The organism is Amycolatopsis sp. NPDC049253, from assembly GCF_040678995.1.
GTDB lineage: Bacteria > Actinomycetota > Actinomycetes > Mycobacteriales > Pseudonocardiaceae > Amycolatopsis.
This window is the reverse complement of the sequence record NZ_JBFAQX010000012.1, coordinates 1-57406: the sequence shown is the minus strand read 5'-3', so window position 1 is coordinate 57406 and position 57406 is coordinate 1. Positions and strand designations below refer to the sequence as shown.

General features: G+C 70.3%; 52 protein-coding genes and 1 tRNA gene. 16 read left to right on the top strand and 37 right to left on the bottom strand.

The genetic code is table 11. The features are described from left to right. Window positions 1-38 precede the first annotated feature (38 nt). The 5 genes from AB0K15_RS26040 to AB0K15_RS26020 all read left to right on the top strand — a co-directional run bounded on the left by AB0K15_RS26040 (window position 39) and on the right by AB0K15_RS26020 (window position 5512). On the top strand, window positions 39-998 hold the full coding sequence (locus AB0K15_RS26040; protein WP_364055495.1) for a substrate-binding domain-containing protein: 960 nt from the start codon (window positions 39-41) through the stop codon (window positions 996-998). Between the two features lie 75 nt (window positions 999-1073). Continuing rightward, window positions 1074-2609: a sugar ABC transporter ATP-binding protein gene (locus AB0K15_RS26035; RefSeq protein ID WP_364055492.1), complete on the top strand. Its 1536-nt coding sequence runs from the start codon at window positions 1074-1076 to the stop codon at window positions 2607-2609. Further along, entirely contained in the window at window positions 2606-3649 is a 1044-nt protein-coding gene (locus AB0K15_RS26030) for an ABC transporter permease (protein WP_364055489.1), read from the top strand. The genes AB0K15_RS26035 and AB0K15_RS26030 overlap by 4 nt, the downstream gene beginning before the upstream one ends. Before the next feature lies 1 nt (window position 3650). Further along, a complete protein-coding gene (locus AB0K15_RS26025) occupies window positions 3651-4328 on the top strand; it encodes an FCD domain-containing protein (protein ID WP_364055486.1) in 678 nt (225 codons plus the stop codon). A 92-nt stretch (window positions 4329-4420) separates the two neighbouring features. Beyond that, window positions 4421-5512: a glycoside hydrolase family 88 protein gene (locus AB0K15_RS26020; RefSeq protein WP_364055483.1), complete on the top strand. Its 1092-nt coding sequence runs from the start codon at window positions 4421-4423 to the stop codon at window positions 5510-5512. 46 nt (window positions 5513-5558) lie between these two features. On the opposite strand, the gene AB0K15_RS26015 is transcribed toward AB0K15_RS26020, so the two are convergent. The 6 genes from AB0K15_RS26015 to AB0K15_RS25990 all read right to left on the bottom strand — a co-directional run bounded on the left by AB0K15_RS26015 (window position 5559) and on the right by AB0K15_RS25990 (window position 11423). Next, window positions 5559-6881 carry a DNA polymerase IV gene (locus AB0K15_RS26015; RefSeq protein ID WP_364055480.1) on the bottom strand — a complete coding sequence of 441 codons (1323 nt, stop codon included), beginning with the start codon at window positions 6879-6881 and terminating at the stop codon, window positions 5559-5561. Between the two features lies 1 nt (window position 6882). Further along, window positions 6883-7200 carry a transcriptional regulator gene (locus AB0K15_RS26010; RefSeq protein ID WP_364055477.1) on the bottom strand — a complete coding sequence of 106 codons (318 nt, stop codon included), beginning with the start codon at window positions 7198-7200 and terminating at the stop codon, window positions 6883-6885. Beyond that, entirely contained in the window at window positions 7197-7829 is a 633-nt protein-coding gene (locus AB0K15_RS26005) for a hypothetical protein (RefSeq protein ID WP_364055972.1), read from the bottom strand. Before AB0K15_RS26005 ends, AB0K15_RS26010 begins: the two co-directional genes overlap by 4 nt. A gap of 183 nt (window positions 7830-8012) precedes the next feature. Then, a complete protein-coding gene (locus AB0K15_RS26000; protein ID WP_364055474.1) occupies window positions 8013-8747 on the bottom strand; it encodes an ABC transporter permease in 735 nt (244 codons plus the stop codon). Next, on the bottom strand, window positions 8744-9658 hold the full coding sequence (locus AB0K15_RS25995; RefSeq protein WP_364055471.1) for an ABC transporter ATP-binding protein: 915 nt from the start codon (window positions 9656-9658) through the stop codon (window positions 8744-8746). The genes AB0K15_RS26000 and AB0K15_RS25995 overlap by 4 nt, the downstream gene beginning before the upstream one ends. 196 nt (window positions 9659-9854) lie before the next feature. After that, complete coding sequence (locus tag AB0K15_RS25990; protein ID WP_364055468.1) at window positions 9855-11423, bottom strand: alpha/beta hydrolase; 1569 nt, start codon at window positions 11421-11423, stop codon at window positions 9855-9857. A 292-nt stretch (window positions 11424-11715) separates the two neighbouring features. Between AB0K15_RS25990 and AB0K15_RS25985 the strand changes: the two genes are divergently transcribed. Next, entirely contained in the window at window positions 11716-12885 is a 1170-nt protein-coding gene (locus AB0K15_RS25985) for a macrolide family glycosyltransferase (protein ID WP_364055465.1), read from the top strand. Window positions 12886-12928: 43 nt separating this feature from the next. Here the strand turns inward: AB0K15_RS25985 and AB0K15_RS25980 are convergent, their stop codons facing one another. From AB0K15_RS25980 to AB0K15_RS25965, 4 genes are read right to left on the bottom strand one after another with little or no spacing between them, the layout of a single operon-like run. Next, window positions 12929-14653 carry an aminotransferase class V-fold PLP-dependent enzyme gene (locus tag AB0K15_RS25980; protein WP_364055462.1) on the bottom strand — a complete coding sequence of 575 codons (1725 nt, stop codon included), beginning with the start codon at window positions 14651-14653 and terminating at the stop codon, window positions 12929-12931. Next, the gene (locus AB0K15_RS25975) at window positions 14650-15432 is read right to left on the bottom strand and encodes an amino acid ABC transporter ATP-binding protein (RefSeq protein ID WP_364055459.1); all 783 of its coding nucleotides are present in this window, start codon (window positions 15430-15432) and stop codon (window positions 14650-14652) included. The genes AB0K15_RS25980 and AB0K15_RS25975 overlap by 4 nt, the downstream gene beginning before the upstream one ends. After that, the gene (locus AB0K15_RS25970; protein WP_364055456.1) at window positions 15425-16318 is read right to left on the bottom strand and encodes an amino acid ABC transporter permease; all 894 of its coding nucleotides are present in this window, start codon (window positions 16316-16318) and stop codon (window positions 15425-15427) included. Before AB0K15_RS25970 ends, AB0K15_RS25975 begins: the two co-directional genes overlap by 8 nt. Then, window positions 16305-17267 carry an ABC transporter substrate-binding protein gene (locus tag AB0K15_RS25965; protein WP_364055453.1) on the bottom strand — a complete coding sequence of 321 codons (963 nt, stop codon included), beginning with the start codon at window positions 17265-17267 and terminating at the stop codon, window positions 16305-16307. The genes AB0K15_RS25970 and AB0K15_RS25965 overlap by 14 nt, the downstream gene beginning before the upstream one ends. Before the next feature lie 98 nt (window positions 17268-17365). Between AB0K15_RS25965 and AB0K15_RS25960 the strand changes: the two genes are divergently transcribed. Next, window positions 17366-18346, top strand: a complete 981-nt coding sequence (locus tag AB0K15_RS25960) for a Gfo/Idh/MocA family oxidoreductase (RefSeq protein WP_364055450.1) — start codon at window positions 17366-17368, stop codon at window positions 18344-18346. Here the strand turns inward: AB0K15_RS25960 and AB0K15_RS25955 are convergent. After that, window positions 18304-18843, bottom strand: a complete 540-nt coding sequence (locus AB0K15_RS25955; protein WP_364055447.1) for an NADAR family protein — start codon at window positions 18841-18843, stop codon at window positions 18304-18306. The two genes, AB0K15_RS25960 and AB0K15_RS25955, sit on opposite strands and share 43 nt — an antisense overlap. 1051 nt (window positions 18844-19894) lie before the next feature. Here AB0K15_RS25955 and AB0K15_RS25950 point away from each other — a divergent pair. Beyond that, complete coding sequence (locus AB0K15_RS25950) at window positions 19895-20296, top strand: pyridoxamine 5'-phosphate oxidase family protein (RefSeq protein ID WP_364055444.1); 402 nt, start codon at window positions 19895-19897, stop codon at window positions 20294-20296. Here the strand turns inward: AB0K15_RS25950 and AB0K15_RS25945 are convergent. From AB0K15_RS25945 to AB0K15_RS25925, 5 genes are all read right to left on the bottom strand, one after another. After that, complete coding sequence (locus tag AB0K15_RS25945; protein ID WP_364055441.1) at window positions 20293-20832, bottom strand: TetR family transcriptional regulator; 540 nt, start codon at window positions 20830-20832, stop codon at window positions 20293-20295. The two genes, AB0K15_RS25950 and AB0K15_RS25945, sit on opposite strands and share 4 nt — an antisense overlap. Beyond that, a complete protein-coding gene (locus tag AB0K15_RS25940; protein WP_364055438.1) occupies window positions 20832-22391 on the bottom strand; it encodes a long-chain-fatty-acid--CoA ligase in 1560 nt (519 codons plus the stop codon). The genes AB0K15_RS25945 and AB0K15_RS25940 overlap by 1 nt, the downstream gene beginning before the upstream one ends. Before the next feature lie 95 nt (window positions 22392-22486). After that, the gene (locus tag AB0K15_RS25935) at window positions 22487-23680 is read right to left on the bottom strand and encodes a GTPase (RefSeq protein WP_364055435.1); all 1194 of its coding nucleotides are present in this window, start codon (window positions 23678-23680) and stop codon (window positions 22487-22489) included. Further along, window positions 23677-25449: an isoniazid inducible protein IniA gene (locus tag AB0K15_RS25930; protein ID WP_364055432.1), complete on the bottom strand. Its 1773-nt coding sequence runs from the start codon at window positions 25447-25449 to the stop codon at window positions 23677-23679. The genes AB0K15_RS25935 and AB0K15_RS25930 overlap by 4 nt, the downstream gene beginning before the upstream one ends. A 98-nt stretch (window positions 25450-25547) precedes the next feature. Next, complete coding sequence (locus AB0K15_RS25925; protein ID WP_364055429.1) at window positions 25548-26576, bottom strand: IniB N-terminal domain-containing protein; 1029 nt, start codon at window positions 26574-26576, stop codon at window positions 25548-25550. Window positions 26577-27099: 523 nt separating this feature from the next. On the opposite strand from AB0K15_RS25925, the gene AB0K15_RS25920 reads away from it, so the two are divergent. Further along, entirely contained in the window at window positions 27100-28242 is a 1143-nt protein-coding gene (locus AB0K15_RS25920; protein ID WP_364055426.1) for a molecular chaperone DnaK, read from the top strand. Continuing rightward, window positions 28239-30797: a helix-turn-helix transcriptional regulator gene (locus AB0K15_RS25915; protein WP_364055423.1), complete on the top strand. Its 2559-nt coding sequence runs from the start codon at window positions 28239-28241 to the stop codon at window positions 30795-30797. Before AB0K15_RS25920 ends, AB0K15_RS25915 begins: the two co-directional genes overlap by 4 nt. Window positions 30798-31037: 240 nt before the next feature. Here AB0K15_RS25915 and AB0K15_RS25910 read toward each other — a convergent pair whose 3' ends face one another. The 3 genes from AB0K15_RS25910 to AB0K15_RS25900 are packed head-to-tail and all read right to left on the bottom strand — an operon-like array spanning window position 31038 to window position 32999. Beyond that, window positions 31038-31781: a ferredoxin reductase gene (locus AB0K15_RS25910; RefSeq protein WP_364055421.1), complete on the bottom strand. Its 744-nt coding sequence runs from the start codon at window positions 31779-31781 to the stop codon at window positions 31038-31040. Further along, on the bottom strand, window positions 31751-32350 hold the full coding sequence (locus AB0K15_RS25905; protein ID WP_364055418.1) for a sulfite oxidase-like oxidoreductase: 600 nt from the start codon (window positions 32348-32350) through the stop codon (window positions 31751-31753). The genes AB0K15_RS25910 and AB0K15_RS25905 overlap by 31 nt, the downstream gene beginning before the upstream one ends. 40 nt (window positions 32351-32390) lie before the next feature. Then, window positions 32391-32999, bottom strand: coding sequence for a pentapeptide repeat-containing protein (locus AB0K15_RS25900; protein ID WP_364055415.1), 609 nt, complete (start codon window positions 32997-32999; stop codon window positions 32391-32393). A gap of 97 nt (window positions 33000-33096) precedes the next feature. Between AB0K15_RS25900 and AB0K15_RS25895 the strand changes: the two genes are divergently transcribed. Together AB0K15_RS25895 and AB0K15_RS25890 are read left to right on the top strand one after the other, a co-directional pair. Continuing rightward, window positions 33097-33390: a hypothetical protein gene (locus AB0K15_RS25895; protein WP_285969862.1), complete on the top strand. Its 294-nt coding sequence runs from the start codon at window positions 33097-33099 to the stop codon at window positions 33388-33390. 105 nt (window positions 33391-33495) lie between these two features. Continuing rightward, window positions 33496-34290 (top strand): hypothetical protein, encoded by a 795-nt coding sequence (locus AB0K15_RS25890; RefSeq protein ID WP_364055412.1) that lies wholly within the window; start codon window positions 33496-33498, stop codon window positions 34288-34290. A gap of 3 nt (window positions 34291-34293) precedes the next feature. Here AB0K15_RS25890 and AB0K15_RS25885 read toward each other — a convergent pair whose 3' ends face one another. The 10 genes from AB0K15_RS25885 to AB0K15_RS25840 all read right to left on the bottom strand — a co-directional run bounded on the left by AB0K15_RS25885 (window position 34294) and on the right by AB0K15_RS25840 (window position 45520). Beyond that, complete coding sequence (locus AB0K15_RS25885; protein ID WP_364055409.1) at window positions 34294-35535, bottom strand: cytochrome P450; 1242 nt, start codon at window positions 35533-35535, stop codon at window positions 34294-34296. Then, window positions 35535-36188, bottom strand: a complete 654-nt coding sequence (locus AB0K15_RS25880; RefSeq protein WP_364055406.1) for a TetR/AcrR family transcriptional regulator — start codon at window positions 36186-36188, stop codon at window positions 35535-35537. Before AB0K15_RS25880 ends, AB0K15_RS25885 begins: the two co-directional genes overlap by 1 nt. 72 nt (window positions 36189-36260) lie before the next feature. Beyond that, window positions 36261-36848: a hypothetical protein gene (locus tag AB0K15_RS25875; RefSeq protein WP_364055403.1), complete on the bottom strand. Its 588-nt coding sequence runs from the start codon at window positions 36846-36848 to the stop codon at window positions 36261-36263. Beyond that, the gene (locus AB0K15_RS25870) at window positions 36845-38467 is read right to left on the bottom strand and encodes a substrate-binding domain-containing protein (protein WP_364055400.1); all 1623 of its coding nucleotides are present in this window, start codon (window positions 38465-38467) and stop codon (window positions 36845-36847) included. The genes AB0K15_RS25875 and AB0K15_RS25870 overlap by 4 nt, the downstream gene beginning before the upstream one ends. After that, window positions 38464-39615, bottom strand: a complete 1152-nt coding sequence (locus tag AB0K15_RS25865; protein WP_364055397.1) for a toxic anion resistance protein — start codon at window positions 39613-39615, stop codon at window positions 38464-38466. Before AB0K15_RS25865 ends, AB0K15_RS25870 begins: the two co-directional genes overlap by 4 nt. After that, complete coding sequence (locus AB0K15_RS25860) at window positions 39615-40706, bottom strand: hypothetical protein (protein WP_364055394.1); 1092 nt, start codon at window positions 40704-40706, stop codon at window positions 39615-39617. The genes AB0K15_RS25865 and AB0K15_RS25860 overlap by 1 nt, the downstream gene beginning before the upstream one ends. A gap of 247 nt (window positions 40707-40953) precedes the next feature. After that, window positions 40954-42378, bottom strand: coding sequence for an ATP-binding protein (locus tag AB0K15_RS25855; RefSeq protein WP_364055391.1), 1425 nt, complete (start codon window positions 42376-42378; stop codon window positions 40954-40956). Beyond that, window positions 42375-44027 carry an FAD-dependent oxidoreductase gene (locus AB0K15_RS25850; RefSeq protein WP_364055388.1) on the bottom strand — a complete coding sequence of 551 codons (1653 nt, stop codon included), beginning with the start codon at window positions 44025-44027 and terminating at the stop codon, window positions 42375-42377. The genes AB0K15_RS25855 and AB0K15_RS25850 overlap by 4 nt, the downstream gene beginning before the upstream one ends. 130 nt (window positions 44028-44157) lie before the next feature. Next, entirely contained in the window at window positions 44158-44484 is a 327-nt protein-coding gene (locus AB0K15_RS25845; RefSeq protein ID WP_364055385.1) for a hypothetical protein, read from the bottom strand. A gap of 154 nt (window positions 44485-44638) precedes the next feature. Beyond that, on the bottom strand, window positions 44639-45520 hold the full coding sequence (locus AB0K15_RS25840) for a sigma factor (protein ID WP_364055382.1): 882 nt from the start codon (window positions 45518-45520) through the stop codon (window positions 44639-44641). Between the two features lie 78 nt (window positions 45521-45598). Here AB0K15_RS25840 and AB0K15_RS25835 point away from each other — a divergent pair, with 78 nt between their 5' ends. Further along, window positions 45599-45994: an ester cyclase gene (locus AB0K15_RS25835; RefSeq protein ID WP_364055379.1), complete on the top strand. Its 396-nt coding sequence runs from the start codon at window positions 45599-45601 to the stop codon at window positions 45992-45994. Window positions 45995-46044: 50 nt separating this feature from the next. Here AB0K15_RS25835 and AB0K15_RS25830 read toward each other — a convergent pair whose 3' ends face one another. From AB0K15_RS25830 to AB0K15_RS25810, 5 genes are all read right to left on the bottom strand, one after another. Beyond that, entirely contained in the window at window positions 46045-47121 is a 1077-nt protein-coding gene (locus AB0K15_RS25830) for an ABC transporter ATP-binding protein (protein WP_364055376.1), read from the bottom strand. Further along, window positions 47118-47888 carry an ABC transporter permease subunit gene (locus AB0K15_RS25825; protein WP_364055373.1) on the bottom strand — a complete coding sequence of 257 codons (771 nt, stop codon included), beginning with the start codon at window positions 47886-47888 and terminating at the stop codon, window positions 47118-47120. The genes AB0K15_RS25830 and AB0K15_RS25825 overlap by 4 nt, the downstream gene beginning before the upstream one ends. Further along, window positions 47885-48820, bottom strand: coding sequence for an ABC transporter permease subunit (locus AB0K15_RS25820; protein WP_364055370.1), 936 nt, complete (start codon window positions 48818-48820; stop codon window positions 47885-47887). Before AB0K15_RS25820 ends, AB0K15_RS25825 begins: the two co-directional genes overlap by 4 nt. A 1-nt stretch (window position 48821) precedes the next feature. Beyond that, window positions 48822-49952, bottom strand: a complete 1131-nt coding sequence (locus AB0K15_RS25815; RefSeq protein WP_364055367.1) for an ABC transporter substrate-binding protein — start codon at window positions 49950-49952, stop codon at window positions 48822-48824. A gap of 313 nt (window positions 49953-50265) precedes the next feature. Then, entirely contained in the window at window positions 50266-52347 is a 2082-nt protein-coding gene (locus AB0K15_RS25810) for an RICIN domain-containing protein (protein WP_364055364.1), read from the bottom strand. A 650-nt stretch (window positions 52348-52997) separates the two neighbouring features. Between AB0K15_RS25810 and AB0K15_RS25805 the strand changes: the two genes are divergently transcribed. Together AB0K15_RS25805 and AB0K15_RS25800 are read left to right on the top strand one after the other, a co-directional pair. Beyond that, window positions 52998-53073: transfer RNA gene (locus tag AB0K15_RS25805), tRNA-Ala, on the top strand. Window positions 53074-53636: 563 nt separating this feature from the next. Beyond that, window positions 53637-54545: a hypothetical protein gene (locus AB0K15_RS25800; RefSeq protein ID WP_364055361.1), complete on the top strand. Its 909-nt coding sequence runs from the start codon at window positions 53637-53639 to the stop codon at window positions 54543-54545. 487 nt (window positions 54546-55032) lie between these two features. Here the strand turns inward: AB0K15_RS25800 and AB0K15_RS25795 are convergent, their stop codons facing one another. Next, window positions 55033-55518: a hypothetical protein gene (locus tag AB0K15_RS25795; RefSeq protein ID WP_364055358.1), complete on the bottom strand. Its 486-nt coding sequence runs from the start codon at window positions 55516-55518 to the stop codon at window positions 55033-55035. 215 nt (window positions 55519-55733) lie between these two features. On the opposite strand from AB0K15_RS25795, the gene AB0K15_RS25790 reads away from it, so the two are divergent. Next, window positions 55734-55958 (top strand): hypothetical protein, encoded by a 225-nt coding sequence (locus AB0K15_RS25790; protein ID WP_364055355.1) that lies wholly within the window; start codon window positions 55734-55736, stop codon window positions 55956-55958. A 132-nt stretch (window positions 55959-56090) separates the two neighbouring features. On the opposite strand, the gene AB0K15_RS25785 is transcribed toward AB0K15_RS25790, so the two are convergent. Beyond that, window positions 56091-56516: a contact-dependent growth inhibition system immunity protein gene (locus tag AB0K15_RS25785; RefSeq protein WP_364055352.1), complete on the bottom strand. Its 426-nt coding sequence runs from the start codon at window positions 56514-56516 to the stop codon at window positions 56091-56093. A gap of 6 nt (window positions 56517-56522) precedes the next feature. Continuing rightward, window positions 56523-57224 carry a polymorphic toxin type 28 domain-containing protein gene (locus AB0K15_RS25780; RefSeq protein ID WP_364055349.1) on the bottom strand — a complete coding sequence of 234 codons (702 nt, stop codon included), beginning with the start codon at window positions 57222-57224 and terminating at the stop codon, window positions 56523-56525. Window positions 57225-57406 lie beyond the last annotated feature (182 nt).

Genomic DNA, 57406 nt, shown 5'->3' with positions numbered 1-57406 from the left:
CCTGGAGCGTTGTTGGTTGTTGTTTGATTGCCGGTGCGGTGTTGGCCGGATGCTCCTCCGGCAAGGACACCGCCGCGCCCGCGCAGCAGGCGCCGACCAACGGCAAGATCACGCTGTACTACCTGCAGAAGCAGGGGGACCAGCAGTACTTCGTGGAGCAGGCGCAGGGCGCCCAGGAGAAGGCGAAGGAGCTGGGCGTCGACCTCAAGGTCGTCAACCTCGGCCAGGACGCCAACAAGGCCATCACCGAGCTCGACGCCGCGGTCGCACAGGGGGCCAACGGCGTCGCCATCGTCGTACCGGACCAGGCCATCGGCCCGGAGGTCATCGACAAGGCGAAGTCCGCGGGGATCCCGCTGATCTCCTCCGACGACGTGATCAAGGACGGCACCGGCAAGGCCGCCCCGTTCGTCGGCTTCAACGGCACGCAGATGGGCACCTCGGTCGGCCAGGAGGCCGCCAAGCTGTTCAAGGCCGCCGGCTGGTCCGCCGCCGACACCAAGGTGATCAGCGCCTTCAAGCAGGACCTCACCGTCTGCACCGATCGCGTCAACGGCGCCAAGGCCGCGTTCGAGAAGGACGCCGGCGCACAGGTCGACGTGATCGACGTGGGCACCGACAACTCCCCCGTCGACGCCCAGAACCGCGCCGGCGCCGTGATCAGCTCCAACCCCGGCGTGAAGCACTGGGTCGTGTGGGGTTGCAACGACGAGAACGAGACCGGTGTCGTCACCGCGCTCGCCAACTCCGGCGTCGCCGCGAACAACATCATCGGCGTGGGCCTCGGCGCCTACCTCGACTGCAAGGACTGGGCCGCGGGCAAGGACACCGGCAACAAGTCCTCGCTCTACATCTCGGGTGCCGAGGTGGGCCGCACCGCGATCCAGGTCCTCGTCGACAAGGTCAAGAACGGCAAGGACCTCCCGCTGGAGACCATCGCCAAGACCCAGATGGTGAACAAGGACACCTTCAAGGCGGCCGGCGTCAACTGCACCTGACCCGACCGCGGCCCGGGGGTGTCCACACGCGACACCTCCGGGCTCCCCTGTGAGGAAGGCTGAGGAAGGCTCACCATGGCCAGTTCCACGGCGCTCATCGCCGAGGGCATCGGCAAGCGCTTCTCCGGCGTCACCGCGCTCGACGACGTGACACTGGAGTTCCACTCCGGCGAGGTGCTCGCGCTCATGGGCGAGAACGGCGCCGGCAAGTCGACCCTGCTGCGCGTGCTCTCGGGCGACCACGAGCCCAGCGACGGCACGCTGCGGGTCGACGGCGAGCCGGTGGTGTTCGACAACCCGCGCGCCGCGATGGCCGCGGGCGTGCGCGTGATCTACCAGGAACCCGAGATCATCCCGCACGTCTCGGTGGCGGAGAACGTGTTCGTGGGCGAGCTGCCCTCGCGCGCCCGGGTGTTCAGCCGGCGCACGCTGAATCAGCGCATGCACGAAGCACTCGTCGAGTACGGCTTCGAAGGCGTGCTCGACCCCACCACGCCCGGCAGCAAGCTCTCGGCCGCGCAGCGCCAGCTCGTCGAGATCCTTCGGGTGCTCACCGCGGCCACCCCGCCGCGCGTGATCGCCTTCGACGAACCCACCTCGTCGCTCTCGGAGCACGAGGTCGACGCGCTGTTCCGGCTCATCCGCCGGCTGCGCGACTCCGGTGTGGCCGTGGTCTACGTGTCGCACCGCATGAAGGAGATCTTCCAGCTCGCCGACCGCGTGGCCGTGCTGCGCGACGGCAAGCTCGTCGGCGTGCAGCAGGCCGCGGAGTCCGACGAGAACCAGCTGGTGCGCATGATGATCGGCCGCGACCTCTCGGCGCTGGAGCGGCGCGAGACGGCCGAGACCGGTGAGGTCGTGCTGCGGCTGGACCACGTGACGACCGACGACGTCACCGACGTCTCGTTCGAGGTCCGCGCCGGTGAGGTCGTGTGCCTGGCCGGGCTCGTCGGCGCCGGGCGCTCCGAGCTGGCGCGCGCGATCGTCGGCGACCTGCCCGTGCGCTCGGGAACCGTCGAGCTGGACGGGAAACCGTTCAAGGCCCGCACCCCCGGCGACGCCGTGAAGGCCGGCATCGGGTTCGCGCCGGAGGAACGCAAGACCGACGCGTTGCTGATGCAGCGTTCGGTGCGCGACAACGTCTCCATCGCCGTGCTCGACCGCCTGCGCCGCTTCCGCGTGATCAAGCGGGCGAAGGAGCGTGAGCTCGTGGCGGAGTACATCCGCGAGCTGCGCGTGCGCACACCGTCGATGGAGCAGGAGGTGCGCAAGCTCTCGGGCGGCAACCAGCAGAAGGCCGTGCTCGCGCGCTGGCTCGCCCGCCGTCCGCAGCTGCTGATCCTCGACGAGCCCACCCGCGGCGTCGACGTCGGCGCCAAGGCCGAGATCTACCGCATCATCGACGGTCTCGCCGCCGAAGGCATCGCCCTGCTCGTGATCTCGTCCGACCTGCCCGAGGTGCTCGCGCTGGCCGACCGCATCGTCGTGATGCGCGCCGGGCACGTCGCGGGCCAGGTGAGCCGCGACGAAGCGACCGAAGAAGCCGTACTGACCCTGGCCATCCCGGCGACGGAGCCGGCCGCCGAAGACATCCAGGAGGTGGGGGCGTGAGCACCCCGACCCGGCCCAGCCCCGCGCAGGAGCAGCCGACCGAACAGCCCGACCCGCACCGCGTCTCCCCGGCGCGCAAGGTGCTCAACGGCATCGGCGTGCAGAACAGCAGCCTGATCATCACGCTCGTGGTGCTCGTCGTGCTGCTCTCGACGCTGAACGACAACTTCTTCCGCACCAACAACCTGCTGCTCATCGGCAGCGCCATCACCATCATGGGCCTGCTGTCGCTGGTGCAGACGCTGGTGATCATCCTCGGCGCCCTCGACATCTCGGTCGGCTCGATGGCCGGGCTCGCGTCGGTGATCTCGGCGATGGCCTTCACGTCCACCGGCAGCTCGATCGTCGGCATCCTCGCCGCGGTCGGCACCGGCATCCTGTGCGGCCTGGTCAACGGCCTGATCATCATCTTCGGCCGCGTGAACCCGGTCGTCGCCACGCTGGCGACGCTGGCCGCGTACAAGGGCATCGCGCAGGTCGTGTCCGACGGCAAGGCCCAGGGCTACACGGGCGCCGACGACCTGTTCATCTTCCTCGCCAAGGGCAGTGTGCTCGGGCTGCCGACGCTGGTGTGGGTGTTCTTCATCGTCGCGGCGGTGCTGCACTTCCTGCTGAAGTACACCGACATCGGCCGCAACGTGTTCGCCATCGGCGGCAACGACACGGCCGCGCGGCTCGCGGGCATCAACATCAACCGCTACATCATCGGTGTCTACGCGCTCGTCGGTGTCGTCGCGGCCATCGCTGGCGTGCTGATCACCGCACGCACCGGCTCCGGCCAGCCCACGTCCGGGTCCGAGGGCCTCGAGCTGCAGGCCGTGACCGGCGCGGCGCTCGGCGGCACGATGCTCAAGGGCGGCAAGGGATCCATCGTCTCCACGGTGCTGGCGGTGTTCATCCTCGGCGTGCTCGACAACGGCATGTCCGGCCTGGGCATCAACCAGTTCTGGCAGAACGTGGCCCACGGCGCGCTGCTCGTGGTCGCCGTCGTGCTGCAGCAGCTGCGCAGCGGGGAGCGCCGCGTCGGTCTGCCGGCCTGACGTGGCGGCTGACGGGGCCGGCCTGCACGCCCGCATCGTCGACGCGCTCGGCCGGCTGATCGTCGAAGGGGCGCTGCCCACGGGCGAGCCGATCGTGCCCGAGGACATCGGGCGCCGTTTCAAGGCCTCCCGGACGGTGGTCCGGGAGGCCTTGCGGGTCCTGGAGTCGAAGGGGCTCGTGGCGGCGCGGCCGCGCGTCGGCACGTGGCCGCAGCCGCCGGAGGCGTGGGACGCGATCGACCCCGACGTGATCGGCTGGCGCGTCGGCGGGCCGGATTCGCTGCGGCAGCTGCACGATCTGATGGAGCTGCGCCACCTCGTGGAGCCGCAGGCCGCGCGGCTGGCAGCCCGGCACCGCGCGCCGGACGAGCTCTCCGCGCTGGCCGCGGCGTACGGGCTGATGACCGACGCCGTCGAACGCGAGGACGCCGAGGCGTTCGCCGAGGCCGACTCGCTGTTCCACGCCGCTCTCGTGCGGGCCGCGGGCAACGCGTTGCTCACCCAGCTGCAGGTGCCGGTCGTCGCCGCCCTGCGGGCCGCACCCGAGCCGACGGAGGGCACGCTCGTGGCGCACTCGCGCGTGCTGACCACGGTGCTCGCGAAGAACGCCGACGGAGCCGAGAACGCGACGCGCCGGCTGCTGGAAACCGTTGCCACGTACCGCTCACCGGCACCTTGACACGCCCAGTGGTCCACACCATAGTCCGTGATCGACCGGCCACCGACCACGATGGCCTCCGCCGCCATGAGCTGCTTGAGGAGGACGCACCCATGCGTTTCCCGGGAATCCGCGGTCTCACCGTGCTCGCGGCGGCGGTGACGGCCGGTGTGCTGGCGCCGGCCGTGGCGAGTGCGGCACCGGCGGCGCCGGCCGCGCAGTGCGCGGTGGCCGACGCGATGGTGAAGGCCGGTGACTACTGGGTCGCCCACGGGACGAACCTCGCACCGGCCGACTGGCAGAACGCGACGTTCCACGTGGGCAACCTCGCCGTGGTCCGCACCACCGGCGTGTCCAACCACCAGACGCTGCCCTGGGGCGAGGCCAACGACTACCTGCTGCCCACGACTCCGGGGCAGCCGTTCGCGGCGGAGGACGAGGCCGCGGGCGAGGCGTACCTCGACCTGTACACGTACTTCCACCCCGACCCGCCGATCCTCGCCGACCTGCGTGCGCGCCTGGCCGACGAGGTCGCGAGCGTGCAGGCCGGGCACACGGACTACTGGGACCACGTGAGCGCGCTGAACATGGCGATGCCCTCGTTCGCCCGCATCGGCGTGATGGACTCCTCGGAGCCGACACTCGCCGCGATGCAGAAGCTGTTCCAGCACACGGAGAAGAGCCTGTTCGACGAGTTCTCCGGCCTGTGGCGCACCGACGCGCACTCGCTGTCGTACTGGGCGCAGGGCAACGGCTGGGCGCTGGCCGCCCTGACGAAGGTGCTGCAGGTGCTGCCCGCGAACGACCCGCGCCGGCCGGAGTACCTGCGCGTGTTCAAGAAGATGGCGACGACACTGAGCGTGCTGCAGCGGCCGGACGGCTTCTGGAACGCCAACCTGCTCAACCCGTTCGGCGGCCCGGAGAGCAGCGGCACGTCGCTGATCACCTACGGCCTCGCGTGGGGCGTCAACGCCGGGGTCCTCGACGGCCGCTGGTTCGAGCCGGTGGTCGACCGGGCGTGGAAGTCCTTGTCCAGCAAGGCGGAGAACGCCGACGGCTTCGTCGGCTACGTCCAGCCGAAGACCGACGGGCCGGGCTCGGCGAAGGCCACGGACACCTCGGCCGCCGGCGTCGGCGCGTTCCTCCTGGCCGGTCAGCAGGTCGCCGACCTCACCCCGGGTTGCGCCCTGCCGCCTGCCAGCTGAGGTGCTTCGCGAAGGGCCGCTACGCTCGTAGTGGCGGCCCTTCCCTCTACTTGAGACAGTCCTGCGGATCCCCTCGAGTCAGGGCCGGGTCGTTCTGCTCGAACGTCTTCGCCACGCCCGGGCCGGAGGTCCGGGTCTCGAAGCGCACCGTCACGCGGCCGTGGCCGGCGCCCTGGACCCAGCCGGTGCCGAACTCCGGGTGCACGACGTCGTCGCCCGGGCGCCAGCCGCTCGACGACACCGGCGCCGACCCACCGGGCGACGGCACGACCGCCACCACCGGCTCCGGCGAAGCCGCCGCGGGTACGGCGAGTGTGAACAACGCGTCCTGGTGCGGCACCGAAAGCCCGCTGAACGCCACCCCCGCCAACCGCACGCCGCCGAACTCCTGGGGATCCAGCAGCAGCCGCTCGGCGGTGGCGGCGAGCTGGTTGAGGTCGTCGGTGGGCGAGGCCGTGGTCTCCGACCGCGTCACCGTGCTCATGTCCGTGTGCCGCAGCTTCACCACGACCGTGCGCGCGACCCGGCCCGCCTTCACCAACCGCGTGTGGGCGCCCGCGGCGATCTTGCGGACTTCCGCCCGCAGCCGGGTGAGGTCCACGATGTCGACCTCGAACGTCGTCTCGGCGCTGACCTGCTTGGCCTCCCCGCGTTCGGCCACCGGCCGGTCGTCCGTGCCGCCCGCGAGCTTGCGCAGTTCACGCCCGACCACCCCGCCCAGCGTCGCCACGGCGTCCGGCTCCGACAAAGCCGCCAGCTCCCCCAGCGTCAGTACGCCGATCGTGCGCAGCTTCGCCTCCGCCACCGGCCCGATGCCCCACAACGCGCGCACCGGCAACGGTGCCAGGAACTCCCGCTCCGTGCCCGGCGCGACCACCAGCAGCCCGTCCGGCTTCGCCCGGTCCGACCCGATCTTCGCGACCTGCTTGCCCGTCCCCGCCCCGATCGAGGCCGTCAGCCCGGTTTCCGCGCGGATCCGCGCCCGCAGCTCCTCCGCGAACCGCGTCACCTCCGCCACCGAAGCCCCGGCCAGCGAAGGCGGCTCCGCGAACGCCTCGTCCAGCGAGATCCGCTCCAGGACCGGTGCCACGTCGGCGACGATGTCGAAGACCTGCTTGCTCAACGTCTCGTACAACCGGAACCGCGGCGGCAGGATCACCGCCCCCGGCGGCAGCAACCGCCGGGCCTGCGACATCGGCATCGCCGAACGCGCGCCGTACTCACGGGATTCGTAGCTCGCCCCGGCCACCACCCCACGCGGCCCGGTCCCGCCGACGACGACCGCGCGGCCCCGCAGCGTCGGGCGCGTGAGCTGCTCGACCGAGGCGTAGAAGGCGTCCAGATCGAGGTGGACGACCCAGCGGGTCACGTCAGCTCCCGCCGGTGGCGTCCAGCAGCCGGTGCAACGCCCTCGTGTAGGACTCGAACGCCGCGCGGCCCTTGGCGGTCAGCTTCACGAGCGTGACGGGCGTGCGGTGCTCGTAGGCCTTGGTGATCTCCACGTACTCGGCGTCTTCGAGCTTGCGCAGGTGCGTGGAGAGGTTGCCGGCCGTCATGTCGAGCAGCTGCTGCAGCCTCGGGAAGGTGATCTGGTCGCCGTGGTGCAGCCCGGCGAGCGCGACGGTGACGCGCAGCCTGGCCTGGGCGTGGATCACCGGGTCGAGCTCCGGCAGGCTCGCCTCGGTCACCGGTCGGCCACTCGCGTCGGACCGGAGCGCCGTTCCCGGAAGAAGTACACGAGCGAGGCCACGAGGAACCCGCCGCCGCCGGCCAGGGACAGCACGAGGAAGTTGCCGGGCACGCCCACGAGCACGCTCGCGCCGCCGCAGACGACGATCCACGCGCCGAAGGCGTATTGGAGCCGGTCCTGCCACAGCATCCCGCCCGCGAGGTACAGCACGCCGGTCAGCAACAGCGAGGTGCCCGACCACAGCAGGGAGATCGTGTGCGGGTCGAGCTCCCCCGCCTCCATCACCCGGATGTTGATCAGCGACAGCGCGGCGAACGAGATCATCCAGCTCCAGCCGTACATCGCGCCGGTGCGGCGCGACGGGCCGCGAATACCCCGGCTGATGCGGCCGCCGTAGTAGGCCGAGTACGCGATCGCGGCCACGAACAGCACCGCGACGACGATGCCCGCGACCCACCCGGGCATCAGCGGCCTCGCGTGGCTGTCATCGGCCAGGTACACCAGTCCCCAGCCGACGAGCCACGTGAAGGCCCAGACGCCGAGCAGACGCGCCGGGCTGGCCCCCAGTTCCCGGCGCGTCCGCTCGTTCTGCCGGGCGATGAGGTTCAGCGACTCGGCGGCCGACATCGGCTGCTCTTCGTCATCCACCTTGCTTCGCCCTCCCACCGTGCTGACCCCACAGAACAGCACGGAAGTTACTGTGCCGCTGGTTACCAATCCGACCACAGTCACGGCGGGAAGGGTTGCCACACACGGTAACGTCCGGTTCCGTGCCCGCCTACTTCTGGTCGGATTGGTAACAGCCGTGAACTAACCGACCTTGGCCGTGTCCAACCGGAACCGCCGCACCACCACCAGCGCGGGGACGACCAGCCACGCGGCCAGCACGGCCACCGCGAGCCCGAGCCCGCTCGCCCCGCTCACCGGCATCGTGCCGACACGGCCGAGCCAGTACGTCGGGACAAAGTGCGCGATTGTGGTCATCCAGCCCGGCATGATCGACAGCGGCATCCACAACCCGCCGAACACCCCGAGCGGCAGCATCAGCGCGCCGGTCATCGCACCGACCGTGTCGCCCTTGCCGAACAGCCCGAGCATCAGGCCCAGCACCGCGAACGGCAGGGCGCCGAGCCACAGTGCCAGCGCGGTCAGCACCCACTGCGCGGCCGTCAGGTCGACGCCTCGCAGCGCGCCGGCGATGAAGATCACGACCAGCACGGGCAGCGCCATCGTCATCGCGGAGGCGAGCTTCACGAACAGGTAGTCCGGCGCGCGCATCGGCGTGAGACGCAGCTGCCGCTGCCAGCCGTCGGTGCGCTCGGTGGCCACCCGCGTGCCGGTGAACAGCGCGCCGCTCAACGCGCCGTACGCGCCCATGTTGATCATCGTGGTGGTGCTCGCCTTCAGCCCGTCCGGCCCGACGTTGTCGCCGAACAGGGCGCCGAAGAGCAGGAACATGCCCAGCGGCACGGCGATCGTGAACAGCGCGAACTGCGGGCTGCGCACGATGCGCACGATCTCCAGGCGCAGGTAGACGAGGTTCATCGCAGGGCTCCTTCCGGCTCGTCGGTGTGCTGGTCGCCGGTCAGCGCGAGGAACGCTTCTTCGAGACCCATCGCGGTGATCTCGATGTCGCTCGCGTCCGGGAACGTGGTGAGCAGCGCGCGGATCGCGAGGTCGGAGTCGGCGCACGCCAGCTCCGCGCGGCCGCCCTGGACACGCGCGGTGGTGACGCCGGCGAGCGCGGCCAGCCCGGCCTCGTTCGCGCCGGGCACCACGGCCCGCAGCACTCGTCCGGAGACGGCGGCGCGGACCTCGGCGACCGTGCCGTCGGCGACCACGCGCCCGTGGCGCACGAGCACCACGCGGTCGGCGAAATCCTCGGCCTCGGCCAGGTAGTGCGTGGCGAACAGCACCGTGCGGCCGCCCGCGCTGAACTCGTGCATCGAGGCCCAGAACGAGCGCCGGCCGTCCACGTCCATGGCGGCGGTCGGCTCGTCGAGTACCAGGAGCTCGGGGTCGCCGGCCAGGGCCAGCGCGTAGCGCACGCGCTGGAGCTGGCCGCCGGAAAGCTTGCCGCAGCGGCGGTTCGCGAAGTCCGTGATGCCGGCGCGGGCGAACACCTCCGCGGCCGGCAGGGGGTCGCGGTACATCGAGCGCATCAGCCCGACGAGCTCGGCCGGCGTGGTGTCGCGCAGCAGGAAGCCGTTCTGCACCATCGCGGCCATCCGACCGGCGTCGACGGCCGCCCGCGCGGCACCGCCGAACACCCGCACTTCGCCCTCGTCGGGCCGGGTGAGCCCGAGCAGCATGTCGATGGTGGTCGACTTGCCGGCGCCGTTGGGGCCGAGCAGCGCCACGACCTCGCCGCGGCTGACCTCGAGGGTCAGCTCCTCGACGGCGTGTACTGGCCCGAACCGTTTCGTCAGGCCTCTCAGACTGAACGCCTCGCTCATCACGTCCCCCATCGACTTTGCGTTGCAAACCTGCTGGGGCACTTTGTAACACAAACCTCGTTGCGGTGAAAAGTGCTACGCGCCGCGAACTTGAGCGGCCGAGGTCCCCGAGAGGTCCAGGGGCGGGCTCCGGAAACGACGAAGCGCCGGGTGGGGACGGTGCCCCACCCGGCGCTTCGGCCGGTGTTTCAGCTGGTCAGAGGTGACCCAGCAGCGGCAGCACGTCGGCCTTCGCCTGCGCCTGCGCGGACGCCGACGGGGCCGGTTGCGGCTGCGGCAGCGGCGCGCACTCGACGTCGGCGGTGCGGCCCGGCTTGCGGGCCGGCAGGGCGCCGGTCGCCAGGTAGTCCGCGATCTTGGTGTCCACGCACGCGTTGCCGCGCGGCGTGATGGCGTGGCTCGTGCCACCCGGCTCCGCGATCAGCGAGGCACCCGGGAACCGGCTGCGGACCTCAAGGCTGCCCTCGTACGGCGTGGCCGCGTCGAGTGTCTCGTCGATCATCAGCACGCTCTGCACGCCCTTGCCGTTGACCTGGACGGGCTTGCTCGCCTTGGCGGGCCAGTACACGCACGGCGCGTTGAACCAGGCGTTCTGCCAGGTGAAGTACGGCGCCTTGAGGAAGGTCTTCCAGTTGTCGACGCGCCACTGGTTCCAGTTGGTCGGCCACTGCACGTCGGTGCACTGCACGCCGAGGTACACGGCGTAACCGTTGTCGCTGTCGGACTCGAACAGCGCCTTGACCAGCGACGGGTCGTTCTTCGTGACGATCGCCGACAGCGCGTCGGCCACGTCGAGCCAGGTCAGCTGGTAGTAGCTGGCCTGCTGGATCACGTCGGTCAGCTCGTCGGGCCCGATCTGGCCGCCCGCGGGCTTGAGCGAGAGCTTCACCAGCTCACGGTCGACGGTCGCCTTCACCGAGGCCTGCGTCTTGCCCAGGTGGTAGGTGCTGTCGTACTTGGCGAGCCAGCCGAACCAGATGTTGAGGTTGCGGTCGAACGCGACATCCTGGTTCAGGTTCGCCTGGTACCAGACGTTGCGCGGGTCCACCGTCGAGTCGAGCACCATGCGGCGCACGCGCTGCGGGAACATCGTGCCGTAGACCTGGCCCAGGTAGGTGCCGTAGGAGTAGCCGTAGAAGTTGATCTGATCGGCACCCAGTGCGACGCGGATGGAGTCCATGTCGCGCACCGTGTCGGTGGTCTTCAGGTTGTCGAGCAGCGCCTTCGGGTTCTTCTTGGCGCAGTCCTCGGCGTAGCCCTTGGCGCGGTTGAGCCACGTCTTCTCGAGGCTCGGCGTGAGCGGCACGTACGAAGGCCGGTCGAAGCTCGTGTAGTTGTTGTCGCACGAGAGCGCCGGCTTGCTGGAGCCGACGCCGCGCGGGTCGAAGCCGATCCAGTCGTACGCGTCACCCGCGTGGTTGGGCACGCTGGCGCCGACGCGCGAAAGCGTCAGGCCCGAGCCGCCGGGGCCACCGGGGTTGGTGAGCATGACGCCCTGGTACTGCGCGTCCGGTGTCTTGTGCTTGATGCGGCTGACGGCGAGCTGCGCCTTCTGGCCGCCCGGGTTGCTGTAGTCCAGGGGCACGGTCACGAAACCGCACTGGGCGCCGGCCGCCTGGAGGCCGGCGTTGTCGCACTGACCCCACGCCACGGGCGGCGGGGTGTAGGCGGCGGGGGCGGTGGCCGGCGCCGCTGACGCGACGGGCGCGGTGACCAGCGAGGCAAGCGTCGCGACGGCGACTGCCGCGAAGACAGCACGTCTCACGGGAGTTTCCTTCTCTGTCGGGGTTCTCGTCTGTCGGGTCCGCCAGACGTTAGTCGTCTTTTCGGCGCCCGGCCGGTTGTTCGTCCCGCTCTGCCCGATAGTCCCTACGAAAGGTGGACGTCGCAAATTCGGTTGGTCCCCCCGCCCGGTCGCCGTTACGGTGGCCGCCATGACGATCTTCCAGCGCTTGCGGCAGCTCTAGCCCGGCGTGACTCTTCACGGCCGCGCGTTCGCGGCCGTCTTCCCTGCGCGCCGGGTCCTCCCTCTCTGACGGAAAGGACCTGCGTCTTTCATGCGCGAACACATCGTGATGGTCGGTACCACCGCGCCGAGCCACATCTACCCGTCCCTGGGCGTCATCGCCGAGCTCGTGCGGCGCGGGCACCGGGTGAGCTACGTGGTGGGCTCACCCCTCGAGTCGCTGGTCGCCCCGACGGGCGCCCGCGTCGTCACCCACCCGACCTCGCTGCCCCTCGGCGAGGCCGGCGTCTGGCCCGACGACCCGGCCGACGCCATGCGCGTCTTCCTGGACGAGGCGATCGCCGTGCATCCGCGGCTGCTGTCGACGTTCGACGACGACCGCCCCGACCTGGTCCTGTACGACATCGGCGGCCTCGGCGCACCTCTGCTCGGTCTGCGCTACGGGGTGCCGGCCGTGCAGCTGTCGCCGACGCTGGTGGCCTGGGAGGGCTACGACGAGGACATGGCCGAGGTCATGGACCCGATCAAGGCCTCACCGTCCGGTGTGGACTACGCCCGCACGATGACCGCGTGGCTGCGAGAAAACGGCGAGACCGAGGAGGCGTGGACCTGGCTGTCCCACCCGCCGCGGGTGCTGTCCCTCATTCCGCGGGCGATGCAGCCCCACGCCTCCCGGGTCGGCTCGCACGTCCAGTTCGTCGGACCGTGCCTGTCCCCGGACCGGCCGGCGGAGTCGTGGACGCCGCCGTCGTCGGGGAAGCCGGTGCTGCTGGTGTCGTTCGGGACGGCGTTCACCGACCAGCTGCCGGTGTACCGGGCCTGCCTGGCGGCCTTCGCCGACTCACCTTGGCACGTCGTGATGTCGATCGGCTCATTCGTGTCCGCTTCTGACCTGGGCCCGCTGCCGCCGTCGTTCGAGGTGCACTCCCGCGTGCCCCAGCCGGCAGTGCTGTCGGCGGCCTCGGCGTTCATCACCCACGCCGGGATGGGCAGCTGCACGGAAGCGCTGTGGTACGGCGTACCCACGGTGGCCATCCCGCAGGCCGCCGACCAGTTCGGCAACGCGGCGCGACTGGAGACCCTGGGGGTGGGCCGCCACCTGCCTGCCGCGTCGGTGACCGCCGCCGCACTGCGCTCGGCGGTGGACGAGGTCGCCGGATCCGCCGAGGTGGCCGCGCGGCTGTCGTCGTTGTCCACGGAAATCCGCGCCCACGGAGGCATTCCGGCGGCGGCTGATGCGGTGGAGGCGTTCTTGAAGTGAAGGTCGGTGGGGTTCCCGGTGTCCGCCGGGAACCCCACCTCGGTCAGGCCCTGATCTCGTTCAGGTAGTTGTAGATCGTGTACCGCGTCACGTCCAGGTGCGTGGCCAGGTGGTCCACCGCGTCCTTGATGAGGAAGAACCCCGCCTCGTCGAGCTCGCGCACGACGGCGGCCTTGTGGCGCTTCTTCATCAGGTCCACGGGAATGCCCGCCTTGCCGATGGCGCGCTCGACCAGGAACCGTTGCAGGCTGTCGACGTCAGGCGGGAAGGTCTCGGGCCGCGAGGCGGGCGCGTCCGGGGAAGGTGCCGTTTCGCTGTTCACGCACAGGCAGCCGACCGCCACGCCGTCGGCGTCGCGGAGGAACAGGGTGGACGAGCGGATCGCGCGGCCGTCCGGGCCGTGGGTGCGGTAGTTGGTGAGGTCCTGCGTGGTGCCGCGGCGGACGAGGCCGAGCAGGAGGTCCGTCATGGGCCCGCCGACGGTGCGGCCGGTGACGTCGCCCGCGATGGCGACGATGGAGTCGGGCAGGCGGGACAGGTCGTGGAGCAGGACCTCGTTGCCGGGGCCCAGCATGGCGGCCAGGCCGTCGACCGCGGGGATCAGGGCGGTGAGCAACGCGTGCGTCGCGCCGCCCGAAACCACCGACGGAAAAGCCACGGAAGTACGCGGGCGCAGGAGACTGTCCAAAGCGGACCGGACGGCCTCGGCCGCGGAAACCGGGGTCGACGCGTGCGGCGAGAGGCGGACGTGTTCCGGGCGGACCGTCGCCGCGATGCCGGCCGCCGAGAGAGCCGCACCCACCTGTTCGGCGGGGTGGCCGGGCAGCTCGAACGCCAGGATCCCGGCCCGGCGGTCCACAGCGGACACGATCGACGCGCCCAGCGACAGCAGCACTTCCTCCAAGGCGGCCACGCGTTCGCCGATCCGGCCGGCGATCGCCCCGACGCCCGCCTCCTCCACCAGCTCCAGAGCCGCCGCGAACGCGCCGGACGTGATGGGGCTGAGGTTGGAGATCGACCAGCCCGCGGCGGTCGTGTCGGCGGGGTGGATCTCGTCGTCGAACAGGCCGGGGTCGCGCGCGCCCGTCCAGCCGGACAGGATCGGGTCCATGCGCTCCAGCGCTCGGTCGGACAGCACCGCGAAGCCCGTGCCCCAGCCGGCCCGCAGCCACTTCTGGCCGCCGACCACGAGCACGTCCGCGACCTCCCACGGCGCCTCGATCACACCGAAGCCCTGGATCCCGTCGACGACCAGCAGCCGGTCGCCCACCACGTCGCGCAACGCGGCGAGGTCGGCGCGGTAGCCGGTGCGGAAGTCGACGGCGCTCACCGACACCACCGTCGTCTCGGGCGTCAACGCCTCGGCGACCCGGGAGGCCGTCACCGGTCCGGCCGGCAGCCGCCGCAGCCGCACCCGCCCGGCCTGAGAAGCACGAGCCCACGGATAGGTGTTCGCCGGGAACTCCCCCGCCGAGACCAGCACCTCACCGTGGGAGTTGAACGCCGCCTGGAACAACCCCAGGCTCGTGTGCGGCAGCAGCACGGTGTGGTCGGTGTCGCTCCCGCACAGCCGCGCCGCGGCCGCCTTCGCGCGCGTCTCCTGGCGCATCAGCTCGTCCACAGTGGACGGCCCGGCCTTCGTCGCCGCTTCCAGCAGGTTCGCCGTGGTGTCGAGCACCGCGTGCGACGGCGGGCCGAACCGCGCGAAGTCGAGGTAGCCGGCGGGCTCGTCGAACTGCAGCAGGTACCGGGGGGAGATCCGCGTCACGAGAGGACCCGCGCGAGGAACTGACGGGTGCGCTCGTGCTCCGGGTTCTTCAACACGGTCTCGGGCGGGCCCGTCTCGACCACCGCGCCGTCGGCGAGGAACACCACCTCGTCGGCCGCCTCGGCGGCGAAGGCCATCTCGTGCGTCACGACCACCATCGTCATCCCCTCCCGCGCCAACGTACCCATCACCGCCAGCACCTCCCCCACCAGCTCCGGGTCGAGCGCCGACGTCGGCTCGTCGAACAGCATCAGCTTCGGCTTCATCGCCAGCGACCGCGCGATCGCCACGCGCTGCTGCTGCCCGCCGGAGAGCTGCGCCGGGTACGCGTCCGCGCGATGGGCCAGGCCCACGCGGTCCAGCAGTTCGAGTGCCTCCGCCCGCGCCTGGTCCGGGTTCGTCCCGAGCACGCGCACGGGCCCCTCGACCACGTTCTCCAGCGCGGTCCGGTGCCCGAACAGGTTGAACCGCTGGAACACCATGCCGATGTCACGACGCTGGCGCGCGACGTCCTTTTCGCGCAGCTCGTACAGCTTCCCACCGCGCAGCTTGAAGCCGATCGGCTCGCCGTCGACCCAGACCTGCCCGGCGTCGATGGTCTCGAGGTGGTTGAGGCACCTGAGAAAAGTGCTCTTGCCCGCCCCCGACGGCCCGAGCAAGCACACCACCTGTCCCCGGTGCACCTCCAGGTCGATGCCCTTGAGCACCTCGGTGTTCCCGTAGCTCTTGCGCACGCCGACCGCACGCAGCAGTGGCCCCGAAACGACTGGTTCAGACACGGGCACTCCTCACCAACGGCATCCCCCGCAGCGCCTTCCCCACCCTCGCCGCGGGCCCGCGATCGGCGGCGCCGAACGAGCGTTCCAGGTAGTGCTGCCCGACACCGGCCACGGTCACCACGACCATGTACCAGATCGCGGCCGCGATGAGCGTTTCCATGACCAGCAGATTGTTGGACGAGATGTTGTTGGCCGCGTGGATCAGCTCGGTCACGCCGATCACCGACGCCATCGACGTGCCCTTGAGCATGTTGATGAAGTCGTTGCCGGTCGGCGGGATGATCACGCGCATGGCCTGCGGCAGTACCACGCGCCGCAGTGTCGCGCCCGGCGTCATGCCGATGGACTTCGCGGCCTCGGTCTGCCCGACGTCCACACTGGTCAGCCCCGCGCGCACGATCTCGGCCATGTAGGCGCTCTCGTTCAACGCCAAGCCGAGCAGAGCCGCGGTGAACGCGCTGATCAGCACGTTCGTGGGTTCGTGGACGAGGTAACCGCCGAAGGGCAGCGGGATCGAGATCGTCGGGAAGATCAGCGCGAGGTTGTACCAGATGAGGATCTGCAGCAGCACCGGAAGCCCGCGGAAGAGCCAGATGTACGCGGCCGCGAACCACTTCGCCACCGGGTTGGCACTGCGGCGCAGCAGGGCGATCAGGATGCCGAGCACGATGGCCACGGCCTGCGAGATCACCGCGAGCACCACCGTGTTGAGCAGCCCGACGGCCATCACGCGGTAGAACACGAAGTCGGGCACCGAGTCCCACTCGATCTGGGCCTGCGCGAGCGCGAACCCCAGCAGCACGAGCAGGGCGACGATGACCACCGCGCTGACCCAGCGACCCCAGTGCTTCAGCCGGACGATCGGCAGCGGCTCAGCTCCCGCCATTGACGGCCGCCTCCTTGACCGCGCCCTGCTCCACGCCCCAGGCCTGCAGGATCTTGCCGTACGTCCCGTCGGTGATGAGCTCCGTCAGCGCCTGCTTCACGGCGTCGCGCAGCTTCGTGTTGGTCTTGGTGAAGCCGATGCCGTACGGCCCGCCCTCGATCGGCGCGCCCGGCACGACCTCGAAGAACTTGCCGTCGCCCGCGGTGCGCGAGATGTAGACGGCGCTGGGCAGGTCGTTGAGGATCGCGGCGACGCGGCCGGTGCGCAGCTGGTTCTGGTTCTGCGTGTCGGAGTCGGTGGCCGTGACGGTGATCGCCGGCTTGCCCGCCTGCGTGCACTTGGCGCTCTGCGCGGCGGCGAACTTCTGGTGACTCGTGCCCTGCACCACGGCGATGTTCTTGCCGCACAACGTGTCCGGCCCGGTGATGCCGTCGGGGTTGCCCTTGCGGACCATGATCGTGATGCCGGAAGAGAAGTAGTCGACGAAGTCGATCTGCTGCTGGCGCTCCTTCGTGTCGTTCATCGCGGCCATGGTCAGGTCCACTCGGCCGGACTGCAGGCTCGTGATCAGCGAGCCGAAGGCCATGTCCTGGTAGGAGACCGAGACGCCGAGCTTGGCGCCGATCGCCTTCGCCAGGTCCACCTCGTAGCCGATCGGCGTCTTGCCGTCGCTCGAGTAGAAGTTGTTGGGCGCCGACTGGATGTTCGACGCGAGGTGCAGCGTCTTCGCCTGCGTGACGGCGGGCGGCAGGGCGGCGGTGAGCTGCGCGTCCGGCTTCACGGCGGCGATCAGCGCGGCGTTGTCCGGAATGGGCGAAGCTCCCCCGCCGGCCGGCTGCTGCGTGCCGCCGGCACCGTCGGGACCACCTCCGCAGGCCGCGGTGACGAGGGCGAGCGCACCGGTCAGCAGGACGGCCTGCCAGGCGCGGGTACGGGACGGCGACGGCATCGGGGACCTCCAGGGCGTCGTGATGGGCGGAACGGTACAACTGGTTGTTGAAGTGGTCAACAGGTAGTTGAAGTTCGCTGGTCCGCTAAGGTTCGATCATGCGCATCGGAGTGCTCGGAGCCGCGGCAATCGTTCCGGAAGCCCTGCTCAAGCCGGCCCGGGAGAACCCGGACGTCGACATCGCGGCCATCGCGGCGCGCGACATCTCCCGCGCCCACGAGTTCGCCACGAAGCACCGCATCCCCGAGGTCCACGCGACCTATGAAGAGCTGCTCGCCGACCCGTCGATCGACGCCGTCTACAACCCGACGCCCAACGGTCTCCACGGCCGCTGGACCCTTGCCGCGCTGGCCGCCGGCAAGCACGTGCTGTGCGAAAAACCCTTTACCGCCAACGCTTCCGAGGCCCGCCTGGTCGCCGACGCGGCCGACGCGGCCGGGCTCGTGGTGATGGAGGCCTTCCACTACCGCTACCACCCGTTCACGCGGCGCATGGAGGAACTGCTGGCGTCCGGTGAGCTGGGCGAGGTGCAGCACATCGAGACCGCGGTGTGCTTCCCGCTGCCGCGCTTCAAGGACATCCGCTACAACCTGTCGCTTGCGGGCGGCGCGACCATGGACGCGGGCTGCTACGCCGTCCACATGGCCCGCGTCCTCGGCGGCGCGACCCCGGCGATCGTCGATGCGCGCGCCAAGCTGCGCTCCCCGGAGATCGACCGCGCGATGACCGCGTCGTTGCGCTTCCCGTCCGGCGCGACGGGACGCGTGCGCGCCTCGCTGTGGTCCTCGGACGTCCTGCGCATCAGCGCCCGCGTCGTTTGCAGCCGCGGCGAGCTGCGGGCGATCAACCCGCTCTCACCGCAGTTCTGGCACCGCCTGTCCATCCGCCGCGGCGATTCCCGCTCAGTGGAACGCTTTTCCCGCCGGCCTTCGTACGCGTATCAGCTGGAAGCCTTCGCCGACGCGGTGCTGCGCGGTGAAGCGGTGCCGACGTCCCCCGCCGACGCCATCGAAACCATGACCGTCGTCGACGCGATCTACGAAGCCGCCGGCTTGCGCCCGCGCGTCCCCACGTCCTGACGCACCTTCATCAACGCGAACCCCAGCAGGTTGAGCCCCCGCCACGCGCGGGGCTCGCCCACGCGCTCGTCGTCCGGCGCCAGCCCGATCCCCCACACCCGATCCACCGGGCTCGCCTCGACGAGCACGCGCTCCCCGGTGTTCGCCAGGAACTCGGCCAGCCCGGCGTTCTGCCCGAACTTCGCCGCGTTCCCTTCCACGACGATGTCGAACCGGTTGGCGTTCCACACTTTGTCGTCGAAGCCCCGCACTTCGCGGCCGAGCGCCTTCGCCGCCCCCGGATGCCTCGACACCCGAATCCGCTCCGCCACGCCTTCGTCCCCGAACAGCGTCGCCTTCCGCCACATCATGTAGTGCTCCGCGGTCGCGAACAGCCGCCCGTCCACCTCGAACTCCGCCGGCCACCACTGACTCAGACACCCCGCCCCGATCCGCCCACCCGGCTCCGGCCGGTGCCCCCAGAACGAGAGGTACTTGAACCGCCGTCCCCGATCCAAGGCACGACAGAGCTCATCGAACGTCCGCGGCAGTGGTCCCATACGGACAGTGTGAACGACTTCGGAGAGTTTCGCCCGGGTTTTCGCAGGTTGGCGCACTGGGGGCGCAGTTTCGGCGGGGTGGGGGCGGCTGGATGGGGGCGTGGGGTTTATCGCTGAGCGGGATTTGGGGTTGGGGTGGTTGGTGGTGCTGCGTTGCCCTGCCACGCGAGGTGGCCTCGTTCAGGCACCCGCAACTCGACGGGGCCATGACGCGTCACACGGCACATCGCAGCAACGCAACGCCACCGATCCCACGACTCAAGCCAACCGACCCGCCGCGCGAAGCTGCCCACCGCCACAACACGACGGCACCTACCCCACGCCTCAAGCCGACTCGCACTTGTCGTGGCGAAACGGCCGACCCCGCAACACAACCCCACCCATGTCATGCCTCAAGCCCACCCACCACCGCCGCCGCGCTAAACAGCCCTCCCCGCCAACGCAACGCCACCCATCCCACAACGCAACACAACAGGGCCTCCGAAACAGAACCCCCTCCCGACTCACCCTGGTTCCCCACCACACAAGCCACACCTTTCCCCCGCCACAAACGCAACAGGCCCTCCCAACTGCGGGAGACCTCACACCCCCCTCCCCTTCCCCTCCCGGCTCCCCGGCAAGAAGCCTCAGCGCGGTTCGGGGCTGGTTGTCAAGGTACTCTTTCCAGCCTTGACAACCAGCCCCAAACCGTAGCCATAATTGTCGGCTTCGGGGAGCTCTCGTCGAGTGTTTCATCTTTTCGCCGTAGGCGAGTTTTTCGCCTACGGCGAAAAGAAATGCACATATCACCACCCCAATTTTTCTAGCGTGCTACGGCAGAGAAGGTAAAGAATCGGGGGGCCGCCGGGGGAAAGGATGTTGAAGGAGTTTTCGTTGCGGATCGGGCGGATGGTTGGCAATGCAACGAAAAGCCCGCATCAAGCGCACGCCCGCGAAGTCCCAACCAGCTCCGCAGCGAGAACCCAACCCCCGCCCGATACCACCCGCCTTGCCAGCTAGCGTGGCCCGTATGGAGATCGACCTCAGCACGCGCGGCGACGAGTTCCGGGCGTTCTGGACCGAGCGGCGGCTCGCGTCCCTCACGACGGTCCGGCCCGATGGCACGCCCCACGTCGTGGCGGTGGGAGTGACGGTCGACTTCGAGGCAGGCATAGCCAGGGTGATCACGTTCTCCGACTCCCGCAAAGCGCGCCTGGCCGAGGCCGCGGGGGAGAACGGCGTGGCGGCGGCGGTCTGCCAGCTCGAGGGGCCCGTGTGGTCAACCCTGGAAGGCCGCATGGTCCTGCGCGACGACCCGGAAGCCGTCAAGGACGCGGAGGATCGGTATGCCGCGCGGTACAGGCAGCCGAAGCCGAACCCCAAGCGGGTTGTGTTGGAGATCCGGATCAAGAGGGTCATCGGCAACGCCTAGGCGCGGGCGTGCACCAGCCAGGTGTACTCCGCGATCAAGGCGGCGAGATCCGTGTCCTCGCCGGCGGCGGCCAGCTGCTGGTGGCCGACGAGCATCGCCAGGCCAAGAGCGGTGAGGGTGCGCGCGAGGGCGGCGTCCCCCACCAAGCCCTTGACCGCGCGCCCCACGGTCTTCAGCCGGGCGGCGTCCACTCGCTTCTGGGCCGCGCGCACGGCTTCGTCATTGGCCGCCCAGGCGCGGATCGCGGCCTCGGCCTTGTGGTGCAGGCCGAGTGTCAGGTCCATCAGCGCGGCGAAATCGGCGGCGGGGCCGGCCTGGCCGAAAGAACCCGAGGCCAGGATCATGACCTGGCGGTTCTCCCAAAAGGCCAATAGCTCCTCGACGAACGCGGCCCACCCGCCGAAATGGTGGTAAAAAGACCCGCTGGTCACGCCCAGATCGCGGCACAGCCGGCCGACGTTCAAGCCGGCGAAACCATCGCCGGCCAGCACGCCGAGCGCCGCCTCGAAATACTGTTCCCGGGTCACCGCGGCCATCAGACGTTGCGGTCCCGTTCCCGCCAATAAGGCTCCCGCAGAGAACGCTTCAGGATTTTCCCCGTCGCGTTGCGGGGCAAGGCTTCGAGAACGTCGACGCTGCGCGGGCACTTGAAGTGCGCCAAGCGCTCGCGGCAGAACTCGAGCAGCTTGTCCACGTCGAGCACCTCGCCCGGCACCGGCGCGATCACGGCCTTCACCTGCTCGCCCCACCGCTCGTCCGGCACGCCGATCACGGCGACCTCCGCCACACCGGGGAACTCGGCCACCACGCGTTCCACCTCGGGCGAATAGACGTTCTCGCCGCCGGTGATGATCATGTCCTTCACGCGGTCTTCGAGGAACACGAACCCGCCGTCGTCGACGCGGCCGATGTCGCCCGTGCGCACCCAGCCGTCGACGATCGTCTCGGCGGAGGCCTCGGGTTTGCCCAGGTAGCCCGACATCCGCTGGTCCGTGCGGATCCACACCTCGCCGGACTCGACATCCTCCGACGTCGCCGGGTCGACGATCCGCACCTCGACGCCGGGTACGGGAGTGCCGGCCGAAGCCAGACGCTCCGGGCGCGAGGCATCGCGGTGCGCGGCGCCGTCGAGCGTCGTCACGGCGCCCGACAGCTCCGTCATGCCGTACACCTGCACGAACTCCATGTCCGGCCACGCGGCCAGCGCGGTGCGCAGCAGGGGGAGCGGCATCGGCGAAGCGCCGTAACCGAGGTACTTCAGCCGGGAGAACCCGGCGATCGCCTGCTCCCCCGCCTGCACGATCGCGCCGACCACCGCCGGCACGAGGAACGCGTGCGTCGCCCCCGCGGCCAGGGCGCCGAAGAGCGAGGGGGCGTCCGGTTCGCGGGTCATGATCGTCGGCAGGCCGGTGAGGAAACCCAGGATGGCGTAACAGGTTCCGCCGACGTGGAACAGCGGCATCGCCACGAGGTTCTTGTCGCCGCCGGTCATCGGGAAGGCCGTGCCCACCGCGATGCCGTGCGTCAGCACGCTGCGGTGGGTCAGCACGGCCCCCTTCGGGAAACCCGTGGTGCCGCTCGTGTACATCACGAGCACACCGTCGTCCTCGGCGACCGAAGGAAAGTCCACGGAGGACGGATCACCCGCGGCGACAAGGGGCTCGAACGCGTCCGAATCTCCGCCCACGACAACGAACCGCCGCAGAGCGGGCAGCCGATCCCGGATCCCCTCCAGGACCGGCAGCAGCTCCGCCCCGACGAACACGATCTCCGCACCGGAATCGGCGAGGGTGTAAGCCAGCTCGTCGGGCGAAAGCCGCCAGTTCACGATCGCGTTGGCCGCCCCCAGCGCCGCCACCGCGAAGGACACCTCGAGGCACGCCGGGTGGTTCTTGTCCACGAACGCCACCCGGTCGCCGCGCCCGACGCCCTCGGCCGCCAGCGCCGCGGACAGCCGCCGCACGCGCTCGTCGAACTGCGCCCAGGTCCGCGTGACGCCGCCGAAGGTCACCGCCGGCTCGTCGCCCCGCTCGCGCGCCCAGTGTTCGAGGACGTCTCCCAGCAGACGGAAGTCGGGACGTTCGTCGACAGCCATGCTGCGGCTCCCTTCGCAGGCACCAGCGCCATAGAGTGCTCTATGGTGCGATGCCTGAACCTCCGCAGTCAACACCCCGGCCAGGGGAAACCTGCTCAGGCGAAGAGCGCCAGCACCCCTTCGGCGCTGCGCACCACCACGTGCGCGGCCGCGCGCTCGGCGGGCGGGCGATCCTGCCGCTCGGCCTCGTGCCGCCACCGCAGCACGGCGTCCGCGCCGGCGGCGTAGACCTCCCGCGGGTCCGTCTCGAAATCGAGGCCCAGGCGTTCCTCCGGCGTCGTCCCCTGCGCCCCCAGCAGCCGCGCGGCCTCGTCCGCGGGCTCACCGGACAGCGCGGTCCGGCCGCCGCGGATGTCGGCGATCAGGCGCAGCTCCGTGAAGTCGTGGGCGGTGGCCGCGAAGCGTTCCACGCGGGTCTCCAGCCGGTCACTCCCCGGCCGCGGTTCGTTCTGCAGCACGGTTTCCAGCCGCACCACCGCCGTACGCGCCTTCAGTGCCTCAGCACGCGCCGCGAAGCACCCCGCGACGGTGTCCCGCAGCTCCCCCAGGCCGCTGCGCCGCACGAGCTCCGTGGACAGCTTCACGCGGCTGTCGCTGCCCGTGCGGATCAACGTCAGCGCCAGCTTCACCCCGAACAACCCGAACCGTGAAACCAGCGACCGCCGTGTGTCCACGGAAACCGGCCCCGGGAACGCGGGATCGGTGAACGCGTCCACCGACAGCAGGTAGCGCTCCAGCTCCTCGCGCGGCACGGCGGCGAACGCGGCCAGCAGCTCGAACTCGTCGTCGGTGAACGCACGGGCGCCGTACGCGAGCTGCGCGGCCACGGCGATCACGCCCTGCGCCCCGCTGCACAACGGATCCTCGCGCCACGCCCGCCGGGCCAGCTGCTTCGCTGTGAGCAGCGCGTCGATGCGGCCCGCGCCGGTCTCGTCGGCGCGCGCGAGCACCAGGACCGTGTCCACCGCCGTCTGCCGCGCGAACGCCGAACGCGCGGCCGGGTGCGCGCTCGCCAGCTCGTCGGGCTCGAGGTGGCGCAGCAGCCGCACGGTCGCATCGGTCAGCACCGAGGCGGCCGGGTCGTCGACGAGCGCCAGGTCCCGCAACGACCGGGTCTCGCCGAGCGCCGCAGCGAGCGTCGACTTGCCCGTGCCCGCCGCGCCGGTGATGCCGACGCGCAGCGGTTCGTCGAGGTGGTTGAGGGCTTCGTGCAGCGACGCGGCCGCACGCGGGCTGTCGCGGTAGAGCGCGCACGCTTCGGCCAGCAGGCCGCGGACGTCCTCGGTCACGCCGGCAGCTCCCTCGGCGCGCGGCCCGCGAGCACACCCAGCTCGCCGGCGCGCTGGTGCAGACCGGCCAGGCGCTCGATTTCGCGGCGCAGCTTCACCATCCGCCGCTCCCGCTCGGCCGAGCCGGCGATGATCGTCTCGCGTTCGCGCGCGAGCTGGTCGGCCAGCTCCTCGGCCAGCGCCGTGAAGTGGTCCCGCAGCTTCCGCTGCACGCCACGGATCGCGTCGCGGCATTCCTTGGAGAACCGCAGGAAGACGTCATCGACGTGGCGCTGCGCGGTCATCTTCGCCACGGCCTGGCGGCGCTGCAGCCGCATGCCGCCCTCGTCGCTGATCGTCTTCGCCGCGAACGCAGCGCCCGCGCCGAGCGAGACGGGGTTGATCAGCGGCAGCCCCGCGAGGCTCGTGACGAGGCCGAACATCAGCACACCGCCGTAGGAACCCCGCAGGCCCGTGAACAGCTTCTGCCCGATCTTGAACCCCTCGATGCGCGGCTGACGGACGTCGGCGATCAGCTCGGCGCCCGACTCCCCGAGCCGCAGGTCGTGCAGGTCGTACTGCGCCCCGAACGCCGCGGCGACGGCCTGCGCGATCCACTCCGCGCGATCGGCGGTGAAGTTGTAGTTCGTCTCCACGGCCTCGGCGAGCGTCTTGTCGAGCCACGGCCCGAACTCGTCCCACACCTTCACCGGGTCGCCCTTGTCGAAGGTCTCGTCGATGGTCTCGACGATTTTGCGCGTGCGCTCTCGCAGGTCGTACTCGGCGTCGGACTGCAGGTCGGCGATCTCGTCGGCGAGCAGGTTCTGCCAGCGGGTGTTGCGCTTGCGCAGCTCGTCGGCCTTGCGCTGCGCGCGGTGCAGCAGGGTCGTCTGGTCCACCCCCGCGTCCTGCCCGGCGAGCTCCGCGCGGGCCCGCAGCGTCTCCACGAGCTCGGCGGCCGCCGCACGCACGCTCAGGGCGGCCAGCACCGCACTCGTGTGCTCCGGTGGCCGCGCGGCCTGCTCGGCGATCCACGCGAGCAGCGGGGGGAAGCCGGAGCGCGAGTTGAGGTCCTGGTCCGAAGCCTTCGCCGCGGCCATGCGCACGGTGGCCGACACGGGCAGCACGGGCGAGTCGATGCCGGCGTTCGAGAGCAACGCGCGATCGCGTTCGGCGACGGCGCGCCAGCTGGGGCAGACGTCGATCTTCGTCAGCGCGACCACGACGTGGGGGCACCACGTGCGGACGTGGTGGGCGAGCGCGACCTCCGCCTCGCCGAGCGGGGTGGTGGCGTCGGAGACGAGCACGACGGCGTCGGCGTCGGCCAGCACGTCGAGGGCGGCGGCGGTGCGCGGCGAGCGCGGGTCGCCGATCGCGGGGGTGTCGACGAGCACGAGGCCCGCCGAAAGCAGTTCGCGCGGCACGCCGACCTCCACGCGGCGCAGCGACCCCGGGGGGCGCGCGCCGAGCTCGCCGGTGAGCCGTTCGACCGGCACGGGCACGCGCTCGTCGGCGCGGCCCACGAGCGTGGCGGTGGGCTGGGCGGAGAAGCCGATCTCGACCGGCACGGCGGGAGTCGCGGCGTCACCGACGCTGCAGACGGGGGCGTTGAGCACGGCGTTGACCAGGTAGCCCTTGCCCTGCTTGGGAAAACCCAGCACGGCGATGCGGGTGACGCCCGGCGGTCGGTCGCGGCGCCGGCGCAAGCGCTGCACCAGGTCTTCGCGGCCGTGGGACCGGCAGGCGTCCAAGGTCTCGTCGAGCACTTCGAGCCAAGCGGGAGCGGTCACGTCGAAGGAGTGTCCCCCGTGCACGAGGAGTGAGCGAACCGGGTGGTGGCTCCGCGGTCGCACCCAGACCGCGGAGCCACTTCGTCAAAGCCGGTGAATCACAGGTGCAGGTCGAGCCCGGCGCCGCCGTGGCTGGTCTCCGCGCCGGCCTGGAGGTCGAGGCCCAGCGTGTGCTGGCCCAGGTCCGTGACGGTCGAAACGGTGTCGTGCACCGCGCCGAGGCCGGCGTCGGTGCCCGTGTGCGCGTCGGTGCCGGTGTGGGTGTCGGCGCGCTCGCCGCCCAGGTCCGGGACGACCGAGTGCGTGAGGCCCTGGACCTCGTGGGTCACGCCGCCCACGGCGTGGTCCAGGCCACCGGCGCCGAGGCCGCTGGTGAGGTTGCCCACCTGGTCGGTGACGGAGCCCGCGAGGTCGCTGACGTGACCCTCGACGCCACCGGCGGCCTGGGCGAGGTTGCTCGTCAGGCCACCCACGGGGGCCATGGCGCCACCGGCGACCGGCAGGTCGCTCACGTGCAGCGGCGCGGAGCCGTCGACCGCACCGGTGACCTGGCCGGCGACGTCCTGGGCCTGCGCGACGGCGCCGCTGACGGCACCGGCGTCGAGGCCGCCCGAGAGGTCGTTGACCAGGCCGAAGGCGCTCGTCGGGTCCTGCGCGAGGGCGGTGACGCCCGCGGCGGTGTTCTGCAGGTCGGTCACGCCGGACAGCGCGCCGACGGCGGGCAGCTCGCCCACGACCGGGAGGTCACCGACGGCGGGCAGCTCGCCGACGGCCGGCAGCGCCGGCAGGCCCGGGACGGCCGGCAGCGCCGGGACCGAGAGGCCGTCGACGCCCGGGAGGCCCAGCGACGCGGTCAGCGCCTGCAGCTGCTCGATGGCGCCCTGGGGACCGTCGGCGAGGACGCCGGTGAGGTCGCCCGCCTGCGGGAGGTTGCCGAGCGAGCCCAGGTCGTCGACCGGGATGTAGTCGAGCACCAGCGGCATGACCTCGTGCACGTCGGCGGCGCTGATGTCGCCGAGACCGGCGGCCTGCAGGGCGGCCTGCGGGTCCTGCGCGAAGGCGGCCAGCGACGTCGGGTCGCTGAGCAGGTTGAGCGTGAAGTCGTGCAGGGTCTGCACCGGGTCCATGTGGGGATCTCCAGAGGTGTTGATTACGGGGGATTGGCCCGGCCGTCCCCGGCCAGGTTGCCGATGAAGGTAGAGACGGGGCTCGCGGCCCACATCGGGGTTCACTCCCAGTTGTCACGCGTTGGTCCGTTAGGGGGTCGGCGGCTCCCCGTTAGGGAGCAGGGGTGACTCATCGACCCGTCAGTGGGGTTAAAACCGACATTCGCATGGCGTGCGTGACCCGAACGCGTGAGGATGATCGGGGGCCCCGGGGTTCCGCGGCGTGGCCCTCCGGGAAGGTCCCTCCAAACCGGCTCCACACCCCCGTTCACATCGGCGTTCACTAACAGTCGCAGCTCACTCAGCCGTTAGAGGGTCGATATGAGATCGTTAGGGAGTTACGGGCTCATCCGTTCGGGGGCTCGGTTGGGTAAATCCCACCCGCGCTTGCCCGGATGACCCGAACGGGTGAGGATGGCGTACCCCTAGGGGGGCGGATTGCTCTCCTTGGCCCGTCCCGGTGCGACGAAGGGAGGAAGCGGCGTTGCCCTATGTGCTCGGCATCGATGTCGCCCACGCCCGGACCCACGCCGCCACCCGCCGGAAGCTGACCGACGGCTGGGGCGCCCCTGAACCGCTGTGGCTCGGCGAGAGCTCGCCGGCCGCTGCGACCGCGTTGTTCCTGGACGATGAGGGTTACCTGCTCACCGGCGACGCCGCGGCGCGCGCCGGAACGAGCGTTCCGTCTCGGTTGCTGACGGGGTTCCACCGTCGTATCGGCGACGACGTCCCGGTGTTCGTCGGGGGCGAGCGGTTCTCGCCGGAGTCACTCACCGCAGTCCTCGTCGAGGGCGTCGCGGAGCACGCGGGCGCTCAACTGGGAGGAGCGCCCCACCACCTCGTAGTCACCCACCCCGGTGATTGGGGCGACTACCGGCGTGACCTTCTGCGACGAGCGCTGGGGGAATCCGGCTTCGCCGCCGTGACTTTGGTGCCCAGTTCGATTGGTGCCCTTTATGCCCACCTGCCCGATCCCGGACCCGGCGACCGGACGGCCGCGGTGTGCGAGTTCGGGCCCGACGGCGTCACCGTCACGCTCGCCACGGCCTCCGGCGCGGGCGGCTGGGTCGCGCGCGCGAGCACCGAGGGTGTGGCGCCCGCGGCGGCCGTGAGCACGGCTTTCGCGCTCGCCCACGGGATTTCGGTGCTGCCCGAGGCGTTGGCGGGCATCGTGTTCTCCGGCGAGCCCGGCCCGGGCGCACTGCCGGGCCGGTTGCCGTGCCCCGTGTTCACTTCACCCCAGCCCCCGCTCACCGCCGCGTTCGGAGCCAGTAGCCTCGCCGCTCAACGGATGAGCCCGCCCGCCCGGCGGGAGCAGCCCGTGGCCGAGACGACCTTGATCCCCAAGGTCGACCCGGTGCCCGAGCTCACCGAGCGGCCCTCCCCGCCGCCGGTGGACATCACGCCGTTCGAGCTCCCCGAGCCCGAAGGCGCCGCGAAACTGCTCCGCCGGTGGCGTCCGCTCGCCGCCGCGGCAGCGGTGCTCGCGATCGGATCCTCGGTCCTGATCGCCGCCCTCTCGTCCCACGAAGCCACGGCGGACAAGGGAACCGCCCCGGCCCACCCCGCGTCCCTCACGTCATGCGCCCACCCGGGCGCGGCCCCCACCGGTGAAGGTCACTGTTGAACGCACTGCTGGCGAAAACCGGCACCGACGCCGTCCACCCCGTTGCGCGCCTGCTCCTCGCCGAGCTGGCGGCTGCCACTTCGACGCCCGCGCGGCTCGTGGTCGTCGCGCCCGGTGGCTACGGCAAGACCACGCTGCTCGGCGCCCTCGAGTCGGGCTGCCGCGAGGCCGGCGTCGACGCGACGCTCGTCGACGACGCCGACCAGCTCGGCGAGGAGGACGTGGCGAGACTGACGGCGCTGGCGGGACCGGTGGTGCTGGCGCACCGGCCGAACCCGCGCTCGGAAGCGTTGCGCGCGCTGGCGGAGCCCTTCGCCCGGCAGGTGGCGCTGCCGCCGCTGGACGCCGAGGAGGTCGGCGCGCTCGCGCGGCAGCTCACGGGCCGGCTCGTCGACGGGACGGCCGCGGCCGCGTTGCACTCCCGGACCGGCGGGGTGCCGCGGCTGGTGGAGCGCGCGGTGACCGGGCAGCTCGGCGAGTTCCGGGCCGAGCTGGCGGAGCTCGACGACGACGTGCTGCGGTACCTGATCGCGGCGGAGGCCGGGGCCGGCCGCAACCTGGATCTGCTGTGCGCCTTGCTGGAGCTGGCGCCGGACCGGTTGCCCGAGGTCGTCGACGGTGCCCGGGCGACGGGGCTGCTCGACGCGAACGACGAGTTGCTGCCGGTCGCCGCCGAGGCCGTGCGGACATACGGTCCACCGGCGCGTCGGCTGACGGTGTTGCAGCAGCTCGTCGAGATCCAGCTGCGGGGCGGGTTGCCCGTGCTGGAGCTCGCGAAGTCGTTGCTGGACACGGGAAGTTCGGGCGCGAGTGCGGCGGCTGCGTTCGCCGCGGCCGCCGGCGAGGCGCTGCCCGGGGACGCGAAGCTGGCGGCGCGGCTGTTCGAGGCCGCCGCCGAAGCGGGGGCGCGCGACACGGCCGTGACGACGGGGTGGGCCCGGGCGGCGGCGTTGTCGGGTGATCTCGACACGGCTCTGCGGCTGGGTGACGGGATGCTGAGCGGCGACGATCCCGAGGCGCGGGCCGCCGGGGCGGAGATCGCCGCGACGGTGCTGGCGCACCGAGGTGAGCTGGCGCGGAGTGCGGAGCTCTACCGGTGGGCCGCGGCGGCGGACGCTTGTGCGCCCGGTGACGGTGACGCCGGGCCGGATCTGACCGCGTCGGCGTGGGGCGCGCCCCGGCCGACGCCCGGCCACAACGCGCCCGTGCCCGGTGAGGCTTGGGCGCCTTCGTGGAACAACGCCCGCGGGCCCGAGGTGTACCGGTGGGCCGGGCGCGGGGCCGCGAACGCGTTCGCCGCGATCGCGCTCGTCGGGTCCGGGCAGCTGGACTCGGCGCGGAACCTCGTGGACGCGCCCGTGCCCGGGGTGGCGCCGACGCTGTTCGCCGGCGCCGTGGCGCGGACGGCCAGCGGCGTCGTCGACTCGGTGAGCGGGCAGGGCGCGGACACGCTCTCGGCACTCGTCGGCGCGGCCGCGATGCTCGAGCCGGCCGCGACGGGCGCGCCGCTGCCGGACAGCCCGGCCGCGCTGGCCGCGCTCGTCGGCCTGCACTCGGGTGAGCTGGGCCTGGCCGAATCGGTGCTGGACCGCGCACTGGCCAGCGGCGTCGGCGGCGACCTGCTCACCGCGCGGCACCGGCTGTTGCTCGGCTGGGTCGCGATGACCAGCGGGCACCTCACGGCGGCCGCCGAACACCGCGACGCCGTGGCGGGCACCCACCTCGAAGCCCGCGACGAGCTGTTCTTCGCGACGCTCGAACTCGGCCTCGCCCGGCGCGCGAGCGATTTGGTGGGGCTGCAGCAGTCGTGGGACCGCGCGTACCAGGCGTCGATGCGGCAGCAGACCGACCTGTTCACCCTGCTGCCACTGGGCGAGCTGGCCATCGCCGCCGCCCGCACCGGCGCGCACGCGAAGCTCACGCGCCAGCTGCGCCACGCCCACGCCATGCTCGGCGAGCTCGGCAACCCTCCACTGTGGACGGTCTCACTGTGCTGGCACGAGCTGCACGCCGCCATCACCGTGGAAGACCTGGACACCGCGTCCCACCAGCTGTCCGCCCTGACGACCTTCGCCGGCCACGGCCGTTACCCCGCGGCCCTGGCCCGCGCCGCCACCTGCTGGCTCGCGGTCCTCAGCGGCGCCTTCGACCACGACGAGGTCTCCGCGGCCGCCGCCGAGCTCCACGAACTCGACCTCTGCTGGGACGCCGCGCGGTTGGCCGGCCAGGCCGCCATCCGCACGTCCGACCGCAAAGCCATGGTCCAGCTCCTCGAAGCGGCCCGCCAGTTCCAGGCCGGCACCGGCCGCCGCGAATCCGCCACCCCGGAACCCGGCGCCGCCCCCGGCCTGAGCACCCTGAGCGAACGCGAGCTCGAAGTCGCCCGCCTCGTCGTCGACGGCCTGACCTACAAACAGGCCGGCAGCAAGCTCTTCATCTCCGGCAAGACCGTCGAACACCACATGGCCCGCATCCGGGCCAAGCTGGGCGCCGCGGACCGCCGCGAACTGCTCGCGACGCTGCGGGAGCTGCTGGCCAAACCCGACCTGTCCTGACACCGGCACAGCCGCGCATCAGTCGCGGCTGGGGCCGAAGCGTTTCCGCACGACCGGCAGGGGTCGCGAAGTCACACGCCGCGGCCGACCCGGGCACGCGGCTGCCAGGGCTCGACGCCGGCGAAGTCGGTGCGGCGCCGTCCGCGCGAGGCCGTCCCCGCTCGGAAGCGACGGGCTGCTCGCGACGCTGCGGAGCTGCTGGCGAAAGCCGACCTGTCCTGACACCGGCACAGCCGCGGGTCAGTCGCGGCTGGGGCCGAAGCGTTCCGTCCGGATCGAGTGCGGCGAGTGGCCCAGCGCCAGCAGCGCGTCGGCCACCGTTTCGACGAAGGCGGTGGGCCCGCAGACGTACGAGGTGGGCCCGAAGTCCTTCGGCCAGCTGGCCGTGTTGAGGGTGGCGACGCTGAGGCGGCGCGGGATCCCGGCCACGCCGTCGGGGAGTTCGCGGGTGTAGACGTACGTGACGTCCAGGCCGGCGTACGGTTTGCGCAGCTCAGTGGCGTAGTAGAGGTCCGCGGGGGTCCGCACGGAGTACACCAGGCGGAACAACGCGCGGCTCCCGGCGGCGCGGCGGGCGCGGATCATCGCCATCAACGGCACGACGCCGGAGCCGCCCGCGACGAGCAGGACGGGGGCCGGGTCGGTGGGGCGCCAGACGAACCAGCCGCCGATCGGGCCGCGGATCTCCACGGGGTCGCCCACGGCGTAGGGGCCCGTGAGGTGCTCCGAGACCTCGCCGCCGGGGACGCGCTGCACCGTCAGCTCGAGGCGGTCACCGTCGGAGGGCGCGGCTAGGGAGTAGCTGCGCTGGGCGGTGTAGCCGTCGGCGGCGGTGAGGCGGACGTCGACGTGCTGGCCCGGGAGGTGGCCGGGCCAGCCGGGGACGTCGAGCACGAGGGTGCGGGCCGTCGCCGTCTCCTGGCGGATCTCCGCGAGACGCGCGACGCGCCAAGCTAGTCGCCCTGATACCGCTGTTCGCGCCATGGGTCTCCGTAGTCGTGGTAGCCGGACGACTCCCAGAAGCCCGGCTCGTCCTTCGTGGCCAGTTCCAGGCCGCGCACCCACTTCGCCGACTTCCAGAAGTACAGGTGCGGCACCAGCAGCCGCGCGGGGCCGCCGTGTTCCGGGGTGAGCGGCTTGCCGTTGTATTCGTACGCGATCCACGCCTGCCCGTCGAGCAGGTCGGCCAGCGGCAGGTTCGTGGTGTAGCCGCCGTAGGAGTGCGCGAGCACGTAGTCGGCCTCGGTGTCGAGGTCACCGAGCAGCGTCGCCACGGGCACGCCACGCCAGCGCGTGTCGAGTTTGGACCACTGCGTGACGCAGTGGATGTCCACGGTGAACTTCTCGCTCGGCAGGGCGATCAGGTCGCGGAACGACCACGAGCGCTTCTCGCCCTTCTCCGTGGTGATCACGAACTCCCACTTGTCCAGGTGGACGCGCGGTGTCGGCCCCGCCGACAGCACGGGGAAGTCCTCCGTGAGGTACTGGCCGGGCGGCAACCGCGGGTTGTCCCCACGAGCGCGACCGGTGAACCCCGGTGTGATGACACCCATCGCGGACTCCTTTCGCCTGCCCTCCAACGCCCAGCGCAGCCTACCCGCGAACGTGCAATCCGAGCGACGTCACCAGCACTGTCGCTTGTTCAGGCGACACGATGGCCCCGCCGAGCTCCGCGCGCACCGGGTCGAGCGCCGACAGGTCACTCCCCCGCAGCTCCGCGCCGCCGAACTTCACGTCCAGCAGCTCCGCGCCCGACAGGTCGACGTCGGCGAACGTCGCCCCCGTGCAGTCCGCGCGCGTGAGGTCGGCCTCGCGCATCCGCACGCCCTGGAACGTCGCGCCGCGCAGGTCCGCGCCCGCCAGCCCCGCGAACGACCAGTCGCCCCCGAGCACCTTCATCGGCCGCAGCGAGCACTCCGTGAACCGGCTCCCCACGAGCTTGCACCCGGTGAATTCCGCGTCGAACAGGTTGCAGCGCGTGAAACCGCAGCCGGTGAACGCCGTGTCCACGTGCTTCGAGGCGTTGAAGCGCACGTTGCCGAACACGCAGTCGACGAACGAGACACCGCGCGTGACGGCCTCGGTGAGGTCGACGTCGTGGAACTCGCACCGCTCGAACCGCCGCCCGGTGAACTCCTCGGCGTACCAGTCTTCGCGGCGGAAGGTCAGCTCGATCTCGGCAGGCTCAGCGGCGTCGGGCACGCGGCCAGGCTAGCCGCAGCGACCCGGTGATCGGCCAACCGGCGCAATTCGACCGATGGCGCGTTTCACCGTCACCTGGAAGTGGGAATTAATCAGCATGTCCAGATGGCGAACTTCCACCAGAACCAACACGGCAGCCCGAGTGATCACCGGAATCGGCGCGTTGTTCGCGTTCATCGAGGTGCTCTACCTGGTGATGCTGCTGGCCGGCGCCAACGCCGCGAACGGCTTCTTCATCTTCATCCGATCATTGGCCGACCCGCTCGCGCTGTTCTTCCCGGGCCTGTTCCCGGTGAGCAACCCCGACCTCGCAGTCATCCTCAACTACGGCCTCGCCGCGGTGTTCTGGCTGGTCGTCAGCGGGATCATCGCGCGGCTCGTCGCCCGCTGACCCGTTTTTTCCCCGGCCAAACGTGTTTTACGCCAACACCGGCGAAAAGCGCGGTGAACGCCACAGCCGGCAGCGACCGGTCACCGCGCCTCCTACGATGTCCGGGTGACCGAAGGCAGATGGTTCGAGGGCTGGCCCGAAATCGCGGGCCTCGCCGCCGCGGCGGGTCGTTCCCTGCTGCCGAACGTGCCCGCCACGCCGGCGGCCCTCGCGCGCACGGTCACCGAACAGCTCGTCGGCCGCCGGCTCACCGCGAAGGCCAACGGCGGCGAAGCCCGCTTCACCCTGACCGAACTCGACTACCCCGCCGATTCCCTGCGCCTGGCCACCGGCCGTCTCGGCAACGTGCGCCTCGTCGCCGAGGATGTCGAGTGGCCGACGTCCGCGACGAGTGGCATCCCGCTGCGCCGCGTTGTCCTGCTGGCCAAGGACGTCCGCCTGCGCAGCCTGCCCACCCCCACCGTGGCCCCCGGTGAGGTCGAATTGGACATCACCGTGCCCGGCGGCGTCGTGCGGGAGCGCGTGGCCCAGACCCGGCCGGACCTCGTCGCGACCCCGCACGACGACGGGTTCCAGGTGCGCTGGGCCAAGCACCCCGGCTGGGGCCGGCTCACGCTCACGCCCGCCGTCGCCGCCGACGCCGTGGTGCTGACCCCGACGACCCTCCACATCGGACAGCGGGAATTCCGCGCCCCGAAACGGATCCGGCCCGTCGTGCTGCCGCTGCCCGAGCTGCCGAAGGGGTTGCGGCTCACCGCCGTGCAGCCGGCCGACGACGAGCTCGTGCTCCACACCGTCGCCGACGAGTGGCCCGAGCGCCTCTCCCGGGTGCCGCTGCCCGACCTGCTGGCCTGGCTCACGACGGCCGCGCTCACGCTGACGTTGCCCCGCTTCCGGTAGAGCTCAGGACCACGCCACCGGCAGCGAGTGCACGCCGTAGACGAGCATGTCCGTGCGCAGCGGCACTTCCTCGGCCGGGATCGCGAGGCGCAGCTCCGGCAGGCGCGCGACCAGCTCCGCCAAGCCCACCCGGAGTTCCGAACGCGCCAGCTGCTGCCCGAGGCACTGGTGCACGCCGTGGCCGAACGCCAGGTGCGGCGTGCGCGGGCGCCTGAGGTCCAGCCGTGCCGGCTCCGGCCAGTGCTCGGCCGCGCGGTTGACCTGCGGCACCGAGATCAGCACGGTCTCGCCCGCCGGGATCGTGACGCCGCCGACCTCGAGGTCCTCCGTCGCGACGCGGTTCGGTCCGATGTGGATGATCGACAGGTACCGCAGCAGCTCGTCGACTCCGTTGTCCAGCACCGACGGGTCCTCGCGCACCAGAGCCAGCTGGTCCGGGTGTTCGAGCAGCGCGAAAGTGCCCAGCGCCAGCATGTTCGCGGTGGTCTCGTGGCCCGCGCCGAGCAGCACCGTCGCGATGTCGACCAGCTCCTGCTCGGTCAGCGCCGGGTCGGCGTCGCCGTGGATCAGGCCGGACACGAGGTCGTCGGCCGGGTGTTCACGCTTGTGCGCCACCAGCTTGCGCATGAACGCGTAGATCGACTCCGAGGCCTTCGCCCGCTCCTCGTCGCTCTTGGTCAGGTTGAGCGCGATCCCGGTGTGCTCCTGGAACTCCGCGCGGTCCGCGTAGTCCACCCCGAGCAGCTCGCAGATCACCAGCGAGGGCAACGGCAAGGCGAACGCGGGCACGACGTCGCCCTCGTTCCCGGCCGCGCGCATCGCGTCGAGGTGCTCGATCGAGATCTCGCGGATCCGCTCCTCCAGCAACTGCATGCGCCGCACGGTGAACTGGCCGGTGAGCAGCCGGCGCAGCCGCGTGTGCTCGGGCGGGTCCATGAACAGGAACCGGCCGTCCTCGCGCTGGGCAACGTCCACGGGGCAGCGCGCCTCGCCGACCTCTTCGGGGCGCAGGTCCATCGCGCTGCGGTGGCGGACGTTGTCGGAGCTGAACCTCGTGTCGGCCAGCACCGCGCGGGCCTGCTCGTAGCCGGTGACCACCCAGGCGTGCGCGCCGTTGAGCAGCTCGATCCGCGACACCGGCGCCTTTTCCGCGAGCACGGCGGGCGGGTCGAACGGGCACTTGCCGCGCCGCAGCATCTCCGGCGGAACCGGGCGGCGCATCGTGGGCGGTTTCGTGGCGGACATCAACGATCCTTCCGGGTGGTGGGGACGCGCGGGGCGGTCAGCAAACCGGTGAGGGCGTCGGTCAGGGCCTCGCCGACCAGCGCCCAGTCGGCGGGCACGCCGGTGGTCGCAGCAAGCCGCTCCTGCTCGGCGCACGTGTGGATCACCGCGACGCGCGCGGTTTGGCTCCGCAGTACCGATTCGGCGGCCGGCAACGGCGTCACGTGCGCCCACACCGCGGCCGTGCCCTCGACGAACTCGGCCGCCGGCACCCGCTCGACGCCCTCGACGTCGAGCAGCGCCGGATCGGTCACGACCTGCGCGAGGAACCGGGCGCACCAGCTGGGGTTGCCGAGGCTCGCCAAGTGCTCGGTGTAGGGCAGCACGAGGCTGGCCACGTGGTCACGCGGGCGCTTCGAACGCCGGACGGCCGCCACGCGTTCCTTGGCCCGCGCGGCGATCGGCTCGACGTGTGACCACGTGATGGCGCGGATCAGGTCTTCGCGCGTGCCGACGTGGTAGGCCAGCGCCGAGTTGTTGGCCTGTCCGGCGGCCTCCACGATCTGGCGGTTGGACACCTGCGCGAGCCCGCGCTCGGCGAACAGCTGTTCCGCCGTACGGAGGAGCAGCTCACGCGTCGCCTCGGCCTGTTCCCGGCGCGAGCTCGTCTCCACCGCACACCCCCTCGTAAGAAGATCTTCTTACGAAGCTAGTGGTAAGACACGTGTCTGCCAACCACCCCGGCGTCAGCAGTCTTCGCCGAGGTACCGCGTGTGGTCCTCCTGGCGGTTCACGTCGGCCGCGTAGTACTCGGCGGCGAGCTTCTCCGCCTTGCCCCGCAGGAGGTCCAGCTGCTTCGCGAGCTCGTCCTCCGCGCTGGTGCCGCCGGCGTCCCGCCGGGAGGCGAACCAGCGAGGCAGGTTCAGGTACGTTTCCACCGACAGCGGCAGGTCTGTGCGCGCGAGCAGCAGCACGCGGTACTGCAGGTCGGGCGTCGCAGCGAGCCGCAGCGGGTCCTTCAGCAGGTCGGACAGCACTTCGGCGACGTGGCGCACACCGTCCACAGCGGACGGTGGCAGGCGCCCGGAGTGGCCGGCCACCGTCTGCAGCAAGGCCTCCAGCGCCGAGCGCACCTGCGCCGCCTCGACGGCCGGGTCGACGACGAGCCGCACCTTCTCCGGCGGCGCGACGAGCGCGCCCGCCGTGTAGAGCACGGCCATGACCACGAACATCAGCCACAGCGGCCCGATCACCCCGACCGCGTACAGGACGAGGCCGATCAGGCCGCCGAGGCAGCCGGCGATGTTCTTGGTGGAGCCGAACCAGCGCCTCATTGGTACCCGCGAATCTCCTGGAAGACACTGGACAGCTGGGTGTTGCGGGCGTCGAAGACCTTGCCGCCGGTCATCGTGGCGACCTGCGTGAGCTCGTCGCCGCTGCCCTCGCCGAACAGCACCGTGAACACCGGGATCTGCTTCATCGCCGCGGGCAGCGACGCGAAGGCGGACTTGAAGCCGTCGAGGTTCGAGCCGCTCTCGTTCTCGCCGTCGGTCATCAGCACGATCGAGTTGAACCGGTCCGGGTCCTGCGCCACGAGCGGTTCCATCACCTGGTAGGCGCGGTCGAGGCTGTCGTAGATCGCGGTGCCGCCGTCGGCCTGCAGCCCTTCGGCGAAGCTCTTGATCTTCGCCAGCTCGCCCTGCGGGTTCTGCTCCGGCACGGTGAACGTGACCGGCCGGCCCGGCGCGGTGTTGAACGGCAGCATCGTCACCTCCTCGCGGCTGCGGAACTGCCGGTAGCGGCCCACGAGCGAGTTGTCCGCGCCGGTGAGGCCGGCCAGGGCCGAGCGCAGCGCCTCGATGCGGTCGCCCTGCATCGAGCCCGACGTGTCGAGCACGTACAGCGTCCGCGACGGACGGCGGATCTTGCTGAAGTAGGCCGAAAGCAGCGCGTCGACGGCCTGCTGCGTCGCCGGGAACGGCAGCTCGACCAGGTCGTGGGGCACGAACTGCGCGCCCAGCTGAACCCCTGGCACCACTGGCCGCCGCTGCGTGACCTGCATGATCCGCCGCTGCACGTCGGGCGTGCGCAGGTAGTCGGTGAGCCGCTGGTGCGCGTCGCGGGCGTCGTTGCTCGCACTGGTCAGGAGCGTGAGCGGGTAGTCGGCGGTGACGACGCCGTCGCTGGGGTAGATGAGCTTCAGCGGCTGCGGCAGCTTGCCGGAGGAGTTCATCGACAGCAGCACGGACTCGTAGTTGACCAGGCCGTCGACCTTCGCCCCCGGGTCCTGGCCGGTCTCGCGGCGCTGGAACGCGTCGGAGAGCCAGCCCGACGAACCGGCCGACATCACCTGCGCGCTGAAGAACTGCGTGAGCTGCGGCGTGACGGCGGTGATCTGCTGCGCGTCGATCGCCGTGCCGGAGTGGGCCAGCGCGGACGCGACCCCCACCAGCGCGGAGAAGCCGGAGTTGGACGCCGACGGGTCGGTCATCCCGTAGGTGAACTCCTTCTTGCCCGCCGCCGCGGCGATGTCGCCCCACGTCGGCGCCTTCTTGTCCCACCCGAGCCGCTGCGCGACCGGCTGCGCCAGGCCCAGCATCACCGGCGAGCTCATGATCTTCACCTGGTTGCCCAGGCGCTTGGCCGCCTCGGGAATGCCCGCGGGATAACGGTTCGAGGAGAACCAGACGGCGTCGTACTTGCCGTCGAGGCTGCCGTTGGCGAGCGACTCGGCACCTTCCAGCGTGCCGGTGAACGTGAACTTCACCTTCACGCCCGTGGCCTTCGCGGCCTCGTCGAGCACCGGCTGCATGTCGGCCAGCTCGCTGCCCGCGAGGATCCGCAACGTGCCGGCCTGAGGCGGCCCGGCGTCGTCACCAGAGCTCGGATCCGCCGACGAACACCCCGTGACCAGCAGTGCGGCGGCGAGCGCCAGTACCGCGAGTTTCTTCACAGCTCCCCCTCGTGCGAACGGCGGAGCCGGTCTTCGGCGCGCCGCAGCTCGCCGGACAACGACTCCACTGTGGACGCCATGTGCAGCACGGCCTCGGCCTTGAACCCGTCGATCGCATCGAGGGCCGAGTAGATCCGGTCGAACGAGTCGCGCAGCGTGTCGACGGCGACGGCCGGGTCGCTCGACGCCTTGCGGATCTCCGCGCTCTGCGACTCCAGCAGCGCGGCGTTGGCGCGCAGCAAGCCGTCGGTGGTCGACTGCAGGGCCGCGACCTCGTCGAGCACGTCGCGCTGGTTGGCCAGCGCCGCGCTCACCAGCAGGGCCACGCGCAGCGCGGAGACGGTGGTGGACACCGCCCGCTCGACCCCGCGGATCAGCTCGTCGTTGGTGCGGCGCACCAGGTCCAGCGCGAGGTAGCCCTGCGCGCTCACGGCCAGTTGCGTCAGCACGTCCTGGTGGCGCTGGCGGATCGGGTAGAGGATGTCGGCGCGCAAGGCGTTGGCGTGCGAAGGATCCGTGAGGTCGAAGACGCCGGCCTGCCGGTCGATCGCCCCGTCCACGGCCTCCGCGAACGCCGCCGCCTCGGCGAGCCGGCCCAGCGTCGCCCAGAGCCGTTCGCGCTCGCCCTTGAGCGCCGCGTTGTCTCGGCGGAGCACGTCCTGACGGGTGCGCAGCTCGCGGACCAGCGCGTTCACGGGCTCGTTGGCCGCGCGGTAGCGGTCGAGGGCCCGCTTGGCACTCGCGGCGGCCGGGAAGATGCCCAGCAACTTGCGGCCGGTGATCGGCAGCTTGGCCGGGTCGAGCTCCGCGACCGTGCGGCGCAGCTCGACCAGGCTCGTGGTCACCTGCTGCTGCGGCGAGCCGACGGACCCGCGCGCGGACTCCAGCGCCTTCGTCGAGCGGTCGAGCATGGTGCCCGCGACCGTGGCCGCCGCCCGCATGTCCGCTTCGCCGACGGCGAGGATCTCGTCGAGCAGCGTGGTGAACTCGGGCGACTTGACGTCGAGTGCTTCCAGCCGCGTCGCGAACTCGCCGGCGCGACGGGCGATGTCGGCCCGCGTGTCGGCACCGAGCGCGATCAGACCGGCGGCGCGCTCCACGGGAACCGCCGCCACCGGCTCCGGCGGGGTGAGGGTGAACTCGTCCATCAGTACTGCTTCTGGATCGCGTCGAGCATCCGTTCCAGCGTCTCGAACGACGGCGGTTCGACCGTGTCCACGAGATCGGCCGGCACCGGGGCCTTGGCCGCGGCGACGACGTCGCGGAACAGCTGGGGGTTCGTGGTGCGGAAGCCGAACGTGGCGGCGAGCTTGCCCAGCTCCGGGTCGGTGGAGAGCAGCTGGCCGACCTTGTCCCCGTTGGGAGAGAAGGGAACCAGCGTGTGCTTCGAGTACACCGTAGGCGCCGTGTAGAGCATCCGCATGTCCGGCTGGATCGAACCGTCGTGGCGCACGAGACGGTCCACGTACTGCGACTCGTAGATCAGCGCGAGCGGCGTTTTGCCCATGCCGGCCGAGAGGTAGTCCTCGAACGGTCCCTCGGTGCTGTTCTGCGTGTAGCCCTGGTCGAGGAACAGCTTCGACACCTGGGGCAGCACCTTGGCTTCCTGGTCCGGCGTCGAGACGACGTTGTCGCCGTTGGCCACGAACGACACGATCGACAGGTACATCGCCGCGGAGTTCGACTCCCGCGGGTCGGTCGTCGTCACGAGGATGTTCTTGCGCACGGGGTATGCGGTGTTGCCCGGCAGCTGGTCCCAGCGCGTACCGGCCTGCGTGAGCTGCAGGTACTTCGCGATGTCGAGCACCTGGTAGTCGCCGGCGCCCTTGTGCACGGCGCCCGCGGCGGTGAGCAGCCGCACGATGGGCTCGAACGTCGCGATCGCCATCGGCGACTGGAACGGCGTGTACACCGTGGTCACCTTGCGGTCGCGCTGGATCTTCTGCGCCGCCGGGGACGACGAGGGAAACGCGAACTCGTACTTGGCTAGGTCGACCGTGGTCGCGATCTGGCGCGAGCCGGCGGTGTCGACCGCCACCTTCAGGCCGTGCTTGGCGAACGCGTCCACCACGCGCTGGTCGGTGAAGAAGGCCTGTTTCTCCGAGCCGATCACCCCGCGCACGACGGTGAGGTCACCCTCTCCCGACGCTTCGTCGCTCCCCGACCGCCCCCACACGATCACGGCCACGACGGCGAGCACCAGAACCACAGCCAGCCCGATGGACAACCGGCGTTTCACGAACCCACCTTCCGCACGTCCCGCGACGCGTCACCTCGGATCCTTCAGTCCCCGCAACTCGTTTGACGCGCGGCACGAGGAGTTCGAAGTGAACGATCAGTGAACGAACGGGTTCGATCGGGGTCCGGTAAGAGCCCGGCTTTTTGTTGTGGCAGAAGGGAAATGACGAACCGCCCGCGCGCCGCCGCCGGTTGATCACGGCGGTGGCGCGCGGGCGGGTCAGAGCGGGTGAATCAGAGCGGTTGGTTCAGAGCGAGGCTTGTTCCTCCACCGGCAGGCAGATCTCGAACCGCGTGTCACCCGGCACGGACGTCACCTTGATGTCGCCCGAGTGCCGTTCCACGACGATGCGCCACGAGATGTCGAGGCCGAGGCCCGTGCCCTCGCCGACGCCCTTGGTGGTGAAGAACGGCTCGAAGATGCGCTGGCGCACCTCTTCGGGGATGCCGGGGCCGGTGTCGCCGATCTCGACGCGCACCTGCTTGCCTTCCTGCCAGGTGCGCAGCGTCAGCGTGCCCTCGCCGCCCATGGCCTGGACGGCGTTGTCGATGATGTTGGTCCACACCTGGTTCAGCTCGGCCGCGTAGGCCGGGATGTGGTCGATGCCGCGGTCGTACTCCTTGACGACGTGGATCCCGTCGAGCTTGCCCGACAGCATCACCAGCGTGGAGTCGAGCCCTTCGTGGACGTCGATCCACTGGTGCGGCGCGCGGTCCATCTGCGAGTACTGCTTGGCCGCGCCCACGAGCACCGAGATGCGCGTGGTCGAGTCCTCGATCTCGCCCATGAGGATCTCGGTCTCGAGCGCGTACGCGAGCCAGCGCAGGGCACCGTCGAGCAGGCCCTCGCCGACCGATTCCAGGACCCCGTCGAGGTTCTCGGTCTTGAGCCCGGCCGCGACGAAGATCGCGGCGAGGTCCCAGCCCTGGTCGATGCCGTGGTCGTCGAACCAGTCGCTGATCTCGTCCTCGCGGTCGGCCTGCTGCATCGCCGAGAGCCGCGGCGCGTCGGCCACCGTCTTGACCAGCTGTTCCTGCACGTCGAGCAGCTGCTCCAGCAGGTCCGGGTCGATGTCCTTCTTCGCGAGCAGGGCGAGCTTGTGCCGCATTCCGGCCACGCGCTCGCGCAGCGACGCCGTGGCGCGCACCGCGGCCGCGGCCGGGTTGTTGAGCTCGTGGGTGAGCCCGGCCGACAGCTCGCCGAGCGCGAGCAGCCTGCGCCGCGAGGAGATCACGGTGTCGGAGTTGCGCCAGCCGAGGTACATGCCCTCCAGCAGGTGCGCGGCCATCGGGAACCACTTGCGGAACTCCACCGCGAACTCCGCCGAGGGCAGCGCGAGCAGCGTCAGGTCCCCGATCGCCCGCACGGTGGCGCCGTAGGTGTGCTCGGTGTCCTGGTGCACGAAGAACTGCGTGGCGCCGAAGTAGGAGCCACGCTGGTCGGAGCGCTTCACCTCGACATCGGCACCGGCCACCTGCCGCGACATCCGCAGCGCGCCGGAAAGCAGGATGTAGAAGCAGGTGGCGGGATCGCCCTCGCGGTGCACCGCGGTGTCGCCCTCGTAATGCTCCAGCACGGCGTGCTGTTCGATCCAGTCGAGCTGCTCGTCGGAGAGGTGCTCGAACAGGAAGAGGCCGCGGAGTTCTTCGCGCGGCAGTGCGGGCTCCTTCACTGTTCCTCCAGGTAGCGGTGGACCAGGGTGACGGCCATGGCGCCTTCGCCGACGGCGGAGGCCACGCGTTTCACCGACTGCGACCGGACGTCGCCGGCCACGAACACGCCGGGCACGGACGACTCCAGGTGGTACGGGTCGCGGTCGAGCGGCCACCCGGCCGGCCGGCGGCCCTCGGCGACCAGGTCGGGACCCGTCTGGACGAACCCGTGGTGGTCGCGCTGGATCACCCCGCCCAGCCAGTCGGTGCGCGGCGCCGCGCCGATGAAGATGAACAGGTGCCCGGTCTCGACGGTCTCCGTCGTGTCGCCGTGGCACAGGGTCACGGCCTCGAGGTGGTCGGCGCCATGGGCCTGCACGACGGTGGTGCCCGTGCGGACGGTGATGTTGTCGATGCCCGCGATCTGCTCGATGAGGTAGTGCGACATCGACTTCTCCAGCGAGTCGCCGCGCACCAGCAGCGACACCTCGCTCGCGTGCTGTGCGAAGAACACCGCCGCCTGGCCCGCGGAGTTCGCGCCGCCGACGATGTACACGTGCTGGCCCTTGCACTCGGGCGCTTCCGTGGCGGCGGAGCCGTAGTAGACGCCGCTGCCGGTGAGCTCGCGGATGCCGTCGGCCTCGTGCGCGCGGTAGGTGACGCCGCTGGCGAGGATCACGGCGTGGGCGGCGATCTCGGAGCCGTCGCCGAAGGTCACCACCCGGCTCGACCCGCGCACCTCCAGGCCCACCACGTCGCGCGCGGTCAGCACCTCGGCGCCGAACTTCTGCGCCTGGCGCCGGGCGCGGTCGGTGAGCTGGGCGCCGGAGACACCGTCGGGGAACCCGAGGTAGTTCTCGATGCGCGAGCTCGTGCCGGCCTGGCCGCCCGTGGCCTTGCGCTCGACGAGCACCGTGCGCAGGCCTTCCGACGCGCCGTACACGGCCGCGCCGAGGCCGGCCGGGCCGCCGCCGATCACCACGAGGTCGTAGAACTCCTGCGCCGGCCGCGTGGACAGGCCGACCGCGACGGCGATCTCGCTGCCGGTGGGCTGCTTGAGCACGGTGCCGTCCGGCGTCACGACCACCGGGATGTCGGTCTCCGCGGCGTCGGCGGCCTGCAGGATGCGCCCGCCCTCGTCCTCGTCCACCGAGTACCAGCGGTACGGCACGGCGTTGCGGGCGAGGAAGTCGCGCACCTTGAACGAGGGCGCCGAGTACCGGTGGCCGACCAGCTTGGTCTCCTCGACGGACTTGTCGCCGACCGCGAGCCACGTCTCCACGAGGGAGTCGATGACCGGGTACAGCTTCTCCTCCGGCGGGTCCCACGGCTTGAGCAGGTAGTGGTCGACGTCGACCACGTTGATCGCCTGGATGGCCGCGTCCGTGTCGGCGTAGGCCGTCAGCAGCGCGCGGCGGGCGTTGGGGAACAGGTCCATCGCCTTCTCGAGGAAGGAGATCCCGTCCATGTGGGGCATGCGGTAGTCGGCGAGGATCGCCGCGACGGCGTCGCCGCGGAGCTTGATCTCGCGCAGGGCGTCGAGGGCGTCGGCCCCGGAGTCCGCACGGATCACGCGGTAGTCCTTGCCGTAGCGGCGACGCAGGTCACGCGCGACCGACCGCGAAACAGCGGGGTCGTCGTCGACGGTCATCAGGATCGGCTGGCTCACACCCGACAGCCTACGGCCGTGTCCGCGAGCGGAGAACGCTTGCGCGGGCTGGACCTGCTCCAGCAGGGCCTGGACCTGGGGATGGGCGCCGGAAGTGCCCGCGCGAACGGTCCGTTCGTGCCACCCCGGTTCAGGCCGGACGGCCCAGCAACGCGAACGCCAGCCCGGCCGGCTCCCGCACCCGGGCCCACTCCGGCGCGGTCGCCAGCGCCTCGAACGACCACGGGCCCGTCGGGCCGCTCATCTCCTCGAGGAGGGCGTCGAGCTCCGCCAGCACCGCGACGGTGTCGGCGGGCAACGTGTCCTTCAGCGCCGCGAAGTACTCGTCGAACTCCAGCGCGAGCTCGTCGGCATCGCGCAGCCCCTCCTTCTCGAGCAGCGCGATCTGCGCCGAGGCCGGCTGCGCCAGGTCCCCGACCGCGATCACCAGGCGCCGGAAAAAGGACTCCTCGTTCATCCCACCGAGCGTAGGCGCCGCCCCGCCGGCCCGGGGCCACGGCCGATTTTTCCGTGTGGGCTCGGGGATTTCGGATTCCGGCGTCAGCTCGCCCGGGCCACCCGGCGAGCGAGCGAACCCGTTCTCGATCCGGCGTCCGAAGCGACTGCCCCGGTCACTCAGCGGAGGACAGCGCCGCGAACTGTGCCCGCAAATACCCCAGCCGATCCGGATCCGCGACCGTGCGCAGAGCCGAGATCCGCCCGTCCCACGTTTCCACCGAGGTGAGGCCCACGATCTCGCCGCCCTGGAGGAAGAGGATGCCCGGGGCGCCGTTGACCTCCGTGAGCAGGAAGTCGGACACCGTGGCGAAGCGGGCGAGGGTGGCGGCGGCGTTGCGGCGGACGGCGGCGCGGCCGCGGACGTGCACGCGTTCGCCGTCGCCGAGGTCCGTCCAGGTGGCGATGTCGGCGACGAGCAGGTCTTCGAGCAGCTCCAGCCGGCCCGAGCGCACGGCCGTCATGAAGCTCTCGGTGAGCCGCATCGAGCCGCTGTCGGACGTCGGGAACCGGGTCTCGCCGGTGTCGACGCGGCGGCGGGCGCGGCTGTAGAGCCGGCGGGCGTTGGCCTCGGTGAGCTCCAGCAGCGCGGCGAGCTCCGGGTACGGGTAGTCGAATGCCGAGCGCAACACGAAGACCGCGCGCTCCACCGGCGTCAGCGACCGCATCAGCACGAGCATCGCGAGCGACACCGACTCGCGCCGCTCAACGGTCTCCAGCGGGCCCAAGGCACCGCCGCCGGTGAGGACGGGCTCCGGCAGCGCGTCGCCCGCCGTCGACTCGCGGCGAGCGGGCGCGGACGTGAGCCGGGTGAGGCAGAGGTTCGTCACGGCCTTCGTGAGCCACGCTCCGGGCGCGGTGAGCTCGCCAGGGGCGACGCGACGCCAGCGCAGGTAGGCGTCCTGCACCGCGTCCTCGGCGTCGTCGGCCGAGCCGAGCAGGCGGTAGGCCAGGCCGAAAAGCCGGCCGCGTTCGTCGGTGAAGAAGTCGGTTGTCACAAGGCGCTCCCCTGCTCAGTCCTCACTGCGCCACCGCACGAAGACCGCAACCACCACCACAGTAGAGAGGGGACCCCCGTGGCCACCACCCGAGAGACCGTCGAACGGTTCTACGCCGAACTGTTCAACGGCCGCGACTTCGGCCTGATCGACGAACTGCTCACCCCCGACGCCGTGAACCACGGTCCGTCCGACGAGTCGGCTCGCGAGGCCGTGATCGGTGCCGGCGAGATCGTGCACACGTCGTTCTCCGATGCCGTGCTGCACGTGGACGACATCCTGGTCGACGGCGACAAAGCCGCCGTCCGCTGGACGATGACCGGCACCCACGACGGCGAATTCCTCGGCAGTCCGCCCACCGGCAAGGCGATCCGCATGCGCGCCACCGTCGTGTTCGGCCTGCGCGAAGGCCGCATCGCCGAGCTGTGGCCGATGCTCGACCTCCACGGCCTGCTGCAGCAGGTCGCCGCCTGACGTCGTTCCCGCCGCCGGAGGCGAACACCCTCCGGCGGCGGGAACCGGCGTCAGCTCGCCAGCAGGACCGGCTGCGTCCCGAACGACACGTCCACTCCCGTGCCCGGCAGCAGTTCCGCCGCCGAGACGCTGGGGAGGTCGGCCAGCACCGCCGTGCCGTCGGACAGCAGCGCGGTCACACGGGTGACCGCGCCGCGGAAGCTGTGGTCCGTCACCACCGCGCGACCGTCGGAGGCGGCCACGAGGGTCACCGCCTCCGGACGCACCAGCACCGTCACGGCGTCGCCGTCGGTGCGCCGAGCCGGTTCGGCCAGCACGAGCCGCTCCCCCGCCACGTCGACGGACGCGCCGCCGACCGCGACCACGCCGGGAAGGCGGTTCATCGTGCCCACGAACTCCGCGACGAACGCCGTCGCGGGCCGGGCGTAGAGCTCCACCGGGCTGTCGCACTGCTCGAGGCGCCCGGACCGCATCACGCCCACGCGGTCGGCGATCGAGAGCGCCTCCTCCTGGTCGTGCGTCACGAACAGCGTCGTGATGCCCACGCGCAGCTGCAGCCGGCGGATCTCGTCGCGCAGCTGCGTGCGCACGAGGGCGTCCAGCGCCGACAGGGGTTCGTCGAGCAGCAGCACGCGCGGCTCGATCGCCAGCGCTCGGGCCAGCGCCACGCGCTGCTGCTGGCCACCCGACAACTGGTGCGGGTAGCGCTTCTCCTGCGCCGACAGCCCCACGAGCTCCAACAGCTCCCGCGCCCGCTTCTGCCGCGCGGCCGTGGCGACGCCGCGCAGCCGCAGGCCGAAGGCCACGTTGTCGCGCACCGTCAGGTTCGGGAACAGGCTGTAGGCCTGGAACACCATGCCCATGTCGCGTTTGTTGGCGGGCACGCCGACCACGTCGGTGCCGTCCACCAGCACCTCGCCGGCGTCCACCGCCTCCAGGCCGGCGAGCACGCGCAGCGCCGTCGTCTTGCCGCAGCCCGAAGGGCCGAGCAGGGCGACGAGCTCGCCCGTCGAGATCGTCAGGTCCAGCCCGTCGAGCGCCCGGACCTCGCCGAACTCGCGGCGCAGGCCGCGAAACTCGACCGACGCACCGGTTTTCGCCTGCGGAGTCTCCAGCACAGTTTTCACGACACACCTCGCGAAGCCTTGCGGCGACCGGCCACAAGGGACAGGACGAACAGGAGCAGGAACGCGACCAGCAGCGACAGCAGGGAAACGGCGACGGACACGCCCGCCTCCGACTGCCCGGTGCTGACCGTCCACACAGGAAAGGTGTCCATCAGCAGGATGCTCGCCAGCGTGTACTCGCCCAGCACCAGCGCCAGGTTGAGGAACGCGGCACCGAACACGGCCGACCGGATGTTCGGCACGATCACCCGCAGCAGCACCGTCGGCCACGACGCGCCTAGGCTGCGCGCGGCCTCCACCAGCGTCGGCAGCGAGATCGCCGCCAGGCCGGCGTCGAGCGTGCGGTAGGTGAAGGGTAGCGCGAGGATCACGTACTCCAGCACCAGGATCACGGGCGTCCCGTTGATCACCTCCGGCGCGTCGCGGAACACCACGAGCACGCCGTTGACCAGCACGATCGGCGGAATGACCAGCGGCAGCAGGCTCACGCCCTCGATGAGGCGGCGCAGCTTCGGCTTGCGCAGGTGCACCCAGCTCACCGTGGGCACCATCAGCAGCAGCGTGAGCGCGACCGTGCCGGCGGCGACCCACAGCGACGTGCCGAGCGTGGGCAGCAGGTCCGGCTCGTCGAGGATCTTGCCCCACGAGGCGAAGCTGTGCGTGTTGTTCACGTCGCGGAGGCTGAACTCCACGGACGCGCCCATCGGCACGAGGAAGTACAGGCCGAACAGCGTGAGCACCGTCCAGCGCAGGGCTTTGTTCTTCACGACAGCCACCTCGAAGCCCGCTTCTGCAGGTACGCGTAGATCGCCATCACCAGCGCGACGACCACGACCATGCCGAGCCCCAGCGCCTTGCCGAGGTTCTGCTGGTCGGCCACGACGTTGCCGCTCACCAGGGAGCCGATCTGGATCGGCACGAGTGGCACGACACCGGTGGTCAGCGCGTAGGCCGTGGCGTAGGCGGAAAACGCGTTGGCGAACAGCAGCAGCGTCGAGGCGAGGAACGGCGGCAGCAGCACCGGCACGGCGATCAGCCGGAAGTACTGCGCCCGCGTGGCCCCGAGGTTCGCCGCGGCTTCGCGCCACTGCTCGCGCATGCCCTCCAGCGCCGGGGTGAAGACGATCACCATCAGCGGGATCTGGAAGTAGACGTAGACGATCGCGAGGCCCGTGAACGTGAAGAGGTTGAAGCCGCCGGCGTAGATGTCGAAGCCGAGGCTGGCCAGCGCCTTCGTGACGATGCCGATGCTGCCGAGCGTCGCGATGAAGGCGAACGCCAGCGGCACGCCGCCGAAGTTCGCGAGCACGCCGGCGGCGCTCGAGACGACCTTGCGCAGCAGACCGTCGGGCTTCGAGCCCAGCACCGCGTTGGCCAGGATCGCGCCGAGGATCGCCCCGGCCGCGGCGGTGAGCGCCGAGAGCTCGATGCTGGTGGCGAACGAGCGCCCGAACTGGTCGGCGAACGCCGCGGTGAGGTTCTCCGTGGTGAAGGCGCCGTCGTTGTCCTGGAACGCGCCGATGGCGACCATCACCACCGGCGCACCGAGGAACACGCCGGTGTAGAGCAGGAACGGCAGCAGGCCGAGGTGGCCCGCCACCCACGAGAGCAAGCGCCGCGCGGACCCGGGGCGCACGGGCGCGGCGGCGGGAGCGGCCGGGGCCACTCCCGCCGCCGCGGTGACGGTTTCGGCGGTCACGTCAGCCGAGCGCCTTGGCCCACTCGTCGGCCAGGACCTTCTTGGCGTCGTTGACCTGCGCGTCGGTGGGGAACTTGACGTCGCCCTCCACCTTCGGCAGAGCGGCCAGCGCGGTCTTGTCGGCGGTGCCGGCCGCTTCCATCTTCGGCAGGCGCGCCGGGCGCGAAAGGCCCTTCAGGAACAGGTTCTGGCCCTCGTCGGAGTACAGGAACTCCTCCCACAGCCGCGCGGCGGCCGGGTGCGGGGCGGTCTTGCTGATGCCCTGGGCGTAGAAGTTCGAGTAGATGCCGTCGCTCGGGACGGTGACCTTCCAGTCGACCTTGCCCTTGAGCTTCGCGGCGTAACCGGCCTGCAGGTAGTCCCAGTCGAGCGTGATCGGGGTCTGGCCGCTCTCGATGGTGGCCGCGCTCGACTGCACCGGGATGAAGTTGCCGGACTTCTTCAGGTCGGCGAAGAACTGCACGCCCGGCTTGATGTCGGCGAACGAACCGCCGTTGGCCAGGGCCGCGGCGTAGACGCCGGCGAATGCCGCGCCTGCCTTCGTCGGGTCGCCGTTGAGCGCGACCTTGCCCTTGTACTCGGGCTTCTTGAGGTCGGCCAGCGTCTTCGGCGGGTCGGTGACCTTGGAAGCGTCGTAGCCGATGGAGATGAAGCCGCCGTAGTCGAAGAACCAGGAGCCGTCGTCGGCCTTCTGACCCGCCGGGATGTCGTCGAAGGTGGTGACCTTGTAGGGCGCCAGCAGGCCGTCGGAGGCGGCCGAGAGGGCGAACGCGCTGCCGAGGTCGACCACGTCGGGCGCGCGGTCCTGGCCCTTGAGCTGCTTGACGGCGTTGATCTCGTCCTGGCTCGAACCCTCGGGGTTGGCCTCGTTGACCTTCAGGCCGTACTTCTTCTTGAAGGCGTCGAGGATCTCGCCGTAGTTGGCCCAGTCGTGCGGCAGGGCGATCACGTTGAGCTCGCCCTCCTTCTTGGCCGCCTCGACGAGCTTGTCCATACCACCGAGGTCGGCGGCGGACTTGGCGGTGGCGGCGCCCGAGCTCTGCTCCGAGCCCGACGCGCCACCCCCGCAGGCGGTGAGCAGGAGCGTGCCGGCGGCCGCGAGGGCGGCCAGGGCAGCAAAACGTGATTTCACTTGTCCAGTCCTTTGATACCCGGGGTGTGGGAATGCCGAGCGAACAGTCCACGAAGGACACAGCCGGGTCGTGAACCGCACGTGAATGGCCAGTGCCCTGCTCATGCACGATCATCACCGGGAGTCGCAGCGCGACGGGCCCATCGCGGTTGGTGATCTTTGAGAACGGTGTGGTCACGAAAAAGTCGCCCAGTTTCCGGAAGTTCCGGGAACTGGGCGACTCTTGTCGATCTCTGACTTGTTCTCTTGTGGACTGGGAACCGGTGCGCGCCGAGGCCGCCACCACGGCGCGCACCGGTTGTCCGGAGGTGGGCTACGGGTAGCTCACCAGGTTCACCGGCCGCGTCCCGTCGGGCGTGGTCGCGCCCGTCGTGTTGATGACGTGGGTGATCGTGCCCGCGTGGTTCAGCGACACGGTGACCATGTCGTGGAACCGCACGCCCGGGGTGTTCGGCGCCTCGTACGCGTGAGCGCTGGCGACCGACGGGTTGGTGTTGAAGAAGCAGTAGCTGCCCAGGCCCCACGCTTCGTGGCTCGTCACGTTCGGGCCCACCTTGTAGGCCGAGTAGCCCTGGGTGGAACCGTTCATCCAGGCGGCCTGGTTTGGCACGTCGTAGGGCATCTCGTTCTGGAAGAAGTACGTGCGCCCGCCGTTGCCGTTCCAGACGACCTGCGTCTTCTGGTAGTGCTCCACGAACAGGCCGTACATCGTGACGTTGTTGCCGTTGACGGTCAGCCCGTTGTCGGCGGTGTTGGTGTTCCAGCCGACGAAACTGTTGTTCGCCGCGTGGTCGGCGCGCCAGATCCACATGTGGTCGCCGATCACGTTGTTGCTGTTCACCACCAGGCTGTTGGTCGCCTTGCCGACGGCCGCGCCACCGATGCGGAAGAACACGTCGTGCAGCGACGTCGGGTCGGCCGAGTGGTCGGCGGTCGAGCCGGGCGCGCCGACCTGCATGAGCGTGTTGGAGTTCGTCGTGCCGGCGTCGATGAGCAGGCCCGCGACCTTCACGCCGTTGACGTCGTCCACGTTCATCGCGGTGATGCCGTTGTCGGGCACCAGGGTCGCGATGCCGAGGCCGAGGACCACGGTGTCGGGGCGGGTCACGTGCAGGGTCTGGTTGAGGTGGTAGACACCCGGCGTGATCAGCAGGTTCTTGCCAGCCGCGAGCGCGGCGTTCAGGTCGGCCGCCGAGGCGCCCGGCTTGGCGATGTAGAACTGGTCGATCGGCAGCGAGGAGCCCGGTGCGGTGCCGTTCGCCCAGCTGGTGCCGGAGGTGTTGGTGCGCAGGGCCGGCACGAAGACCTGGTACTTGCCGGCGCTGTCGAGGTAGAGGAACGGCTTCTCGCGCACCACCGGCGCCTGGCCGACCGTGGTGTACGGCGGGCTCGGGAACGTGTTCTGCGGCGCGCCGTTCACGCCGACGAAGACCATGTTCCAGTTGGAGCCGTTCCAGCTGCCGAACTGCGAGTCGCGCGAGATCCACTGCTGCTGCGAGCCCGAGCGGACCTGGCCGTCGATCTTCGAGTCGGAGATCCAGCCGCCGCTGGCCCAGCCGCCGTCGTCGAGCTGCAGGTCGCCGCGCACGTGCATGCGCCGGTAGGGCGCCGCCTGGCTCACCGCCCACCGATCGGCCCCGCCGGTCGGGTTGACCGACAGGTTCTCGGCGCCGCGCCAGAAGTTCTGCGTCGCGTTCTGCGGCGGGAACCAGTCGGCTTCCACGTGCACGGCGCCGTTGATCGTCACGGCGTCGGGGCTGAGCCCGAGGCCGAGGACCTGCGTGTAGAAGCCGACGTTCACGTCATTGGAGTACGTGCCCGGCTTGAACATCACGGCGTAGCGCTGGCTGCCGAACTGGTTCTTCTCCTGCTGGCTGAAGATGCTGTTCAGCCTGCTCTGGATGCTCGCGGCGGACATCGACGGATCGAAGATCACGACGTTCGGGCCGAGGTCCGGGTCCTCGCTCGGAGGAGTCGTAGTGCCACCCACGGGAGTTATTGTGAACGATTGCGCACTGGTGTTATTACAGGTGTACTGCTGAAGCTGAACGCTGTCTGCGATAGAGGCGCTCGGCACGTCGAGGCACTTGCCACTGTTGCGGTTCACGAAGTGGTACGCACCACTCGACTCCTGGACCGGCTGCCACTGCTGGTTGACGCCGTTCGAGTACGACCAGAGCTGCACCAGGCCACCGTCGGCCTTCGAGACGTCCGTGACGTCCCACGACTGCGCCGGGTTGAGCTGCGTGTTGACGCGCACGTAGCCGTCACTGGTGGCCTGGAACTGCCAGACCTGGGAGGACGTCTGGTTGCACGCGTACTGCTGCACCACGGTCCCGTTCGCACTCGCGGCGGCCCTCGCGTCCACACACTTCCCGCTGTTCACGGACTGCACCGTGTACCACTGGTCGGGCGCGATGGCGGCGGCTGTCTGGGCTTGGGGTTGCGCTTGGCTTTGGGCTTGGGCTGGGGTTTGTGCCTGGGCTGGGGTTTGTGCCTGGGCTGGGGTTTGTGCCTGGGCTGGGGTTTGTGCCTGGGCTGGGGTTTGTGCTTGGGCTGCCGGCTCCGCCTGCGACACCCCCGCATACCCACTCACCAGCGCGAACGCGGACAGCACCACCGTGCCCACTCTCCGCAATCCCATCGGAACCTCCTCCACCGCACCGCGGCGTTCGACGAGCAGGAAACGGCAAGGCTCATGCCCAGACATGAAGACGCGGCGTAGCGGGCGGGGACCTCGGCGTCACAACCGGGTGAAAATGTAACGGCGGCCACACGGGGAGTCAATACAGAGCTAAAAATAAGTCATGAAGAGGTTCTTGAACCGGTAGTTCCCGGGGCGGGGTTCCGGTGACTCACGCTCCGGGGTCGTTGCCTGACTCGTCGAGCCTCGGACGTTGGGGGTATGGATCTTCCCTGTGACGCGTTTGTTGGTTCTGACCTGGGGTTTTGGGGCTTCACGCTCGTGCCCCACCCCCCTGCGTAAGCCGCCCGGGGCGGGGTGTACTCTTTGTTCACACGAGATGCGGAGTTCACCTCCGCTCCGGGGCTATGGCGCAGCTGGTAGCGCACCTCACTGGCAGTGAGGGGGTCAGGGGTTCGAGTCCCCTTAGCTCCACCATGACGAAACACCGCCCACCGGATCCAAAGATCCAGGTAGGGCGGTTTTTTCGTCGAGCCAATCTTTGAGTTTCTAGATTGCCAACTTCCACCGTGGCGCGAAAAGTGGAGCAAAACTGGAGCAGCTCGGTCCAGCACCACACAAACGGGGCTGCCAACACAGCGGCCACTGCCCCCCGGATGGGCGAATCTTGAAAGGTGTTTTAGAGCTACCACTGCGGTGCCCCACGCTGTCGCGGGGAGCCACGCTCGTCCCGGATGAGCTCGGGCGCGACTGCCTTTACCGCCAGAGTCGGGCTCGGCCACTGGGCGCAGCTAGTGGTCTGATCCGGTATCGCCCTGAAGCGAACACTCCGGCGTGATGTGTCCGGCTGCGTGCTAGCCTCATGCCCATCCTCTTACGAGGTCGTGGCCGTACGCGAAGGGCTGCGACGGCATGAGCGGCAGGGCTCCGGCGCCCCCGCTGGCAATGCCAAGGGTGTAGGGCACCCGCTTCGCGCATGCTGACGCACTGAATATTTCGAACGTGACCATGTGCGGGCCGGGACGCGGAATGGATCACACGTGCCCGAATCACTCCGTCGCAAGCTGAGGGACATCCGGCGGTCATACACCGGCGAGGACAAGGCGAGCGCGGCAGCCGGCGTTGGCCGCGGTGGCCTGGGACTCGATCTTTGCTCACCTCAGCAACGACGATTCCGCGCCCTGCTGGCGCTCTTTCTCTTCAACGCCAACGTGCCCGACACGCCTTTCGATGATCAGCACAGCGCGAACGCGTTCCTCGCCTACACCATGACCGTGTCGCCACGGTTCGACACGCTGGTCTGCCTCGTGCCCGGCGCGGTGGAGAACGCAGTCGGCCGGCTGCTGGCATCACCCGGTCCCGACAGTCTTCAGTACGGCGTGCCGGGGCTGCGCGTGGAGGCTGCCGTCGACTTCCGCACCTATCACCTCGTCCACCTGCCTACGGGCGCGAAGATGGTGGTCGCCTCCCGCCCCGACTTTCCGCTGCTGAGCGACATCCAGAATGCCGGACCACACCTCGATACGTGGAGCGCCAACACCTTCGTTGGCGCCGACATCCCGCTGGCGGACGTGGAACGCGAGGCGTTGTCTCGCCTGCCGGCAATGCCGGCAGGGATCGAACGTATCTTGGCAGCGCTCGTCACCCGGCTGGATGCGCGCGACCCAGCGAGGAAGTGGGCAGTCGGCAACTGGTGGTACGACCCCCTCGGTCGCCCGTTTCCGCCCGGATATCGCCACAACGGCAAAATCTCCCTGTGGGGTCAACGTCCGAAATGGGCGCTCCGCTGGAACGGCTGGCCACGCCCCGAGGACATCGTCGGATGCCTCACCGCTCCCATCGTCGGCGTCGACCGCCTCACCGCCAGGCAGCTGTCGCCCGCAGAATTCGTTATCGAACTCGACGGATGCAGCCTGAGCCTGAAATACGGTGCCTATGAGCGCCGATGAGCTCGTGTTTTCGCCGTGGCGTCGCTGATCGCGGGCGTGCGGTAGGCTTTGAATACTCGGAGCGCGAGGGGCCGGGGCTGCGGCGGATCTACCCCAGACGATCCCGCTGGCGGCAAGAGGGTGTGGGGCACCCACCTTGCGATTCATTGGTCTTGGGTCGTCAGCTTGTCTGGCACGTGTCTACAGTCGAGTCTGGGCGACAGGAGACGCGCCATGCCTGGAACTTCCCGTTCACGCTTCGCCGACGCCCGCAGCCTGATCACTCACGAACCCCGCTCACTCGCAGCCCGAGCCATCCCGCGGATCACCGCCGGGACGACGCCACCAGCGCTCGGGCTGGACTCCTGCGAGCCCGCGCAGAAGCGATTCCGCGCGTTCGCCGCACCCTTCTTGCTCAACACCCCAGCCGTGCCACCTCACCTCAAGGCTGCGGGGCAAGCCGAGCTCGTCGCCATCTCGGGAGCCTCCCGGGTCGGCTGGACCAACGTCATCGTCTCTCTCTCCCCCCCAATACGACGATCTCAGCATCCTCTCTGACGTAGCCGATCACCTGGTGCAATGCCTCGCCGCCGCCGACTCGACCCACGGCATCCCCGGACTGCGACCAGTAGAGGTAGAAGGCCTTGGCGATGCGCTGTTGTTGAGGCACCTTCCCACAGATGCCCTGCTGCGAATGCGCTACCACAGCCTCTACACCCCCAAACAGCGAACACCGCCGTGGTTCTACCCCACCCACTGGCGACGCCTGCGACGTGACCCCGTCCTGGGCCAGCGAGAACGCGCGGTCCTCGATGCGATTCCCCCAATGCACGAGGACGCCGTAGACCTGCTTGCCGGCTTGGTCGCCCGGCTCACCTGCCGAAGCGACGAGGAAGGATGGGCGGTCGGCTGGCTTGTCAGAGATCCCCTGCCGCGCCCCTCCCGTGAGCAGAGTGGGTTCGACTTCATTCAACTGTGGGGCAGGCAGGACCACTGGACCCTCCAATGGGGAGGCTCCAACTCCGTACCTGCAGGCGATGTAGCCCGGGCCCTTACCCATCCAGTCATCGGAGTCCTCGGCGCCCGCACCACAAAGTCAGCCGAGACACGGGCGGAAGTCCAACTGCGAAAAGCGCGCCTGACGCTAGAGGTACACGACGTCCCGATCTCTGCATACTTCGCCAGCACCAACTACCCCTCAGTCGAGGCATGACCGTGACCCGCGCCCAACAGCCACCCTCCTGGCTGCACATCCTGGACAGCTGCCTCCGCGACCGCCGACGGTTCCGCCGCCTGATCGTCTTGATCCTCATCCTCGCGGCCTTCACGATCACACTCGTGGCCATCGCCGGCTGGCCGCTGGCCGGCATCGGCTCGATAGCAACGTGCGCCCTGGCTCGTCGCCGTGCGCGGCAACTGCGTCAACACGACTGACCAAAACGAGCATGCCATCGTGCTCCGGCGACGTGGATCGCGAAGTTCTGCACAGCCAAACGTCCTTGGCTGGAATGGGCGCCTTCCGCAGAAAGATGCCGCGCCTCCGCCAGGTGTTACATCACGCTGACGTCAGCTTCGAAACGCGTTGATTTGGTGCGAGATGGTGTCGTCTGGTGCGTCGTGGTCCTCGAGGTTACCAAGCGCCTCGACCGCTCCGACCACCGCGGACGCGCGACGATGTTGGTCAGGGTGCTGCTGCCAGTATGTCCCCGGAATCTTCAGCACCGCCACGAGCAGGTCGCCGGGGTAGAAGTCACCCTCAGCCAGAGGATTCCGTTCGAGGTGAGTCAGCGCAACAGGGACCAGCACGTCGACGCTTTCCTGCTGGAGCAGCAGGACACGGAGGTCTTCGGTGTCCATCGCGCTGACTGGCTTGTGGCGCAGCTCGTAGACGGTCTTGACCAACCGCGTTGCATCGGCCGGCGGGCCGCCCCATCGGCAGTCTTCGATCTGCTCGAGAGTGAGCGATTCGTCGACGTCAGGCCTGGTCCCCATGGCTCCTCATGTCAGCTGTCGTGATCGTGTACTCAGGCTGCTATCCGCGCGGTACCCACTGCTCACTGTAGTCGAGCAGCCGACTCGCCTCGGACAGTTCCGCCTCGATGGAGGGGGGTCTTCAGGTGCCAGCTGTGTGTCGGTGAGCTGGCGTTTCAAGCGGTTGATCTGATTCGCAAGCCCTGTTTCGGCCTCTCTGACTTCGGTGACGTGGTCCCAAGGTGTGCCGTCCGACTTGCGGGCGACAACTTCGCCGTTCAGCTCACGACGGGCCCCATCGAGGTCCTTGCCTGTGAGATGTTCCTTGAGCCGGTCCGTCTTCGTGGGCTTGGTCGGGTTAGCACGTGGCTTGACCGGCTCGACGTAGTCATCCGTCATCGCGTGCTTGACAAGGTCGCTGGTGGCGCCGACGGTCATCGCTCCACCGGCGACGATGCCGGCGGCGGACACGACGTTCAGCGGAACGCCGACGATGGCCCCGACTCCGGTGGCGTCGAGCAGAACCCCCGCGCCTTCACCCGCTGAGCTGACCACGGTCAGCGCGATCCCTCCGACAGCGGCAGCTGTGTCGAGTGGGTGGTTGAGCATCGCGTTGCCGAACGAGGCGAGGCTGTTCGCCGCGTGGGTGCCGAGGTCGGCGAAGAAGTTCCCGGCGTCATCCAGCCAACTGGAGCTTTGTGGTGCTACGTCCGCTTCGGCGTCGAGCATGCCCGCGATGGCGTCTCCAGCTTCTGACAGCTGGGCTCGGGCCCGGTTGAGCACGTCATTGGCACCTTGCCGTCCGGCTTCACCTGGTGGCGGGACCCCGTTGATTGACCCAGGTTCTGTGTGAGTCGGTTATTGGTGGGTGCAGGCGGCAGCGTAACCGGCTGGGGTCTGGTAGCCCAGGC

Bases quoted from the DNA above. Each gene is read 5' to 3' on its own strand.
- AB0K15_RS25950 (WP_364055444.1), top strand. From the start codon at position 19,895: ATGGAGATCGACCTCAGCACGCGCGGCGACGAGTTCCGGGCGTTCTGG.
- AB0K15_RS25925 (WP_364055429.1), bottom strand. From the start codon at position 26,576: ATGGACCCGGTGCAGACCCTGCACGACTTCACGCTCAACCTGCTCAGC.
- AB0K15_RS25780 (WP_364055349.1), bottom strand. From the start codon at position 57,224: ATGCTCGACGCCGAAGCGGACGTAGCACCACAAAGCTCCAGTTGGCTG.
- AB0K15_RS25970 (WP_364055456.1), bottom strand. From the start codon at position 16,318: ATGGCGGGAGCTGAGCCGCTGCCGATCGTCCGGCTGAAGCACTGGGGT.
- AB0K15_RS25875 (WP_364055403.1), bottom strand. From the start codon at position 36,848: ATGAGGCGCTGGTTCGGCTCCACCAAGAACATCGCCGGCTGCCTCGGC.
- AB0K15_RS25865 (WP_364055397.1), bottom strand. From the start codon at position 39,615: ATGGACGAGTTCACCCTCACCCCGCCGGAGCCGGTGGCGGCGGTTCCC.
- AB0K15_RS26020 (WP_364055483.1), top strand. From the start codon at position 4,421: ATGCGTTTCCCGGGAATCCGCGGTCTCACCGTGCTCGCGGCGGCGGTG.
- AB0K15_RS25910 (WP_364055421.1), bottom strand. From the start codon at position 31,781: ATGGCGCGAACAGCGGTATCAGGGCGACTAGCTTGGCGCGTCGCGCGT.
- AB0K15_RS25960 (WP_364055450.1), top strand. From the start codon at position 17,366: ATGCGCATCGGAGTGCTCGGAGCCGCGGCAATCGTTCCGGAAGCCCTG.
- AB0K15_RS25845 (WP_364055385.1), bottom strand. From the start codon at position 44,484: ATGAACGAGGAGTCCTTTTTCCGGCGCCTGGTGATCGCGGTCGGGGAC.
- AB0K15_RS25895 (WP_285969862.1), top strand. From the start codon at position 33,097: ATGTCCAGATGGCGAACTTCCACCAGAACCAACACGGCAGCCCGAGTG.
- AB0K15_RS26005 (WP_364055972.1), bottom strand. From the start codon at position 7,829: ATGTCGGCCGCCGAGTCGCTGAACCTCATCGCCCGGCAGAACGAGCGG.
- AB0K15_RS26000 (WP_364055474.1), bottom strand. From the start codon at position 8,747: ATGAACCTCGTCTACCTGCGCCTGGAGATCGTGCGCATCGTGCGCAGC.
- AB0K15_RS25790 (WP_364055355.1), top strand. From the start codon at position 55,734: ATGACCGTGACCCGCGCCCAACAGCCACCCTCCTGGCTGCACATCCTG.
- AB0K15_RS25885 (WP_364055409.1), bottom strand. From the start codon at position 35,535: ATGTCCGCCACGAAACCGCCCACGATGCGCCGCCCGGTTCCGCCGGAG.
- AB0K15_RS25965 (WP_364055453.1), bottom strand. From the start codon at position 17,267: ATGCCGTCGCCGTCCCGTACCCGCGCCTGGCAGGCCGTCCTGCTGACC.
- AB0K15_RS25945 (WP_364055441.1), bottom strand. From the start codon at position 20,832: ATGGCCGCGGTGACCCGGGAACAGTATTTCGAGGCGGCGCTCGGCGTG.
- AB0K15_RS25985 (WP_364055465.1), top strand. From the start codon at position 11,716: ATGCGCGAACACATCGTGATGGTCGGTACCACCGCGCCGAGCCACATC.
- AB0K15_RS25905 (WP_364055418.1), bottom strand. From the start codon at position 32,350: ATGGGTGTCATCACACCGGGGTTCACCGGTCGCGCTCGTGGGGACAAC.
- AB0K15_RS26035 (WP_364055492.1), top strand. From the start codon at position 1,074: ATGGCCAGTTCCACGGCGCTCATCGCCGAGGGCATCGGCAAGCGCTTC.
- AB0K15_RS25940 (WP_364055438.1), bottom strand. From the start codon at position 22,391: ATGGCTGTCGACGAACGTCCCGACTTCCGTCTGCTGGGAGACGTCCTC.
- AB0K15_RS25995 (WP_364055471.1), bottom strand. From the start codon at position 9,658: ATGAGCGAGGCGTTCAGTCTGAGAGGCCTGACGAAACGGTTCGGGCCA.
- AB0K15_RS25785 (WP_364055352.1), bottom strand. From the start codon at position 56,516: ATGGGGACCAGGCCTGACGTCGACGAATCGCTCACTCTCGAGCAGATC.